43 protein-coding genes, 1 pseudogene and 1 riboswitch (1 of these 45 only partly in view) are annotated in these 57,671 nt (G+C 72.1%); of the genes and pseudogenes, 11 read left to right on the top strand and 33 right to left on the bottom strand.

The window, feature by feature from the left end:
* The 7 genes from ACWC2B_RS25925 to ACWC2B_RS25895 form a co-directional block, all read right to left on the bottom strand.
* Positions 1-1,072, bottom strand: partial view of an amino acid adenylation domain-containing protein gene (locus tag ACWC2B_RS25925; protein WP_450720525.1) — the 5' portion only. Its footprint begins 494 nt before the window's first position; the window shows 1,072 of its 1,566 coding nt (coding positions 1-1,072); it begins with the start codon at positions 1,070-1,072; its stop codon lies beyond the left edge, outside the window.
* A complete protein-coding gene (locus ACWC2B_RS25920) occupies positions 1,065-4,535 on the bottom strand; it encodes a beta-ketoacyl synthase N-terminal-like domain-containing protein (RefSeq protein WP_450720523.1) in 3,471 nt (1,156 codons plus the stop codon). Before ACWC2B_RS25920 ends, ACWC2B_RS25925 begins: the two co-directional genes overlap by 8 nt.
* The gene (locus ACWC2B_RS25915) at positions 4,532-8,041 is read right to left on the bottom strand and encodes an amino acid adenylation domain-containing protein (RefSeq protein ID WP_450720521.1); all 3,510 of its coding nucleotides are present in this window, start codon (positions 8,039-8,041) and stop codon (positions 4,532-4,534) included. The genes ACWC2B_RS25920 and ACWC2B_RS25915 overlap by 4 nt, the downstream gene beginning before the upstream one ends.
* Positions 8,038-9,507 (bottom strand): condensation domain-containing protein, encoded by a 1,470-nt coding sequence (locus ACWC2B_RS25910; protein ID WP_450720519.1) that lies wholly within the window; start codon positions 9,505-9,507, stop codon positions 8,038-8,040. Before ACWC2B_RS25910 ends, ACWC2B_RS25915 begins: the two co-directional genes overlap by 4 nt.
* A gap of 43 nt (positions 9,508-9,550) precedes the next feature.
* Complete coding sequence (locus ACWC2B_RS25905; protein WP_450720517.1) at positions 9,551-11,377, bottom strand: non-ribosomal peptide synthetase; 1,827 nt, start codon at positions 11,375-11,377, stop codon at positions 9,551-9,553.
* 86 nt (positions 11,378-11,463) lie between these two features.
* Positions 11,464-11,619 carry a DUF3311 domain-containing protein gene (locus tag ACWC2B_RS25900; RefSeq protein WP_450720515.1) on the bottom strand — a complete coding sequence of 52 codons (156 nt, stop codon included), beginning with the start codon at positions 11,617-11,619 and terminating at the stop codon, positions 11,464-11,466.
* A 523-nt stretch (positions 11,620-12,142) separates the two neighbouring features.
* Positions 12,143-12,883: an SDR family NAD(P)-dependent oxidoreductase gene (locus tag ACWC2B_RS25895; protein ID WP_450720513.1), complete on the bottom strand. Its 741-nt coding sequence runs from the start codon at positions 12,881-12,883 to the stop codon at positions 12,143-12,145.
* Between the two features lie 217 nt (positions 12,884-13,100).
* Here ACWC2B_RS25895 and ACWC2B_RS25890 point away from each other — a divergent pair, with 217 nt between their 5' ends.
* The 3 genes from ACWC2B_RS25890 to ACWC2B_RS25880 are packed head-to-tail and all read left to right on the top strand — an operon-like array spanning position 13,101 to position 15,579.
* A complete protein-coding gene (locus ACWC2B_RS25890) occupies positions 13,101-14,651 on the top strand; it encodes a sodium:solute symporter family protein (protein ID WP_450720511.1) in 1,551 nt (516 codons plus the stop codon).
* 14 nt (positions 14,652-14,665) lie between these two features.
* Positions 14,666-15,301, top strand: coding sequence for a sigma-70 family RNA polymerase sigma factor (locus ACWC2B_RS25885; RefSeq protein WP_450720509.1), 636 nt, complete (start codon positions 14,666-14,668; stop codon positions 15,299-15,301).
* Complete coding sequence (locus ACWC2B_RS25880) at positions 15,298-15,579, top strand: hypothetical protein (protein WP_450720507.1); 282 nt, start codon at positions 15,298-15,300, stop codon at positions 15,577-15,579. Before ACWC2B_RS25885 ends, ACWC2B_RS25880 begins: the two co-directional genes overlap by 4 nt.
* A gap of 2 nt (positions 15,580-15,581) precedes the next feature.
* Here the strand turns inward: ACWC2B_RS25880 and ACWC2B_RS25875 are convergent, their stop codons facing one another.
* From ACWC2B_RS25875 to ACWC2B_RS25860, 4 genes are all read right to left on the bottom strand, one after another.
* On the bottom strand, positions 15,582-16,232 hold the full coding sequence (locus ACWC2B_RS25875) for a thymidine kinase (RefSeq protein ID WP_450720505.1): 651 nt from the start codon (positions 16,230-16,232) through the stop codon (positions 15,582-15,584).
* Between the two features lie 42 nt (positions 16,233-16,274).
* Positions 16,275-17,462: an alkaline phosphatase family protein gene (locus tag ACWC2B_RS25870; protein ID WP_450720503.1), complete on the bottom strand. Its 1,188-nt coding sequence runs from the start codon at positions 17,460-17,462 to the stop codon at positions 16,275-16,277.
* The gene (locus ACWC2B_RS25865) at positions 17,462-18,049 is read right to left on the bottom strand and encodes a DUF5998 family protein (RefSeq protein WP_450720501.1); all 588 of its coding nucleotides are present in this window, start codon (positions 18,047-18,049) and stop codon (positions 17,462-17,464) included. The genes ACWC2B_RS25870 and ACWC2B_RS25865 overlap by 1 nt, the downstream gene beginning before the upstream one ends.
* Positions 18,050-18,132: 83 nt before the next feature.
* Positions 18,133-21,066: a bifunctional acetate--CoA ligase family protein/GNAT family N-acetyltransferase gene (locus ACWC2B_RS25860; protein WP_450720499.1), complete on the bottom strand. Its 2,934-nt coding sequence runs from the start codon at positions 21,064-21,066 to the stop codon at positions 18,133-18,135.
* 152 nt (positions 21,067-21,218) lie between these two features.
* Here ACWC2B_RS25860 and ACWC2B_RS25855 point away from each other — a divergent pair, with 152 nt between their 5' ends.
* Positions 21,219-21,500, top strand: a complete 282-nt coding sequence (locus ACWC2B_RS25855) for an HPr family phosphocarrier protein (RefSeq protein ID WP_053725500.1) — start codon at positions 21,219-21,221, stop codon at positions 21,498-21,500.
* Between the two features lie 206 nt (positions 21,501-21,706).
* Here the strand turns inward: ACWC2B_RS25855 and ACWC2B_RS25850 are convergent, their stop codons facing one another.
* The 4 genes from ACWC2B_RS25850 to ACWC2B_RS25835 form a co-directional block, all read right to left on the bottom strand.
* Positions 21,707-22,384, bottom strand: coding sequence for a GntR family transcriptional regulator (locus ACWC2B_RS25850; protein ID WP_450720497.1), 678 nt, complete (start codon positions 22,382-22,384; stop codon positions 21,707-21,709).
* Between the two features lie 237 nt (positions 22,385-22,621).
* On the bottom strand, positions 22,622-23,389 hold the full coding sequence (locus tag ACWC2B_RS25845; RefSeq protein ID WP_450720495.1) for a M23 family metallopeptidase: 768 nt from the start codon (positions 23,387-23,389) through the stop codon (positions 22,622-22,624).
* A gap of 13 nt (positions 23,390-23,402) precedes the next feature.
* A riboswitch (cyclic di-AMP (ydaO/yuaA leader) is annotated at positions 23,403-23,562 on the bottom strand.
* Positions 23,563-23,798: 236 nt separating this feature from the next.
* Positions 23,799-25,163, bottom strand: coding sequence for a M16 family metallopeptidase (locus tag ACWC2B_RS25840; protein ID WP_450720643.1), 1,365 nt, complete (start codon positions 25,161-25,163; stop codon positions 23,799-23,801).
* A gap of 17 nt (positions 25,164-25,180) precedes the next feature.
* Positions 25,181-26,521, bottom strand: coding sequence for a M16 family metallopeptidase (locus tag ACWC2B_RS25835; protein WP_450720641.1), 1,341 nt, complete (start codon positions 26,519-26,521; stop codon positions 25,181-25,183).
* A 207-nt stretch (positions 26,522-26,728) separates the two neighbouring features.
* Between ACWC2B_RS25835 and ACWC2B_RS25830 the strand changes: the two genes are divergently transcribed.
* Positions 26,729-29,191: a DNA gyrase/topoisomerase IV subunit A gene (locus ACWC2B_RS25830; protein ID WP_450720493.1), complete on the top strand. Its 2,463-nt coding sequence runs from the start codon at positions 26,729-26,731 to the stop codon at positions 29,189-29,191.
* A 35-nt stretch (positions 29,192-29,226) separates the two neighbouring features.
* Here the strand turns inward: ACWC2B_RS25830 and ACWC2B_RS25825 are convergent, their stop codons facing one another.
* Both ACWC2B_RS25825 and ACWC2B_RS25820 read right to left on the bottom strand, forming a co-directional pair.
* Positions 29,227-30,366, bottom strand: a complete 1,140-nt coding sequence (locus tag ACWC2B_RS25825; RefSeq protein ID WP_450720491.1) for a CobW family GTP-binding protein — start codon at positions 30,364-30,366, stop codon at positions 29,227-29,229.
* Between the two features lie 39 nt (positions 30,367-30,405).
* Positions 30,406-31,563, bottom strand: coding sequence for a citrate synthase (locus ACWC2B_RS25820; RefSeq protein ID WP_450720489.1), 1,158 nt, complete (start codon positions 31,561-31,563; stop codon positions 30,406-30,408).
* A gap of 107 nt (positions 31,564-31,670) precedes the next feature.
* Between ACWC2B_RS25820 and ACWC2B_RS25815 the strand changes: the two genes are divergently transcribed.
* From ACWC2B_RS25815 to ACWC2B_RS25800, 4 genes are all read left to right on the top strand, one after another.
* Positions 31,671-32,903 (top strand): citrate/2-methylcitrate synthase, encoded by a 1,233-nt coding sequence (locus ACWC2B_RS25815; RefSeq protein ID WP_450720487.1) that lies wholly within the window; start codon positions 31,671-31,673, stop codon positions 32,901-32,903.
* A gap of 78 nt (positions 32,904-32,981) precedes the next feature.
* Positions 32,982-33,758 carry an alpha/beta fold hydrolase gene (locus ACWC2B_RS25810; RefSeq protein WP_450720485.1) on the top strand — a complete coding sequence of 259 codons (777 nt, stop codon included), beginning with the start codon at positions 32,982-32,984 and terminating at the stop codon, positions 33,756-33,758.
* Between the two features lie 143 nt (positions 33,759-33,901).
* Complete coding sequence (locus ACWC2B_RS25805; protein WP_450720483.1) at positions 33,902-35,581, top strand: sensor histidine kinase; 1,680 nt, start codon at positions 33,902-33,904, stop codon at positions 35,579-35,581.
* A complete protein-coding gene (locus ACWC2B_RS25800; RefSeq protein WP_450720481.1) occupies positions 35,578-36,255 on the top strand; it encodes a DUF7342 family protein in 678 nt (225 codons plus the stop codon). The genes ACWC2B_RS25805 and ACWC2B_RS25800 overlap by 4 nt, the downstream gene beginning before the upstream one ends.
* A 77-nt stretch (positions 36,256-36,332) precedes the next feature.
* Here ACWC2B_RS25800 and ACWC2B_RS25795 read toward each other — a convergent pair whose 3' ends face one another.
* The 3 genes from ACWC2B_RS25795 to ACWC2B_RS25785 form a co-directional block, all read right to left on the bottom strand.
* Positions 36,333-37,325 carry an ABC transporter substrate-binding protein gene (locus tag ACWC2B_RS25795; protein ID WP_450720639.1) on the bottom strand — a complete coding sequence of 331 codons (993 nt, stop codon included), beginning with the start codon at positions 37,323-37,325 and terminating at the stop codon, positions 36,333-36,335.
* Positions 37,326-37,599: 274 nt separating this feature from the next.
* Positions 37,600-38,460 carry an ABC transporter permease gene (locus ACWC2B_RS25790; RefSeq protein WP_450720479.1) on the bottom strand — a complete coding sequence of 287 codons (861 nt, stop codon included), beginning with the start codon at positions 38,458-38,460 and terminating at the stop codon, positions 37,600-37,602.
* Positions 38,450-39,265 carry an ABC transporter ATP-binding protein gene (locus ACWC2B_RS25785; RefSeq protein WP_450720477.1) on the bottom strand — a complete coding sequence of 272 codons (816 nt, stop codon included), beginning with the start codon at positions 39,263-39,265 and terminating at the stop codon, positions 38,450-38,452. The genes ACWC2B_RS25790 and ACWC2B_RS25785 overlap by 11 nt, the downstream gene beginning before the upstream one ends.
* A gap of 236 nt (positions 39,266-39,501) precedes the next feature.
* Here ACWC2B_RS25785 and ACWC2B_RS25780 point away from each other — a divergent pair, with 236 nt between their 5' ends.
* Complete coding sequence (locus tag ACWC2B_RS25780; RefSeq protein WP_450720475.1) at positions 39,502-40,182, top strand: response regulator; 681 nt, start codon at positions 39,502-39,504, stop codon at positions 40,180-40,182.
* Positions 40,183-40,287: 105 nt separating this feature from the next.
* Here the strand turns inward: ACWC2B_RS25780 and ACWC2B_RS25775 are convergent, their stop codons facing one another.
* The 6 genes from ACWC2B_RS25775 to ACWC2B_RS25750 form a co-directional block, all read right to left on the bottom strand.
* Entirely contained in the window at positions 40,288-41,886 is a 1,599-nt protein-coding gene (locus ACWC2B_RS25775) for a solute symporter family protein (protein ID WP_450720473.1), read from the bottom strand.
* Positions 41,883-42,473 carry a DUF485 domain-containing protein gene (locus ACWC2B_RS25770; RefSeq protein ID WP_450720471.1) on the bottom strand — a complete coding sequence of 197 codons (591 nt, stop codon included), beginning with the start codon at positions 42,471-42,473 and terminating at the stop codon, positions 41,883-41,885. The genes ACWC2B_RS25775 and ACWC2B_RS25770 overlap by 4 nt, the downstream gene beginning before the upstream one ends.
* Before the next feature lie 188 nt (positions 42,474-42,661).
* On the bottom strand, positions 42,662-43,351 hold the full coding sequence (locus tag ACWC2B_RS25765) for a response regulator transcription factor (protein ID WP_450720469.1): 690 nt from the start codon (positions 43,349-43,351) through the stop codon (positions 42,662-42,664).
* Positions 43,348-44,532 carry a sensor histidine kinase gene (locus tag ACWC2B_RS25760; protein WP_450720467.1) on the bottom strand — a complete coding sequence of 395 codons (1,185 nt, stop codon included), beginning with the start codon at positions 44,530-44,532 and terminating at the stop codon, positions 43,348-43,350. Before ACWC2B_RS25760 ends, ACWC2B_RS25765 begins: the two co-directional genes overlap by 4 nt.
* Positions 44,529-45,047 (bottom strand): DUF1453 domain-containing protein, encoded by a 519-nt coding sequence (locus tag ACWC2B_RS25755; protein WP_450720465.1) that lies wholly within the window; start codon positions 45,045-45,047, stop codon positions 44,529-44,531. Before ACWC2B_RS25755 ends, ACWC2B_RS25760 begins: the two co-directional genes overlap by 4 nt.
* A gap of 201 nt (positions 45,048-45,248) precedes the next feature.
* On the bottom strand, positions 45,249-47,369 hold the full coding sequence (locus tag ACWC2B_RS25750) for a DNA gyrase/topoisomerase IV subunit B (RefSeq protein ID WP_450720463.1): 2,121 nt from the start codon (positions 47,367-47,369) through the stop codon (positions 45,249-45,251).
* A 434-nt stretch (positions 47,370-47,803) separates the two neighbouring features.
* Here ACWC2B_RS25750 and ACWC2B_RS25745 point away from each other — a divergent pair, with 434 nt between their 5' ends.
* Complete coding sequence (locus ACWC2B_RS25745) at positions 47,804-48,034, top strand: DUF7455 domain-containing protein (RefSeq protein ID WP_053725523.1); 231 nt, start codon at positions 47,804-47,806, stop codon at positions 48,032-48,034.
* Positions 48,035-48,129: 95 nt separating this feature from the next.
* Here ACWC2B_RS25745 and ACWC2B_RS25740 read toward each other — a convergent pair whose 3' ends face one another.
* The 7 genes and pseudogenes from ACWC2B_RS25740 to ACWC2B_RS25710 form a co-directional block, all read right to left on the bottom strand.
* Positions 48,130-48,945 (bottom strand): serine protease, encoded by an 816-nt coding sequence (locus ACWC2B_RS25740; RefSeq protein ID WP_450720460.1) that lies wholly within the window; start codon positions 48,943-48,945, stop codon positions 48,130-48,132.
* Between the two features lie 131 nt (positions 48,946-49,076).
* The gene (locus ACWC2B_RS25735; protein ID WP_450720458.1) at positions 49,077-50,630 is read right to left on the bottom strand and encodes an RNA polymerase sigma factor; all 1,554 of its coding nucleotides are present in this window, start codon (positions 50,628-50,630) and stop codon (positions 49,077-49,079) included.
* 320 nt (positions 50,631-50,950) lie between these two features.
* On the bottom strand, positions 50,951-51,835 hold the full coding sequence (locus tag ACWC2B_RS25730) for a FadR/GntR family transcriptional regulator (protein ID WP_450720456.1): 885 nt from the start codon (positions 51,833-51,835) through the stop codon (positions 50,951-50,953).
* A gap of 160 nt (positions 51,836-51,995) precedes the next feature.
* Positions 51,996-53,720: an ATP-binding cassette domain-containing protein gene (locus ACWC2B_RS25725; protein WP_450720454.1), complete on the bottom strand. Its 1,725-nt coding sequence runs from the start codon at positions 53,718-53,720 to the stop codon at positions 51,996-51,998.
* Between the two features lie 521 nt (positions 53,721-54,241).
* Positions 54,242-55,006, bottom strand: coding sequence for an NUDIX hydrolase (locus tag ACWC2B_RS25720; RefSeq protein ID WP_450720452.1), 765 nt, complete (start codon positions 55,004-55,006; stop codon positions 54,242-54,244).
* A gap of 95 nt (positions 55,007-55,101) precedes the next feature.
* On the bottom strand, positions 55,102-57,132 hold the full coding sequence (locus ACWC2B_RS25715) for a glycogen debranching N-terminal domain-containing protein (RefSeq protein WP_450720450.1): 2,031 nt from the start codon (positions 57,130-57,132) through the stop codon (positions 55,102-55,104).
* A 191-nt stretch (positions 57,133-57,323) separates the two neighbouring features.
* Positions 57,324-57,671, bottom strand: a pseudogene (locus ACWC2B_RS25710) (hypothetical protein); the annotation flags it as partial.

The following is a 57,671-nucleotide window of genomic DNA, read 5'->3' as shown; positions in this document are numbered from 1 at the left end:
GGACGCACAGCTCGCCCTCGGCCGCCGGGCGGCCTTCCTCGTCGAGGATCAGATGGTCAAGGAAGCCGTAGACGGGGCCGATCGGGACGGTGCCGTTCGAGGTCGCGGGCCAGTCCTCGGCGTGGGCGGGGAGCCTGAACTCGGTGCAGGCGACGGTGAGTTCGGTCGGGCCGTAGACGTTCTCGATCACCGCCGCGGGTGCGACCGCGCGCCACGCCTCGGCCTGGCGGTACGTCAGCTGCTCGCCGATGAAGATTCCGTACCGCAGCGCGGTGACGAGACCGGCCGGCAGGTTGCCGAGCCCCGCCGCCACCGACACCAGGGAGGGCACCGAGAACCAGTGGGTGATGCCGCGCTCGACCAGGTGGTCGACCGGTGTGAGCAGATCGCTGCGGCGCGGCACCACGAGGGTTGCGCCACCGCCCCAGGTCACGAAGAGGTCGAAGACCGAGGGGTCGAAGGTGAGGTCGAAGGTGTGGGACACCCGGCACCCCGGGCCGACCTCGAACCGGGCGATGTTGTGGGCGATGTAGGCGGACAGGTTCCGGTGCCTGATCGGCACGCCCTTGGGGCGGCCCGTGGAGCCGGAGGTGAACAGGACGTACGCGATGTCGTCCGGCGTGGTGCGGTACTCGGGCAGCGCGGCCGGTGAGCCGGTGTCCCAGCCGGCGACCTCGGAGTCGGTCAGCATGAGCCGTGTGTGGCCCAACTCGGGCTGGAAGTAAGGGAGTTGGGGCGCGCCCGCCTCGTCCACGATCAGCATCTCGGCGTCGGCCAGGTCGTACACGGAACGGTTGCGCTCCGCCGGATAGCCCGGGTTGAGCGGGGTCACCGTCGCGCCGAGGCGCTGCGCGGCCAGATAGCCGGCGAAGGCCGTCAGGCTCCGTGACGCCAGCAGGGCGACCCGGCGCGGTGCGCCGCCGTGGGCCAGCAGGATCCGCTCGGCCAGCGCGGTCGCGCACGCGTCGAGCTGCCGGTAGGTGAGGCTGTGGTCGTGCGTCTCCAGGGCCGTCGCGTCGGGGAAGCGGGCGGCGGAACGGGCGAACCACTCGTAGAGGGTGCGGTCAGTCATCGTGATCCTTGCGCGATAGCGGGTCGAGGAGTTCGGCGAATCCCGGGTGGCGCGCCGCGACGGACGTGAGCGCGGCGCGCAGCAGCGGCCCGGTCGGCGCGGGGTCGGCGCCGTCGCGGTCGAGCCAGGGCTGCCAGGCCTTCGCCTCGGGGCGGCCCCGGCCCGAGGCGGCCGCCAGCAGGCGCGGAGCCAGCGGCGACAGGACGGGGTTCTCCCTGTCCAGCGCGCGCAGTGCCACCGCGCGCTGCCACTGCCGCAGGGGTACGCCCTCGGTCGGCAGCCCGGCCTCGGCGAGCAGGGCGAAGAGTTCGGGCACGGTCACCGGGGCCGGGCTCACCAGGTGGTAGGCGCGTCCCACCGACCCGGGTGCGTCCATGAGTTCGGCGACCGAGCGGGCCACCAGGTCGATCGGAGACACCGCGTACGTCCGCTCGTCCTGCGGGTGCCTGCCCACGGCCAGGCCACTGGCGAGCAGGTGCCACAGCGGGTCGTCCGGGTCGCAGGCTCCGGTGGCGGCGCTGAGCAGCAGGCCCGTGCGGAAGACCCGTACCCGCATGCCGTCCGCTTCGGCGCGCTCAAGGAGCCGCTCCATCACCCAGGTGGCGACGGCGGATCCGGCGCGCTCCGGGTCGAGCGGCTGCTCGCGGTCCTCGGGAACGGTGTCGTCGCCGCCGAGCGCGGAGCCGCAGGCGGCCAGCGTGGACAGGCAGGTGAAGTCCTCGACGCCGTGCTCGCGCATCCAGCCGAGGAGGTCGACCAGCGGCAGCACGGTCGTCGCCCGCAGCTCCTGGTAGGAGGCCGTGCCGCCGGGACGTGGCGTGGCGTGCACCACCCGGCCGACCCGGGCGGCCAGTTCGCCGTCGCGGTGGTGCGCGCACAGCTTGCCGAGGTCGGCCGGGGAGCCGAGGACGAGCGGGACGCGGCCGGGGTCCGGTTCGGGCAGGCCGAGGGCCGCGGCGGCCCTGCGCAGGCGCCTGCGGCCGCTCTCCTCGTCCGGTTCGTCCAGGACGCGGTACACGCGGCCCTCGGTCGTCCTCAGCAACTCGTCCAGGAGGAAGGCGTCGAGCGGCCCGGCGCCGCCGGTCAGGAGCGTGTCGGTGCCCCGGGCGCGGGCCGCCGTGCCGGACGGCGCGAGCGGGAGGGCGAGATCGGCGTCGATCGGGTCCGCTTCGCTCGGCTCGGCCGTCGCTCCGTGCTCCGGCCCGGGGGTCGCGGCCGCGCCCGGTGGCTGCGTCAGCCCTCGGACGATCTCCGCCATCCTGCGGACGGTGGCCTGGCCGCCGCCGGCCCGGTGGACGTTGACGGACACGCCGTAGCGGCGCTGGACGGCGGCCTCGATGCGCATCGCGGTGAGCGAGTCGCCGCCGAGCGCGCCGAACTCGTCGTCGGCCGCGAGGGTCTCCACACCGGTCAACTCCCGCCACAGCAGCAGGAGTTCGGCGTCCACGTCGGGCGCCGTGGCGGGCTCCGGCGCCGCGGTGGCGGGGTCGTTGCCCGGCGGGCCGTCCGGGCGGGCCAGGGGCGGCAGCCGGTCCAGCGCCCAGTAGCGTTTGCGACTGAAGGGGTAGGCGGGCAGCGCGACGCGGCGGCCGCGGCTCGCCGTCCGCTCCGGCCAGTCCACGTCGACGCCGTGCAGCCAGGCCGCGGTGAGGGCCTCGTCCAGACGGTCCGACAGCGCCTCGCCGCCGCTCTCGTCGAGCCCGTCGAGCCCGTCGAGCCCGTCGAGCGGGAGTACGAACCGGCCCGCGCCGGCGTCGCCTCGGCCGAGCACGATCAGGAAGCGGTCGGCGCGCGCCTCGCGCACCGTTCCCGTCACGACCTCGACGCGCCCCCGGAAGGCCGCGCCGAGCCTGGCCATCAGGGCCTCGGGCACCTGGCCGTCCTGCGGCAGCACCAGACGAACTCCGCGCACGGAGACGGGTGTTGGGGGCGCGGGCCGGCGCAGCGCCTCGGCGAGCTGCCCGGCGGGAGCCGAGACCACGCGGCGCCGGGCGAAGGAGCGGCGGCCGACCCGCAGCGTATGGGCGATGTCGCCGACGGCCGCCGCGCCCCGCTCCAGCTCGTCGGCCAGGCCGTCCGACAGCTTCGCGAGCTCGTCGTCGCTGTGGGCCGAGAGCACGAGGCGCACCGTGTCGCGGTCCGGCGCGCTGGGGCGGGTGGGCCCGGGCGGCGGCCCGACCACCACCGTCGCGTTGGTGCCGCCGAGGCCCATCGAGTTGACCAGGACGTAACGGCCCTGCTCCTCGATGTGCCCGGGCTCGGCGGAGATGCGGAACGGGCTGTCGGCGAGCACACCGGGGCTGCGCGGGCGTTCGAACAGCGGGTGCGGCGGGAGCTCTCCGGTGCGGGCCACGTGCACGGCCTTGATGAGTCCGGCGACTCCGGCCGCAGGACCGCAGTGCCCGATGTTGGCCTTGACCGACCCGAGGCCGCAGTAGCCGGTGCGGCCGGGAGCGGGCCGCGCGCCCTCGGTCAGACCGCGCAGTTCGATCTGGTCGCCGAGCGGGGTGCCCGATCCGTGTGCCTCGACGTACCGCAGTTGTTCTCCGGTGATCCCGGCGACGTCGAGCGCGGCGGCCACCACGTCGGCGAGGCCCCTGGGGCTCGGGGCGGTGAATCCCGAGCGGTTGGAGCCGTCGTTGCCGACCGCCGAGCCGTGGACGACGGCGAGCACCGGGTCGCCGTCCGCGAGCGCGTCGGACAGGCGGCGCAGCACGACCGCGCCGACGCCCGAGCTGAACGACGTACCCGTGGAGCGGGCGTCGAAGGGGCGGCAGTAGCCGTCCTGGGAGGCGAGGGCGCCCGCGTGGTGGCGGTAGCCGAGCGCCGGTTCGTTGACGGCCGCGCCGCCCGCGAGAGCGAGGTCGCACTCGCCGGACAGCAGGCTGAGCACGGCGTAGTGCACCGCGGTGAGCGAGGAGGAGCACGCCGTCTGGACGCCGATCGACGGGCCGCGCAGCCCGAGCTTGTACGCCACGCGGGACGACAGGAAGTCCGGGAGGCCGCCCAGGTGCAGCGCCACGTCGTCAGCCGCGGCGAGGACGCCTTCGCTGCGCGCGCGGGCCACCGTGAGTGCCGTCATGTAGGTGCTGGCGCTGGCGCCGGCGAACACACCGGTGATCAGCGGGTCGCCGGTGGGCAGGTGGCCCGCCGCCTCCAGGGCTTCCCAGCACACTTCCAGGAAGAGGCGCTGCTGCGGGTCGGTGGCCTCGGCCTCCGCCGGGGAGTAGCCGAAGAACTCGGCGGCGAAGTCCTCGGCGCCCTGCAGGGTCGCCGCGGTCTTCACATACGCCGGGTCGTCGATGACCTCGTCGCTGAGCCCGGCCGCACGCAGCCGCTCCGGGTCGAGGTCGCGGAAGGAGACCTTGCCCTCGCCGATGTTGCGCCAGAACTCCTGGGGGCCCCGGGCGTCCGGAAACCGGCATCCGATGCCGATGACGGCTATCGCGGTGTCGTTGTTCACGCGGTGCTCTCCGGAGCGCTCGCGCCGCGCCGGGACCGCCCGAGCAGCCGGCCGCGGCCCGGGCCCTGCTGCTCGGCGTGCTCGGCCGCCGGCGCCTCGGGCCCGTCCCCGGCGAGCAGTTCGGCCTGCGCCTCGACGGTGCTGTGCTGGAAGAGGTCGGCCGCCTCCAGCTCGCGGCCGGTCAGCGTGGACAGCGTGTCGAGCAGCACGATGAGCAGCAGCGAATCCCCGCCCACGTCGAAGAAGTTGGCGTCGTACGGGACGGTGTCCACGTCCAGCACTTCGCGCCAGGCCGCGGCGACCCGGTCGGCCAGGGCGGTGCGGTCGAGGGCCGGGACGGGGTTCGCGGCGGGCGAGTGGGGCTGGGTGTCGGTGAGCACGGGGGACTCCAGATCGGTGGCGAGATCGGTTGCGGCGGAGGTCAGTTCGTCGAGCAGCGCCTCGACGGTGGTGGCGTCGAAGAGCGCGGTGGAGTAGGCGAGACAGAGGCCCAGGCCGTCGGGTCCGCCGGTGGCGGTCAGCTCCAGTTCGTACTTGAGCTTGAGCGCCGGCGGCATGCGGTAGCTCGTGGCGAGGTCCGCTCCGAGGTGCGGTGCCCGCGCGGGCTCGTCGGCCGCGTTGACGTACACCGGGGTCACCGCCGGGCGGCTGAGGTCGCGGCCGGGGTGCAGTTCGGCGGCCACCGCGTCGAACGGGGCGTCCGCGTGGCGGTAGGCCGACAGGGCGGACCGCCGGACCCGGTTCAGCAGGGTGCGCCAGTCGGGGGCGTCGGTCAGGTCGGCCCGCACGAGCAGCGTGTTCACGAACATGCCGACCGTGTCCGCGCCGCCGGCGCCGTCGCGGCCCGCCCACGGGAAGGTGAACAGGAAGTCCCGCTGGCTCCCGCGCCGGGCGAGGACCGCGGCGAGCAGGGCGGTCGCGGTCATGAAGGTCGTGCAGCCCAGCTCCGCGCCGATCTCCCGGATCCTGCGGGTGAGTTCGGCGGGCAGGCGGGTCTCGCGGGTGTCCGCGTCGATGGACTGGACGGCCGGGCGGGGCCGGTCGTACGGCAGGGCGACATCGGTCGGCGCACCGCGCAGCCCGGCCAGCAGCCCCGCCACCGCGCCTTCGGACGGGGGCCCGGTCACCAGGTCCGCGGGATGCGGGGCGGGCGCCGCCTCCGGTGTTCGGCCGGCGATCAACTCCCGGTACTGCTCGGCGAGTTGGGCCATGACGATGCCGAGCGACCAGCCGTCGGTGACGATGTGGTGCACGCCGTAGAACAGCAGCGTCCGGTTGTCCGCCAGGGCGATCACCTCGCCCCGGGCGGGGGCCTGAGCGGCGAGGTCGAAGGGCGCCCAGCACACCTCGGCGAGGTGTTCCTCAAGGCGCTGCTCGGGCCACTGCGTACCGTCGACCCGTTCGACCTCGGGTGCGGAGCCGTCGGTCCGGTAGAAGACCTTGCGGGCCCGCGCGTCGAGCGTGAAGCGGGAGCGCAGGCCGGGGTGGCGGGCCAGCACCCGGGTGAACGCCTCGCACAGCAGCGCCCGGTCCACCGGGCCCTCGATCTCGACCAGGCTCGGTGCGAGATACGCGGCCCGCAGCGCCGGAAGCCGGTCCAGGAACCAGAGCCGCTGCTGCACCGGCGTGGCCGGGTGGCGCCCGCCGGAGGCCCCGGCGGTTCGGGCCGCGCTCCCGCCGGCCGGCGCCTCGGCGGCCCCCTCCAGGAAGCGGGCCAGACCCGCCACCGTGGGATCGGCGAGGAAGCCGCGCAGCGGAACGGTCCTGCCCCACGCGTGCTCCGCGGCCGCCAGCATGCGGACGGCGAGCAGGGAATGGCCGCCAAGGGTGAAGAAGTCGGCGTCCGGGCCGAGCTCCTCGGGATCGAGTGCCCCGGCGCCCCGGTCGGCCTCGGCCAGCGTGTCCGCCATGAGGCGGGCCGCTCGCCGCTGCTCCGGGGTGAGCGGCGTCCTCGGCCCCTCACCGCGGGCGAGGGGCCGGGAACCGAGTTGCTCCAGGGCGGCGAAGTCGACCTTGTCGTTGGCGGTGCGCGGCATGGCCGGGACCTCGTACACCTCGGAGGGCAGTACGGCGGCGGGCAGCCAGCGCAGCAGCGGGCGGACGAGGTCGTCGTGGGTGAGGGGCGCCGCGCCCGCCGCCGGCTCCACATAGGCGACGAGGCGCCGGGGGGTTCCGGTGGCGTGGACGGCGGCCGCGGCGACGGCCGGGTTCTCCTCCAGGAGCCCCCGCACCTCGTTCGGCTCGATCCGGTTGCCCAGGATCTTCACCTGGTCGTCGGCCCGGCCGAGGTACTCCAGTTGCCCGTCCGGCCGGAGCGACACCCGGTCGCCGGTGCGGTACATCAGGGCGCCCGGCTCGTGCGGATGCGGGTCCGGCAGGAAGGCCGCCGCGGTGCGCTCGGGCTGGTCGAGGTAGCCGAGCGCGACGCCCGCTCCGGCGACGTACAGCTCGCCGGGCACGCGGGCCGGGAGTTCCTCGCCGTGCGGACCGAGCACGTAGGCACGGGTGTTGGGGAGCGGGCGGCCGACGGCGGGGGCGCGTTCGTCGTCCGGATCGACGGCGGCGAAGGTGCTGTTGCAGGAGGCTTCGGTGGGCCCGTACACATTGCGCACCTCGGTGTCCCAGCGGTGCGCGCACGCCGCGGCCAGCGGGCGCGGCAGCGCCTCACCGCCGCAATAGACCACCCGCAGGCTGGACGTGCCGCCCGGATCGGCCTCCAGCATGGCGTGCAGCAGGCTCGGCGTGAGCGAGCCCGCCACCGTGGCCCCGTGCGGTCCGCGGGTGAGGCGCAGGAGTGCGGCTGGGTCGCGTCGCTCGACGTCGTCGGCGACGATCAGCCGGGCTCCCGCCAGGAGCGCCTCGAAGACGTTGAAGGCCGCCGGGTCGAACGCGGTGCCCGCGGTCAGCAACAGCCGGTCCCCGGTGGTGAGTCGGGCGTCGTCGGCCCACCACAGGGCGGTGTTGAGCAGCCCCCGGTGCGGAACGAGCACGCCCTTGGGGCGGCCGGTGGTTCCCGAGGTGTAGATCACCACGGCCACGTCGTTCCCGGCCGGACGGACCGGGGCCGCCGGGGCGCCGTCGCCGAACGCGCGGACCTCCTCAAGGCGGATCGGCTTGACCGCGGTGTCGAGTCCGCGCAGCAGTTCCGCGCCCGCCTCGTCGACGAGGGCCACCGATGCGCCGGTCTCCCGGAGGATGAACTCGATCCGGGCGGCCGGGGTGTCCATCGCCAGCGGCACATAGGCGGCGCCGGAGCGCAGCGCGCCCAGCCAGCCGGCCACCAGTGCTCCGCCGCGTGCGCAGAGGACGGGTACGAGCGTGCCCGTGCCGGCTCCGTGCGTGCGCAGCCGGTCGGCCACCGCCCACGCCCATTGGTCGAGTCCGCGCCAGGACAGGTCGGTTCCGGCGCAGCTCACCGCCGTGGCGGCGCCGTCCATCGAGGCGATGCGCGCGTCCAGCAGGTCCAGCACGGACCGCGCTTCCCGAGCGTCCGTCAGCTTGCTCATGTCCGGTCCCCCTGTTCCGTCACGGCGAGGCGTTCTCGGTACTCCCCCACCAGGTCCCGCTCCTCGCCGAACAGGACCCCGGGCCCCGGCCGGCCGTCGGCGGGCCGGGTGAGGGGAAGCCGGCACAGGGGTGCCCGCGGGTCCGCGACGGCCGCGGCCAGCAGGACCTGGAAGTGTCCGGCCAGTTCGCGCACGGTCTCCTCGGTGTACCGGTCGGTGGCGTACTCGACGGTCGCGAGGATCCCGTCGCCGTCGTGGTCGCCGTCGCTGTCGTATGCGAGGACCAGCGTCAGGTCCTGCTTGGCGGTGCCCGTGGGCAGGAGGCGCGGCGCGGTCCAGCGCGGCCGGTCCCCGAGCCGCGGCGCGGGCATGTTCTGCAGGACGAAGCCGACGCCGACCAGCGGCCCCTGCGGGCGGGAGCGGTCGGCGGCCGCCCGTGCCGTCAACTGGTCGAAGGGCAGCCGCTGATGGGACAGCGCCCGGAACGACTCGCCCCTGACCTCGTCGCACAGCCTCTCGAAGGACCACCGCGCGTCGAGCCGGCAGCGCAGCGGAACGGTGTTGACGAAGAAGCCGACGAGTTGCTCGACGGACGGGTGCGGGCGGTTGGCGGCGACCGTGCCGAGCAGGAACTCCTCCTGGCCGGTCCAGCGCTGCACCACGGCCTGGAACGCGGCGAACAGCACGACGAAGTCGGTGGCGCGCAGCCGCGTCGCCAACTCCCGTGCGTCCGCTACGAGTTGAGCGTCGAGGCGGAAGGTGTGCTGCCTGCCGAGCCGGTCGCCCTCGGGGAGGGCGCGGCGCGGCGGGCAGGGCCCGAGCGCGAGGTCGCCGGGCACCGCCAGGATCTCGGCGAGCCGGGCGTCGAGCCGTTCGGTCATCGCCGGGTGGCCGCCCACCTCGCGGTCCCAGGCGGCGAAGTCCGCGTACTGCACGGCCAGTTCCTCAAGGCGGGGTACGGCGCCGGACAGCGCCTGTTCGTAGGCCTCGGCCAGGTCCTCGTACAGCGCGGTCAGGGACCATCCGTCGACCGCGATGTGGTGCGCCACCAAGAGCGTGGCGTCGCCGTCCGGGCCACCCTGCCACACCACGCAGCGCAGTGGCGGGGCCGTCGTCAGGTCGAAGGGTGCGCGGGCGTGCGGGGCGAGTTCCTCGTCGTCGCGCAGCGCGGTGGGGATCACCTCCACCGGCACCGGCACGGGCTCGCCGACGTACTGGACGGGTCGGCCGTCGCGCAGCCCGTAGGTGGTGCGCAGGACCTCGTGGCGGGCGACGACGGCGGCCAGCGCCCGGGTGAGCGCGACGATGTCGACGGGTTCGTTCCACCGGGTCAGCAGGGGAACGTTGTAGACGGCCGAGCCGGGGGCTGCCGCGTCGATGAACCAGAGGCGTTCCTGCGCGTACGACAGCGGCGCGGTGGAGGCTGCCCGGCGGCTCAGGGGCGGCGTCGGCAGCTTCGCCGTCATGGCTTCCTTCCTGGGAGGTCGAGGGGTCGTGGGCGACGGCACGTCACGGCAGCGCCACCTCCGACTGGGCCAGCTGCCGGGCGAGTTCACCGAGGTCGGCGGCGAGCAGCAGATCGGCGGGCTCGATGTCGACCGAGAGCAGTTCACTGATCCGGGAGGCCGCCTGGGTCGCCAGGATCGAGTTGCCGCCGAGCGAGATGAAGTCGTCGCCGGGCCCGATCCGGCGCGTGCCGAGGAGTTCGGCCCATACGCCCGCGAGTGCGTTCAGGAGCGGGTCGCCGAGATCCGGGCCCTCCTGCTCCGGCCCGGCACCGGCCGGCTCCGGGCCTGAGGCGAGCAGTTCCTCGATCCGCCGCCGGTCGGCCTTGCCCGTGCTGGTGAGCGGCAGGGTGTCGAGGACGGTCCAGCGGCTGGGGAGCATGTAGGCGGGCAGCGCCGCCGCCAGGTCCGAGCCGAGCCGGCGGGCCGTCTCCGCGTGCGGTACGGAGGTGGCGAGGCAGGCGGCGACGAGCCGCGCGTCGGGACCTTCTCCGGTCTTCGCGACGAAGGCCGCCTCGGTGTGGCCGGTCGCGACCGCCGCGCGTTCGATCTCCTCCAGCTCGATCCGGAAGCCGCGCAGTTTCACCTGCCGGTCCGCGCGGCCCACGATCTCCAGCTCGCCGTCCGGCAGGAGCCTGGCCATGTCTCCCGTGCGGTACATGGGTTCGCCGGTGCCGGGCTCCGGCACGAAGGACCGTGCGGTCCGCTCCGGCAGCCCCAGGTAGCCGGTGGCGACACCCGGGCCGGCGACACAGAGCTCACCGGTCGTGCCGGGTGCGACGGGGCGCAGGTCCTCGTCGAGGACATGGAGCCGGGTCTCCTGGATCGCCCGGCCGACGGGCATCCGGTCCCGCCCGGCCAGGGACTCCTCGGTGCAGTCGAAGGCGGCGGCGATCACCGTCGCCTCGGTCGGACCGTAGGCGTTGACGAGCCGCCCGGGCGGGGCGGCGGCCAGTACCCGGCGGACCGCGGAGATCTCCAACTGCTCGCCGCCGACAAGGAGGTTGCGCAGCGTGCCGAGCGCGTCCGGCCGCGCCCGGGCCACCAGGTGGAACAGCGAGGTGGTCAGCAGCAGGGTGGTGATGTCCTCGTCGCGGACGAGGGCGGTCCAGCGTTCGAGCGCGAGGTCGGCGGCGGAGGGCAGGACGACGAGGGTGGCGCCGGCGGTCAGCGCGCCCCAGACCTCGAAGGTGGTCGCGTCGAAGGCGGGGTTGGCGACGTGGCCGACCCGGTCGCCCGCCTCGATGGTGCAGTAGGTGGCCCCGGTGACGAGGCGGCGCACCCCCCGGTGCGGCACGACGACCCCCTTGGGCACACCGGTGGATCCCGAGGTGTACCCGATGTACAGCGGCCCCTCCTCGTCCACCGGGACGTCCGGTACCGGCTCGTGGCCCGGGTCGTTCCTCGGCACGGCGACGCGCGTCAGCGCCGGAGCCTTCTCCAGCCTCTGCCGCCGCCGCGCGTCCCCCTCGGCGACGACCGCGACCCGCACGCCGGCTCCCTGGAGGATCCGCGCCACCCGCTCCGCCGGGGCGTGCGCGTCGAGCGGCAGGTACGCGGCTCCGGCCCGCGCGATGCCGAGCAGAGCCACCACGAGGTCGACTCCGCGGTCGAGGTCGACGGCGACGGGATCCGCCGGGCGCACCCCGCGCCGGGCCAGCTCGGAGGCCATCCACCCGGCGCGCTGCCACAGTTCCCGGTAGGTGAGCGAGGTCCCGGCCGGATCCCTCACGGCGCAGGCCTCGGGACACTGCGCCACCCGCTCGGCGACGATGCGGTGCACACCGTGCCGCCCGCCGCCCGGCGAGCCGGCTCGCGGATACGTACCCATGGATGAATTCCTCTGCTCGAAGTCTGTCGTGGTGTCCGGGAGGCGCTCAGCGCGGCGCGGCCGCGCGCGGGTCCCGGGAGCGCGGCTCAACGGGCGCCCCTGGTCCTGCGGTTCACGACGGCGGTGACGGCCGCGCTCAGCAGACAGCAGGCCAGGTGCAGCCAGTAGAACAACGGGATCCCGCACAGCCGGGGCCGGTCGGGGTGGACGGCGATAACCAGAGCGGGAGCCGCGATCGGCATGACGAGCAGGAGACTCCAGGCCCTGGGACCCAGGGACCCGCGTCGTCTCTCTCCGGATCTGCGCCTCGCCACCACAACTGCTTCTCCCAGTGGATCGATCCGGCGCTCCGGGAAATCGGACAACGGCCTTGAAGGCGAAGAGCCATGTCGTGTTCTCCTTTCTGGAGTGCCGGTGAAGTTTCTGGCTGCCGAAAGCGACCTCGCGGCGGCGAAAGAGATGTGCCTCTTCCGTACGGAGGTGCACTTTCCAGATGGCGGAAATCGGGCCGTCGGCGGCCAGTACGGTGAAAGGGGGGCGACGCGGCGCCACCCTGGGCGCGCGTCCCGGTATTCCCCCGAAACACCGCGGCGGGATTGCCCCCTTGCACTCCCGCCGAAGCTTCCGAGTGTTAGTTGCGCGAGTTCCCCGCCGGGGTTACGGCGTCGGGCAGGTTTCTGGAGTGGCGTGCGTCACGTCGCCGGTCGCCGGGCAGACAAAAGGGCCGGTCCCCACCAAGGACCGGCCCTTTGTGGCGAATCGGCGTCAGACCAGGTGCCGTCCGCCGTCCACCATCAGCACGGAACCGGTGGTGTACGCGGCGTGCGCGAGGCCGAAGACCGCCTCGGCGACGTCCTCGGGCGAACCGACCCTGCGCAGCGGGGTGTTGGCGGTGATCCACTCCCTTGAGCCCTCCCACACCTCGGGCGCCTCGTCGTACCACGGCGTGTCCACGAGCCCGGGCGCGACCGCGTTGACGCGGATCCCGGGGCCGAACGTCGCCGCGCACAGCCGGGTGAGGTGATCGACGGCCGCCTTGCTGACGGCGTACGGGATCGAGCTGCCCATGGCCCGGCTGCCCGACACGGACGAGATGTTGACGATCGAGCCGTCACCGGCGGCCTTCAGATGCGGCTCGGCCGCCTTCATCATGTGCCAGGTTCCGATGACGTTGACATCGAAGATCTCCCGCCAGACCGACGCGTCGACGGCATCGATGTCGTCGAGCGGGATGAACCGGGTGAGCCCGGCGTTGTTCACCAGGACGTCGAGTCGGCCGAACTCCTTGACGGTCGCCTCGACCAGGCGCCGCGCATCCGCCGGATCGGAAACGTCGCCCTGCACATAAATGGCCCGGGGCAGCTGGGCGGCCAGTTCTTCACCGGCCCGGACGGACGTCGCCGAGTTGATGACCACGCACATTCCGGCATCAGCCATACGGCGGGCCACGGCGGCACCAATTCCCGATGACGAACCGGTTATCAGCGCGACACGAGCGTCGTTCACGAATACCTCCACAGGTCAAAAGCGGGGAAGAACGGGGATGTTCCAAGCCAACCCGTTCGCATCCGGAAGGGCCTTGACGCCCCTGCGGCGCGATCCTTAGGGTACCACTGAGCGGAATTAAGTTTCCGTATCGTGGAATTAAGGGAGCTGCGTCATCATCCCCGTCCAGCGGCCGAGCCGATCCGGCAGCCGTGGACCGGGCACGCGCTCCCGGAAATTGGGGGGCATCATCAACGGGGCCATCGCGGTCGGATTCGCACTCGTCACAGGCGGTGCGGCCCTCGCCGGAGCGCGCGGGGCGCCGCGCGACGAACTGCCGCACCCGGCCCGCTGGGCCCTCGCCGGCCGAGGGCTCGGCACCGCGTCCACGAGCCTGCTCCTGGGCGGCACGATCTACACGGCCTACACCTACATCGCGGTGCCGGGGCTCATGTTCGGCACCGGCGGGCTCGCGCTCTACTCCCTCGTCTACACCATGCTGCTCTCGCCGCTCATCATGGTGCTGCTCCCCCGGCTGCGGGACATCGCCGCACGCCACGGCCTGATCACCGGGGCCGACTACGTCCGCGCACGGCACGGGTCGCAGCCGCTGGCTCTGGCCGTCGCCCTGACCGGCATCCTGGCGACCATGCCCTACCTGGCCCTTCAAGTGGTGGGCATGACAGCGCTGTTGCGCTCCCTGGGCATCGCCCCGAACACCCTGGCGGGCGGCGCGGTACTCGCCCTGCTCTTCACCCTCTTCGCCCTGGTGACACACCCCGGGGGGCTGCGTGCGTGCGCGCGGATGTCCGTACTCAAAGCGCTGCTCATCGGGGCCATGCTGGCCGTCCTCGTCGTCCTGGCCGTCACCGAACTGGGCCCGCCCGGACGGGTCTTCGCGCTGGCCGACCAGCGCATCGCGACCGACGGCCTGACCATCGGCGTGCCGCCCCAGGGCTTCACCGCCTACGCGACGCTCGCCCTCGGCTCCGCCCTCGCCCAGCTGATGTACCCGCAGGTGCTGATGGTGGCCCTGGCCAGCCGGAGCGGGCACACCCTGCGGTCCGCCACGAACTTCCTCCCCGCCTGGAGCCTGTCCCTTGGCCTCTCGGCGTTTCTGGGGGTCGCCGCCCTCGCGTCAGGGGGCCGCACCCCCTCCGGGCACGCCGAGCTGGCGGTGCCGATGCTGGTCCGCACCCTGGCTCCGGACTGGCTGGCCGGAGTGCTGTTCGGGGCGCTCGCCGTGGGCGGCCTGCTCCCCGCGGTCGTCATGGCGATGAGCATGGCGATGCTTCTCGTGCGCAACGTCTACAGCGAGTACCTCAACCCCACGGCCACGCCCAAGCACGAGGTCCGCGTCGCGCGCGGGACATCGCTGGCCGTCATGGCCGGGGCGGTCGCCTTCGCCCTGCTGCTGCAACCCCAGGACACCGTCAACCTCCATCTGCTCGGCGGGATCTGGATCCTGCAGACCCTGCCCGCCGTCGCACTGTCCCTCTTCACCCAGTGGTTCCACCAACGCGCCCTGTTCATCGGCTGGGCGGCGGGCATGGTCCTGGGCACCGCCCTGGCGGGGCTGCACGGATTCTCCTCCGTCGTCGACATCGGGATCGGCCCGCTCCACGCCCCGGTCTACGTGGCGATGGCCGCCCTCGCGGTCAACCTCGTCACCGCCGCGGCACTGACCCCCCTCCTCGGTCCGCTCGGCGTCCCGCGGGGCCAGGACAGCATCGCCGGCGGAGCCGCCTGGGAGCGCCGTGGGTCCAAGTACGCCTTCGTCGTCGAGTGAGTGAGGACCCCGTCGTGAAACCGTTCCTGCCGAGACACCCCGGGCCGTCCCGCCCCGCGCCCGCACGTACCTCCGACCTCTGCGACCCACTCGGCTCCGAGGCGAGGGGAGTACCGGCCTCCGGCGGCCCGAGCATCGCCCTCGACCTGCGCGACGCCGACCGGGAAGTGGCGATCGCCCACCTCTTCGACCAGCACTACGCCCAGTTGCTGAGGCTGGCCGTACTCCTCGGCGCGGACCAGGAGGCCGAGGACGTCGTCTCCGAGGCCTTCTACCAACTCCACTGCCGCTGGGCGAAGTTGAAGACGCCCGGCGCCGCGATCGGATATCTCAGGTCCATCGTCTGCAATCTGACCCGCATGCGCATACGCCGCATCCGCGTCGCCCGCCGGCACAGCTACCAGGAACTCGACGAACAGGTCCGCTCCGCGGAACAGCAGGTACTGCTCAACGACGACCAGCGGGCCCTGATGGAGGCGCTGCGCTCCCTCACCGCGCGCCAGCGCCAGACGATCGTCCTCAAGTACTGGCTCGACCTGAAGGAGGCCGAGGTCGCCGACACGATGAAGATCTCTGTCGGTGCGGTGAAGTCGCACACCGCTCGCGGCATGGCGAAGCTGACGGAAGCGATGACGGGGAGCGTCCGGTGAGCGCGCTCATGGAGGAGTTGCTGCGGGGCGCACTCGAAAACGTCGCCTCCGCCGTGCCGGACGCGTCACGGCAGTCCTACCGCAAGGAGCAGGCGCGTTGGCGGCGGCGTGAATACCGCCGCAGGTGCGTCGTCGCCCTGCTGGTGTTCCTGATCGTCGGCGCCGTCTGCACCATCGGCCTGCTGGAACTCTCGGGGGCCTCGCCGGACAACCACGTCATCTTCTACAACGGCGACACCGGCACGCCGGGCGACGGCCCACGGCCGCTCGGCCGGTAGGTTCAGGGCGCCGCGACAGGCAGCACGTCCGGGGACAGAGCCGCCGCCCGCGCCGAGGCGCTCGTCATCCGGCGGCGGTGGTGTCGCCGGCAAAGCACCTCGTAGCCGATCTCGTCCTGCGACTGGTTGACGTCGCCGACGACGACCTGGGCGCCCTCGACGACCATCCGGCCGCCTATGGTGCGGGCGTTGTGGGTGGCGCGGGCGCCGCACCAGCACAGCGCCTCGACCTGGAGCACCTCGACGCGGTCGGCGAGTTCGACGAGCCGCTGCGAGCCGGGGAACAGCTTGGAGCGGAAGTCGGTGGTGATCCCGAAGGCGAAGACGTCGAGTTCGAGGTCGTCGACGACCCGGGCGAGCTGGTCGATCTGCTCGGGCGCGAGGAACTGGGCCTCGTCCGCGATGACGTAGTCGCAGCGGCCGCCCTTGGAGAGGTGGGCGACGAGGTAGGCGTAGAAGTCGAAGCCGTCGGCGGCCTCCACCGCGTCGGTCACCAGGCCGAGCCGCGACGACAGCTTGCCCTCGCCCGCCCGGTCGTCGCGGGTGAAGATCATGCCCTGGAGGCCGCGCGCGGAGCGGTTGTGCTCGATCTGAAGAGCGAGGGTGCTCTTTCCGCAGTCCATCGTTCCGGAGAAGAACACCAGCTCGGGCATGGGAAGGTGACGGCCTTTCAGATCTGTGGAGGGGGAGGGTGGTTACGAGCGTACTTCGAGGAGCGGTACGAGCTGTTCCACCGGGGTCATCGAGCCGTGGTTGCCGACCATGAGGGACTCGTGGGGTTCGCGCCGCGAGGCGGTGATGACGACGTCGTCGTGGGCCGCGGCGACCACGTCGCCGATCCGCCCGTACACCCGCTCGTCGACGTGCGGGCCGAACCAGCCCGCCGCGATCGCCTCGTCGCGGCTCGCGACCCAGAACTGCTCGCCGAGCACCTCGCGCCAGCAGGTCAGTACGTCCGAGACGGCGCCCGGCACGGCGTACACATGGCGGGCCCGGCCCTCGCCGCCGAGCAGGGCGACGCCGGCGCGCAGCTCCCAGTCCTCGTCGAAGTCGATACGGGACTGCTCGTCGAAGGGGATGTCGATCATGCCGTGGTCGGCGGTGACGTACAGGGCCGCGCGGGGCGGGAGCTGTTCGGCCAGGCGCTGGGCGAGCCGGTCGACGTACATCAGCTGGCCGCGCCAGGCGTCCGAGTCGACGCCGAAGCGGTGGCCCTTGCCGTCGACCTCGGAGTAGTACGTGTAGACCAACGACCGGTCCCCGGCGGCGAGCTGGGCCGCCGCGAGGTCCATGCGCTCCTCGCCGGAGAGCCGGCCGCGGAAGGTGCCGCCGCTGAGGGCGACCTTGGTGAGGGGGGTGTGCTCGAAGGTGGGCGAGGACACCTGCGCGGTGTGCACGCCGTCCCGGTCGGCGAGCTGGAAGACGGTGGGGTACGGCTGCCAGACGTGCGGGTCGGTCCAGGGCTTCCAGCGGAGCTGGTTCATCAGCTCGCCGCTGTCGGGGTTGCGCGCGGTGTAGCCGGGCAGGCCGTGCTCGCCGGGGGCCAGGCCCGTGCCGACCGAGGCGAGCGAGGTCGCGGTGGTGGCGGGGAACCCGGCGGTTATGGGCCGGCCCGTGCCGCCGCGCGAGGTGCCGAGCAGGGAGTGCAGATAGGGCGCCTCGTCCGGGTGGGCCTTGATCTGCTCCCAGCCGAGGCCGTCGATCAGGAAGACGCAGTTGCGGTCGGCGGGGGCGAGCCCGGCGATGCGCTCCTCGAATCCGGGTACGCCCTGGCCCGCCACGAGGGTGGGCAGCAGATCGGCGAGCGATCCGGTGCCGTACTCGGGGACGGGCGCGGTGTCGAGGGCGAGGGGTTCGGGATCCTGCCAGGCGGGCTGGGCCATCAGCGGCCGGTCGCCGCGGTCGCCTCGGACAGCGCCTGGGCGAAGGCCAGGGTCTGGCGGACCGTGTCCGGGCCGTCGCCGGCCTCGCTGACCCTGAGGCTCAGGTCGTCGGCGGTGGAGTTGCCGGTGTAGCCGTGGTCGGCGTCGCAGTTGGGGTCGCCGCAGGCGGCGGGCTCCAGGTCGAGCCGGGCGACGGCGCCCCAGCCGATGGTCAGGACGACCTCGCGGGGCAGGGTGCCGGGCGTGTACGACTCGGGGTTCGCGACGACGCGGCTCACGACGACCGACGAGATCCGGCCGAGCTTCACGGACTCCGTGGACGTGGTCGCGTACGGCGTCGGGGAGCTGGTGTCGGCGTTCTGCTCGTCGGTGTGGCTGACGATGAAACGGTTGTCCGTGAGCACGAGGACCGTCACATGGCGGCGTACCTCGTTGGCGTCGAAGGTGGTCTCCTGGTGCACCAGGTACGACGCGATCGGCTCCCCGCCGACCGCGGCCTCCACCGCCTCGGCCACAAGGGCCGGGTAGTAGCCGCTGCGCTCGATCGCCGCGCGGAGCCCCTGGGTCGTCGTACCGGTCTTCGCCATGGGGTCCATCTTAAGCTGCCGCAGGGGGCGGACGGCCCTCAGAGGCTGTGTCCGAAGCCCGGGCGGAGTTCGGACGGGGGCTCTCAGTAGCTGGGCAGGCGCCTGGGGCCCAGGTCCGTGCGGGGCGGAGCGGGGGCGAGGCGGACGCTCGCGCCGAGTACGGAGAGGCCGTGCTGGGCGACGATGACGGGCTCCAGGCCCACCGCGACCACCTCGGGATGGTCGTCGACCAGCCGCGACACCCGCAGGAGCAGTTCTTCGAGTGCCGCGGTGTCGACGGGCGCGGAACCCCGCCAGCCGAACAGGAGCGGGGCCGTCCGGATGGATCGCAGCAGTTCGGCGGCGTCGCGGTCGGTGGCCGGGATCAGCCGGTGCGAGGTGTCGCCGAGCAGTTCGGAGGCGGCTCCGGCGAGTCCGAAGGAAAGGACCGCGCCGACCGCCGAGTCGATCGAGGCCCGCACGACGGTGTCCACGCCGCGCGGGACCATGGCCTGCACGACGGGCTTGAGCTCCTCGGGCTTACCGAGGGTGGCCGTCAACTCGGCGTAGGCGCGGGCGAGTTGGCGCTCGTCCGCCAGATCCAGGCGTACGCCGCCGAGGTCCGGGCGGTGGCGCAGGTGCGGGGCGGTGGTCTTGAGGGCGACGGGGTAGCCGAGGTGACGGGCGGCCTCGACGGCACGGTCCGGGTCGGGCGCGGGCAGCGTCGGGCGCACGCGGATGCCGTACCGGCCGAGCAGCTCCTCGGCGTCCGGCGCGGCCAGGGTCGTGCCGCGGGGGTCGGGCGCGGGGCCGAGCAGCCGCTCGATCAGCCCGGCCGCGCCCGACTCGTCGATGTCGTCGTACTCCCCCACCCTGCCGGGGTCGGCCGCCTCGCGCCTCCAGCGGGCATAGCGGACGGCTTCCGCCAGCGCCCGGACGGCTCGCTCGGCGGCGGGGTAGGCGGGGATGCGGTTTGCCTCGCGGGGTTCGGGGAGGTCGCTCTTCGGCTGCCCGCCGGTGGGGGTGCTGGGGGCGCTGCCCCCAGAGCCCCGCTCCTCAATCTCCCCCGAGGACTTCGTCCAGGGGGGACCCCCAGGGGCTGGATTTTTGCCGGGCGGGACTGGATCGGTGCTGGTCGGCCCCGGCTTCGGCGGGGTGTGGGGTGCCCCCCTGTTGACCGTTCTGGCCGCCGCCGACAGGGCCTCCGCCAGGCCGCCGATCTCCACGTGGACGACGGCCACCGGCTTCGCGGGGGCCGCGGCGGCCGCCTCGCGCAGGGCGTCGGCGAGTATCTGGCCGTCGCCGGATTCCATGGCTCCGTTCTCGCCGACCCAGGGGATGGCCGTCACCACGACCGCGTCGCAGGCGTCGTCCGCGAGGGCCGCGGCCAAAGCCGCGCGGAAGTCGGCCGGGGTCGCCCCCGTCGTCAGGTCGAGGGGCCTGAGCGGGCGCAGCCCCTCGGTCAGGCAGGCGTCGTACGTGAGCAGGCCGAGGGATTCGGAGTTGCCGAGGATCGCGACGCGCGGGCCCGCGGGCAGCGGCTGGCCCGCGAGCAGCAGCCCCGCGTCGACGAGTTCGGTGACCGTGCCGACCAGGATGACGCCCGCCTGGCGCAGCAGCGCCGAGACCGTGGCGTCCGGCACCCGGGTCACCGGCACGGCGTGACCCGGCGGGGTCGTGCCGCTGTGCCGGGCGCCCTTGACCACCACGACGGGCTTGGCGGCGGCCGTGCGCCGGGCGAGGCGGGTGAACTTCCTCGGGTTCCCGATGGATTCGAGATAGAGCAGCACCACATCGGTGGCGGGGTCCTCGTACCAGTACTGGAGGAAGTCGTTGCCGGAGAGGTCCGCGCGGTTGCCCGAGGAGATGAACGTGGACAGGCCCGCGCCGCGCCGGTAGAGGCCCGACAGGAGGGCGATGCCGATCGCGCCCGACTGGGTGAACAGACCGATCCGGCCCGCGGCCGGCGGCTCGGGGGCCAGCGAGGCGTTCAGCCGCACCTCCGCCGCGGTGTTGATGATCCCGAACGCGTTGGGGCCGATCAGCCGCATCCCGTACGAGCGGGCCTGGCGGACCAGCGCGCGCTGGCGCTCCCTGCCCTCGGGGCCGCTCTCCGCGTAGTCGGCGGCGAGGACGACGAGGCTCTGGACGCCGTGCTCGCCGCAGTCGGCGACGGCTTCCGGCACCCGTTCGGCGGGAACCGCGACGATCGCCAGGTCGACCGGTTCGCCGATCGCGGCGATGGAGGGGAAGGCGGGGACGCCGTCGAGCTCGCGCTGGTCTGGGCCGAGCGCCTTGTTCACGGCGTACGTGCGTCCGGTGAATCCGGCGTCCAGGAGGTTGCGCAGGACCGTGCGGCCCACGCCGCCGGGGGTGCGTCCGGTGCCGATGACCGCGACCGAGCCGGGCGCGAGGAGGCGCTGCACGGATCTCGCCTCGGCGCGGTGTTCGCGGGCGCGCTGCACGGCGAGCGACTCGGCGGTGGGTTCCAGGTCGAGGGTGAGGTGGACCGAGCCGTCCTCGAAGGACCGCTTCTGCTGGTAGCCGGCGTCCGTGAACACCTTGATCATTTTGCTGTTGGCCGGCAGCACCTCGGCGGCGAACCGCCTGATGCCGCGCTCGCGGGCGACCGCCGCGATGTGTTCGAGCAGGGTGGAGGCGACGCCCCGGCCCTGGTGGGCGTCCTGGACGAGGAAGGCGACCTCGGCCTCGTCGGCGGGGGCGGAGGCGGGCCTGCCCTGGGCGTTGATGCGGTCGTAGCGGACGGTCGCGATGAACTCGCCGCCGACGGTTGCCGCGAGTCCGACCCGGTCGACGTAGTCGTGATGGGTGAAGCGGTGGACGTCCTTGGCGGAGAGCCGGGGGTAGGGGGCGAAGAAGCGGTAGTACTTCGACTCGTCCGAGACCAGCTCGTAGAACGAGACGAGCCGCTCGGCGTCCTCGGTGGTGATGGGCCTGATGCGCGCGGTGCCGCCGTCGCGGAGCACCACGTCGGCCTCCCAGTGAGCCGGGTACGCGGGATCGGACGCCGTCGTCATACCGAAAGCGTACGGGTCGCGGCGCCGTACGGGGCGGGGCAAGGTGGGCAGGGCCGATCGGCGGCGTGCTGGGGCCTAAGGTCGGTACGAGCATCGCGGACCACATGAGAGACTGGTCTAGACAACCGTCAGAGATTTCGAAGGGCAACACCATGGCTGAGCGCCGCGTCAACGTCGGCTGGGCCGAGGGCCTGCACGCCCGCCCCGCGTCCATCTTCGTCCGTGCCGCCACGGCTGCCGGAGTCCCCATGACGATCGCCAAGGCCGACGGCAACCCGGTCAACGCCGCGTCCATGCTCGCGGTGCTCGGTCTGGGTGCGCAGGGCGGCGAGGAGATCGTGCTGGCCTCCGACGCCGAGGGCGCGGACGTCGCGCTCGACCGGCTGGCGAAGCTGGTCGCCGAGGGTCTTGAGGAGCTCCCCGAGACCGTCTGATCGGGCTGATCGGGCTGATCCGACTGGTTCGGCTCATCCGGTCGACGACACATCACGTCGCATCGAAGGACCGCTGCTCCCGAAATTCGGGACCGGCGGTCCTTTCGTTTTCCCGCCACTGCCGCATGGGAAATTGCAGGGGAAAGCCAATTTCGGGCAGCACGCTGCGGCGGCGTTTATCGCCTTCTTTGTATACGGCTCTGCCGTTAAGCGCGGACGCTCGCGGTGTTTACGGCATGTTGCGAAGTCCTCACGTCCGCGGTCCTGCGCAGCCGATGGGCGGAAAAGGATCGCTCGGCGTGCAGAGTGGTGAGGGAGCGGGCGCGTTCGGCGTCGCCGCGGGCCACCGCGTCGGTGATCGCGCCGAGTTCGGCCCAGGTTTCGGCCGGGCGGGCCGGCACCTCGACCGCGTACATCCAGGCGATCTTGTGCCTCAACTGCGTGAGCAGCGCGATCAGTCCGGGGCTCGCGGAGGCCTGGGCGAGCGTCTCGTGGAACCAGCCGCCGAGCGAGCGCAGGTCCTCGCCCTGGCCGCGCCGGGCCCGGTCCTGACCCAGCCTCACCAGGCCGCGCAGCACCTTGAGATGGGCTTCGCTGCGGCGCCCGGCGGCCCGGGCGGCGGCCAACGGCTCAAGCAGCAGGCGCAGTTCGAGGAGGTCGGCGGCCTCCAGGTCGGTGGGCTCGGCCACACAGGCGCCGGCGTGTCTGCGGGTGGTGACGAAGCCCTCGGACTCCAGGGTGCGCAGGGCCTCGCGGACCGGGACGCGGGAGACTCCGTAGCGGCGCGCGAGGACTTCCTCGGTGAGCCGGCTGCCGCGCTCGAATACGCCCGAGACGATGTCGTCGCGGATTGCCGTGCATACCGAATGCGCCGGAATGTGCATGACCGGACCTCCGCCTTAATCCCCGCGAAACGCGGTCGAGCAACGTCTGTTCCGCGACTCTATGACAGGCCTTGTTAATTCCCGGTGACGTGCCTGAACCAATGGATATCTTTTGGCCAATGGCGAAGACCCCCGGCGGATGTGCCGGGGGCCTTCGGTGTGCGCGGGGCCCCGAGTGCGGGTGCGCTTCAGATGTCTGGGGCGGTCTTCAGGCGCCTCGGACCGTCTTCGGACGTCTCAGACGGTGACGCCGTGCGAGCGCAGGTAGGCGACGGGGTCGATGTCCGAGCCGTAGTCCGGGCCGGTGCGGGCCTCGAAGTGGAGGTGCGGGCCCGTGGTGTTGCCGGTGTTGCCCGACAGCGCGATCTGCTGGCCCGGCTCGACGCTCTGGCCGACGGAGACCTGGATGACCGAGAGGTGGCCGTACTGGGTGTACGTGCCGTCGTTCATCCTGATCACGACGTTGTTGCCGTAGGCGCCGCCGTTGCCGGCCTCGACGACGGTGCCGAGACCCACGGCGTGCACCGGAGTGCCGATCCCGGCGTGGAAGTCGATGCCGGTGTGGCTGCCGGAGGACCACAGCGATCCGCCGGTCTTGTAGCCGGTGGACACATAGCTGTCGGATATGGGAGCCACGAAGGTGTTGAGGCGCTTGCGCTCGGCCTCGCGCGCGGCGCGCTCCTTGGCCTCGCGTGCCTCCTTGGCCCGCTGCTCGGCCTTCGCCTTGGCGGCGGCCTCGGCCTCGGCCATCGCCTTGGCCTTCGCGGCGGCCTGCTTCTGCGCGTCGGCCTGGGCGCCCACCTGGTCGGCGATGCTGTCGCCGATGACGATGGCCTGGGTGAGGCCGGTGTCGACCGTGGTGGTGCTGGGGGCCGCCATGGCCGGGGAGGCGAGGGTGCCTACGACTCCGGCGGTGGCGAGGGTGGCGATGCCCGCGATGTTCGCGCTGCGGCGCGTCATACGGCTGGGCGCGCGATGCTTCCCGGTGGCACGGGTGAACGCCATGAAGTGGCGGTGTCCTTTCCTTCCATCTCGCCTACCGGGTTAGCTGACGGGTTCGGAGCAGGAAGGTCTCCTACGGGCTCCTCCGCGGGCGGAGGCGTCCGATTCACCCCAGGGACTGAGTGGGTCCCCGGCTCCCCAGGCTCGCGCCTTCGGGGACTCGGCGATCACTGTCCGGTGCCGCGGCTGCGACGGGTGGTGACGGACAGCGGGACCGACGCTAGACGGCTGATCTTTCAATCACCAAACAGACACCGGTTTTTGTAGCGCACGCCACATGACAGACAGGCAACCTCCCCAACAAACCGGACATTGAGCCGGACATCAGGAGGACCCCGGCAGCGCATCCGCCGCCGGGGTCCCGTGTCCCTCGACCGTCCGGGCGCCTCGATCGGCCCGGACGGTGCGTCAATCAGCCTGCCACGACGGTCACTTCACCGATTCCGAGCGCCCTGACGGGCTCCTCGATCTGTGCCGCGTCGCCCACCAGGACCGTGACGAGCCGGTCGGCCGGGAAGGCGTTGACGACGGCCGCCGTCGCCTCCACGGTGCCGGTCCCGGCGAGCAGCGCGTACAGCTGCGCCTGGTAGTCGTCGGGCAGGAACTGCTCGACCTGGTCGGCCAGCGTCCCCGCGACGGCCGCCGCGGTCTCGTACTTGAGCGGCGCGACGCCCACCAGGTTCTGCACGGCCGTCTCGCGCTCGGCATCCGTCAGACCCTCGGCCGCCAGCGTGCGCAGCACCTTCCACAGGTCGTCGAGGGCCGGGCCAGTGTTCGGGGTGTCGACCGAGCCGCTGATGGCGAGCATGGCCGCGCCGCCGTCGGGGCCCGAGCGCAGCACCTGGCCGAACGCGCGCACCCCGTAGGTGTAGCCCTTCTCCTCGCGCAGCACGCGGTCGAGGCGCGAGGTGAGCGTGCCGCCCAGGCAGTACGTACCGAGCACCTGGGCCGCCCAGACCCGGTCGTGCCGGTCCGGGCCGATGCGGCCGATGAGCAGCTGGGTCTGGACCGCGCCCGGGCGGTCCACGATGACGACCCGGCCCCTGTCGTCGGCGGTGATCGGCGGGACGGGGCGCGGCTCGGCGCGGTCGCCGGTCCAGTCGCCCAGGGTGTCCGTGAGGATCGCGTCGAGGTCGGTGCCCGACAGGTCGCCGACGACGACGGCGACGGTCGTCGCGGGGCGCACATGCTCCTCGTAGAAGGCGCGCACCGCGGCCGCGTCGATCGCGGCGACCGTCTCCTCGGTGCCCTGGCGGGGCCGGGACATGCGCGCGGAGGCCGGGAACAGCTCCTTGGAGAGCTCCTTGGCGGCCCGCCGGGAGGGGTTGGCCTGCTCGTGCGGGATCTCGTCGAGCCGGTTGCGCACGAGCCGCTCCACCTCGGAGTCGGCGAACGCGGGGGCCCGCAGCGCCTCGGCGAGCAGCGAGAGCGCCTTGGGCAGCCGCGAGACCGGCACTTCGAGGGAGACCCGGACGCCCGGGTGGTCGGCGTGCGCGTCGATGGTGGCGCCGCACCGCTCCAGCTCGGCGGCGAACTCCTCGGCGGAGTGCTTGTCGGTGCCCTCGGTCAGGGCGCGCGCCATGATCGTGGCGACGCCGTCGAGGCCCTCGGGCTCGGCGTCCAGCGGGGCCGCGAGGAAGATCTCCACGGCGACGACCTGCTGGCCCGGGCGGTGGCAGCGCAGCACGGTCAGACCGTTGGCGAGCGTGCCGCGCTCGGGAGCCGGGAAGGCCCACGGCGTGGGGGTGCCGGCGGCCGGCTGCGGGTGGAACTCCATGGTCACGACAGCGTCCGTCACTGGCCCGCCTCTTCTTCCTCTTCGTTGCCTGCCTCGGGTGCCGCGATGGGCTCGTACACCAGGACCGCCCGGTTGTCGGGGCGCAGTCTCGCGGCGGCGACCGCCTGCACCTCCGCGGCGGTGATGTCCAGGACGCGGTCGACGGCGGTCAGGGCGAGCTGCGGGTCGCCGAACAGCACGGCGTACCGGCACAGTTCGTCGGCGCGGCCGGCCACGGTGCCGAGCCGGTCGAGCCACTCGCGCTCCAACTGGGCCTGGGCGCGCTCCATCTCCTCCTCGGTCGGGCCCTCCTCGGCGAACCGGGCGAGCTCCTCGTCGACGGCGGCCTCGATGTCCGGGACGTCGACGCCCGCCGACGTCTTGACGTCCAGCCAGCCGAGCGAGGGGGCTCCGGCGAGCCGCAGCAGGCCGAACCCGGCGGCCACCGCGCTCTGGTCGCGGCGGACCAGGCGGTTGTGCAGCCGGGAGGACTCGCCGCCGCCGAGGACGGTCAGCGCCAGGTCGGCGGCGTCGGACTCGCGGGTGCCGTCGTGCGGCAGCCGGTAGGCGGCCATCAGGGCGCGCGCCGGGACGTCCTCCTCGACGACCTCGCGCAGCTGACCGCCCATGGTCTCGGGCAGCGCGCCGTCGCGCGGCGGCTGCTTGCCGTCGTGGAGGGGGATGGAGCCGAAGTACTTCTCCACCCAGGCCAGCGTCTGCTCGGGGTCGATGTCGCCGACCACGGCGAGCACCGCGTTGTTGGGCGCGTAGTACGTACGGAAGAAGTTCCGGGCGTCTTCCAGGGTCGCCGCGTCCAGGTCGGCCATCGAGCCGATCGGCGTGTGGTGGTAGGGGTGGCCCTCCGGGTAGGCGAGGGCGGTCAGCTTCTCGAAGGCGGTGCCGTAGGGCACGTTGTCGTAGCGCTGGCGGCGCTCGTTCTTGACGACGTCGCGCTGGTTCTCCATCGACTCCTCGTCGAGCGCGGCGAGGAGCGAGCCCATGCGGTCGGCCTCCAGCCAGAGCGCGAGCTCCACCTGGTGGGCGGGCATGGTCTCGAAGTAGTTGGTGCGCTCGAAGCTGGTGGTGCCGTTCAGCGAGCCGCCGGCCCCCTGCACCAGCTCGAAGTGGCCGTTGCCGTGCACCTGATGGGAGCCCTGGAACATGAGGTGCTCGAAGAGGTGGGCGAGGCCGGTGCGGCCCTTGACCTCGTGGCGCGAGCCGACGTCGTACCAGAGGCACACCGCTGCGACCGGGGTCAGGTGGTCCTCGGAGAGCACCACGCGCAGGCCGTTGGCCAGTCGGTGCTCAGTGGCTGTCAGACCGCCGGAAGCGGCCTGCGCTGTGGCCGTGTGACCCATGGGCATGTACGTCCCTTCGTTCGCGATGTGCAGTACTGCGAGGTGGAGTACTGGCGGGGGAAGTCCTCGATTGAAGAAGTCCTGCCACTGTATGCAAGCGCGCGGGCACCTGGCGAAGTTCCCGGGTCGCGGTCGGCGTTGTCAGTGGGACGGTCCACAATGGTCGGCATCAGACCCGTTCCGGTACGTGAAGGAGCAGCAGCCGCGATGGCCCGCCGCAGCACGAAGACCCCGCCGCCGCCCGACGACTTCGAGGAGCGGATCCTCGACATCGACGTCGTCGACGAGATGCAGGGCTCCTTCCTTGAGTACGCGTACTCCGTGATCTACTCGCGGGCCCTGCCGGACGCCCGGGACGGCATGAAGCCCGTCCAGCGCCGCATCGTCTACCAGATGAACGAGATGGGCCTGCGGCCCGACCGTGGCTATGTGAAGTGTGCCCGTGTCGTCGGCGAGGTGATGGGCAAGCTGCACCCGCACGGCGACGCGTCGATCTACGACGCGCTGGTGCGCATGGCGCAGCCGTTCTCGATGCGCCTGCCGCTGGTGAACGGGCACGGCAACTTCGGCTCGCTGGGCAACGACGACCCGCCGGCCGCCATGCGGTACACCGAGTGCAAGATGGCGGACGCCACCTCGCTGATGACGGAGTCGATCGACGAGGACACCGTCGACTTCGCGTCGAACTACGACGGCCAGGAGCAGGAGCCGGTCGCGCTCCCCGCCGCGTATCCGAACCTGCTGGTCAACGGCTCGTCCGGGATCGCGGTCGGCATGGCGACCAACATGCCGCCGCACAACCTGGGCGAGGTCATCGCCGCCGCACGCCATCTGATCCGGCACCCGGACGCGGACCTGGAGGCGCTGATGCGCTTCGTGCCGGGCCCCGACCTGCCGACGGGCGGGCGGATCGTGGGCCTGGGGGGCATCAAGGACGCGTACGAGTCGGGCCGCGGCACCTTCAAGATCCGCGCCACGGCCTCGGTGGAGAACGTGACGGCGCGCCGCAAGGGCCTGGTCGTCACCGAGCTGCCGTTCACGGTCGGCCCGGAGAAGGTGATCTCCAAGATCAAGGACCTGGTCGGCTCGAAGAAGCTCCAGGGCATCGCCGATGTGAAGGACCTCACCGACCGTTCGCACGGCCTGCGTCTGGTCATCGAGATCAAGAACGGCTTCGTGCCCGAGGCCGTCCTGGAGCAGCTCTACAAGCTGACGCCGATGGAGGAGTCCTTCGGCATCAACAACGTGGCTCTGGTGGACGGCCAGCCGCTCACCCTGGGGCTCAAGGAGCTCCTGGAGGTCTACCTCGACCACCGCTTCGACGTGGTGCGGCGCCGCAGCGAGTTCCGCCGCACCAAGCGCCGCGACCGGCTGCACCTGGTCGAGGGCCTGCTCGTCGCCCTGGTCGACATCGACGAGGTCATCAGGATCATCCGGTCGAGTGACAACTCGGCGCAGGCCAAGGAGCGGCTCATCGAGCGCTTCTCGCTGAGCGAGATCCAGACGCAGTACATCCTGGACACGCCGCTGCGCCGGCTCACCAGGTTCGACCGGATCGAGCTGGAGAGCGAGCGCGACCGGCTGACCGGCGAGATCGACGAGCTGACCGGGATCCTGGACTCGGACAACGAGCTGCGCAAGCTGGTCTCGGCCGAACTGGCCGCGGTGGCCAAGAAGTTCAGCACCGACCGGCGCACCGTGCTCCTTGAGTCGGCGGGCGCCCCGGTCGCGGCCGTCGCCCTCGAAGTCGCGGACGACCCCTGCCGGGTGCTGCTCTCCTCCACGGGTCTGCTGGCCCGCACCGCCACCGGTGATCAGTTCGTGGCCGGTGAGGACGACAAGCGCGTCAAGCACGACGTGATCGTCTCGGCGGTGCCCGCCACCCAGCGGGGCGACGTGGGCGTGGTCACGTCGAGCGGGCGGCTCCTTCGCCTCGCGGTGATCGACCTGCCCCAGCTCCCGGACACGGCGTCCGCGCCGAACCTGTCGGGCGGCGCCCCGATCTCGGAGTTCCTGTCCTCCCTGGAGCCCGACGAGACGGTGGTGTGCCTCACCACGCTCGACGAGTCCTCGCCGGGCCTCGCGATCGGCACCGAGCAGGGCGTCGTCAAGCGCGTGGTGCCCGACTATCCGGCGAACAAGGACGAGTTGGAGGTCATCACCCTCAAGGACGGTGACCGGATCGTGGGCGCGGCCGAGCTGCGCACCGGCGAGGAGGACCTGGTCTTCATCACCGACGACGCCCAGCTCCTGCGCTACCAGGCGAGCCAGGTGCGCCCGCAGGGGCGGCCCGCGGGCGGCATGGCCGGCATCAAGCTGACCGACGGCGCCAAGGTCATCTCGTTCACGGCGGTCGACCCGGCCGGGGACGCGGTGGTGTTCTCGGTGGCGGGCTCGGGGGCCACCCTGCTCGGCGACACCGCGGTGTCCGGGAAGCTGACGCCGTTCGACCAGTATCCGCGCAAGGGCCGGGCGACCGGCGGGGTGCGCTGTCAGCGGTTCCTGAAGGGCGAGGACAAGCTGGTGCTCGCCTGGGCGGGCCCGGCCCCGGCCCGCGCGGCCCAGGCCAACGGCGCCCCGGCGCAGCTCCCGGAGCTGGACCCGCGCCGCGACGGCTCGGGCACACCGCTGCCCTCCCCGGTGGCGGTCCTGGCGGGCCCGGCCTCGTAACGCGGGGCGAGGGGCCAAGAGGCCGGTTGCCTCAACTAGCCGACGGGGCCGGGGAGTTCATCGATCTCCCCGGCCTCTTCCGGCTCCCGGGGATCCTGCTCCGGCTCGGGTACGTACCGCAGGACGCCCCACATCGCGTGCTCGGCCGGGGGCTCCCCTGAGTCCGGCACCACGCACTCGGCGAGCTGCTTTTCCAGCCCCGGTGCGTCGATTCCGGCGCCGATGAGGACGAGCTCGGTGCGGCGCTCCTGCTCACGCGCCCACGGCTCGGGGTAGAAGCGCAGGAACCGGCCCACCGCGTGCAGGCCGTACCGGTTGCGGGCGTCGGCGGCGCCGAAGTCGACGAATCCCTTGATGCGGTAGAGGCCTTCGGGCCGGGTGTCGAGGAAGGCCATCATCCGGCGCGGGTCCATGGGCACGTCCGAGGTGAAGGCGACGGATTCGTACCCGGCGTGCAGATGGGGATGCGCGTGCCCCGCGCAGGCGCTGTGGTCATGGCCGTCCTCGCCGCAGCTCCCCTCGTCGGGCGCATCGTCGAGGAGGTCGTCGAAGGCGAGCTGACCGACGCGCTCGGTCAGGGGCCTGCGGTCGAAGAAGAGCTCCGGGTCGACCCGGCCGTACGCGGACTCGACCACCGCGGCCGCCCCCGCGAGCGCGGTGCGCAGCCGGGCCAGGTCACCCGCGTCCACCCGGTCCGTCTTGTTGAGCACGACCAGGTCGGCGACGGTCAGATGCCGCTCGATCTCGGGGTGCTTCTCGCGTGTGGCGTCGTACTCCGCCGCGTCCACGACCTCGACCAGGCCCCCGTACACGATCCGCGGGTTCTCGCTGGCGAGCAGCATCTTCACGAGTTCCTGGGGTTCGGCGAGACCGCTCGCCTCGATGACGATGACGTCGAGGCGGGCGGCGGGCCGGGTCAGCTTGTCCAGGTAGAGGTCGAGCTCGCTCGCGTCCACAGCGCAGCACAGGCAGCCGTTGCCGAGCGAGACGGTGGAGTCGCCGAGCTGGCCGGCCACCGTCATGGCGTCGATCTCGATGGAGCCGAAGTCGTTGACGATGGCTCCGATGCGGGTGCCGCGGCAGGCCCGGAGCAGATGGTTGAGCAGGGTGGTCTTGCCCGAGCCGAGGAAGCCCGCGAGGACGATGACGGGGATCTGCTTGCTCGGGCTGTTCACCTGGGGCCTTTCTCAGAGCCTGTGTCTGGACACAGGCTCTCAGACTGCGGGTACGGGCTGCGGCGGGGGCGGGCCCACGTAGCGGGCCGCCGGGCGAATGATCTTCGAGTCCGCCGACTGCTCCAGGATATTGGCGCTCCAGCCGACCACCCGTGCCGCGCAGAAGGTGGGCGTGAACATCTCGCGGGGCAGCCCGCACAGCTCCATGACCACCCCGGCGTAGAACTCCACGTTGGTGTGCAGCTCGCGGCCCGGCTTGAGCTCGGCCAGCATCGCCTCGACGTGGCGCTCCACCTCGACGGCGAATTCCACCAGAGACCCGCCGAAGCCTTCCGCGATCCCGCGCAGCATGCGCGAGCGGGGGTCCTCGGTGCGGTAGACGGGGTGCCCGAAGCCCATGATCCGGTCGCCTGCCAGGACGCGTTCGCGGATCCAGCCGTCGATGCGGTCGGGGGTGCCGATCGCATCGAGGGTGTCGAGGGCGCGACTGGGGGCGCCGCCGTGCAGGGGCCCGGAGAGCGCGCCGACCGCGGCGACCAGGCTCGCCGCGACATCGGCCCCGGTGGAGGCGACGACGCGGGCGGTGAAGGTGGAGGCGTTGAAGCCGTGGTCGATGGTGGAGATGAGGTACTGCTCGACGGCCCGTACCCGTTCGGGCCCGGCTTCCGAACCGGTCAGCATGTAGAGGTAGTTGGCGGCGTACGGCAGGTCGTCGCGGGGCTCGACCGGTTCGACCCCCTGGCCGAGCCGGTGCAGGGCGGTGAGCAGGGTGGGCACGGCGGCGCAGGCGGCGAGCGCGTCCTCGGCGCGCTGCTCGGCGTCCAGGTCGTACACAGGCCGGAAGCCCTTGGCCGCGCCGAGCAGGGAGAGCGCGGTGCGCAGCCCGGCGAGCGGTCCCGACAGGGCGCCGGTGCGGGCGATGCCGGGTAGCGCCTCGCGCACGCCGGCGGGCAGGTGGCGCAGCTCGGCGGTGCGGGCGGTGAAGGCGGCGCGAGCCGCGGCGTCGGGCAGCTCGCCGTGGAACATCAGGTGCCAGACGTCCTCGAAGGTGCGGCTCTGGGCGAGCTCGACGGCCGAGTACTGGCGGTAGTGGTAGAAGCCCTCGATGCCGCGGACGTCTCCGAGTTCGGTGTCCGTGACGACGACGCCCGCGAGCCCGCGGGGTACCGCGGCGGGGGCGGTGATGGTGCCGGCCATGTGGCTGCCTCCTTCAGTTCTTCATGTTGACTTGACTGTCTATGATTGACTCTGGAGCTGTCAATGTTGATTGAATCAACTTGAATCAATATGGATACGGTGACCCCATGAGTGATCAGGCACGGCTCACCACCCGAGAGGCGGCGGAGCGGCTCGGCGTGAAGCCCGAGACGGTCTACGCGTACGTCAGCCGCGGACAGCTGAGCAGTGAGCGCACCCCCGGCGGGCGGGGCTCCACCTTCGACGCGAAGGAGGTCGACGCGCTGGCCCGGCGCGGCGGCCGCCGCGAGCCGGGCCCGGGCACGCCGAGCGGCGAGCTGACGTTCCGCACCGGCCTCACCCTGATCGACAAGGACCGCTACTACTTCCGCGGCGTCGACGCGGTCGAACTCGCCACCGCGTACGGCTTCGAGGAGGTCGCGGAGTGGGTGTGGACCGGTGAGTTCACGCACGGCCCGCGCTTCACCGCCCCGCAGCAGTTCCTGGACGCGGCCCGGCTCGCCGTCGACGCGCTGCCCGTGCACAGCAGCACCATGGACCGGCTGCGGGTCGCGGCGGTCGCGGTCTCGGCGGCCGACCCGCTGCGCTTCGACCTCGACCCCGCGGCGGTGCTCGGCTGCGGCCGGATGCTGATCCCGACCCTGGTCGGCGCCCTGCCGACGGCGGGCAAGCGGCATCGCGGCGAGGGCCGGATGGCCTGGCAGCTGTGGCAGCGCCTCACCCCACAGCTTCCTGACGAACAGTCAATTCGCCTCCTCGATACGGCCCTTGCCCTGCTCATCGACCACGACCTGGCCGCCTCCACGCTCGCCGCCCGGGTCGCGGCCTCGGCCCGCGCCCATCCGTACGCCGTGGTCTCGGCGGGGCTCGGCGCCCTGGAGGGGCCGCTGCACGGCGCCGCGAGCGGGCTCGCGCACCGCACCCTGACCGAGGTGCTCGAACGCGGGAGCGCGGCTCCGGTGGTGGCCGACCATCTGCGCTCGGGGCGGCGCGTGCCCGGGCTCGGCCACCGGCTCTATACCGGCGAGGACCCGCGCGCCCGGGCCCTGTTCGCGCTGCTCGAAGCGATTCCGCAGGCCTCGGACGCGCTGGCCGCGGCCCGAGACGTGGTCGACACGACGGCCCGGCACACCGCGCTGCACGCCAATGTCGACCTCGCGCTCGCCGTCATGAGCGTGGCGTTCGGCATGCCCACCGAGGCCGGCGAGACGGTGTTCGCGGTGGCCCGCATGGCCGGCTGGATCGCGCACGCCCTGGAGGAGTACGCGGAACGCCCGCTCCGGATGCGCCCCAGCGGCCACTACACCGGCCCCCGACCACCCCGCCCGCTGCCCGCCTGACCGGATCCGGGGCGGCCTGAACCCGCTTGTCTTCAGGGCTACTTGGCCCGGCTGGGAACGTACCGTCAGACTTTCCCCATGGAACTCACAGTGCCAGTCAAGGACGGCGAGGTCTGGGCCGAGGACACCGGCGGCGACGGCCCGCCGCTGGTGCTGCTGCACCCGGGGGTCGCGGCCTCCGGCGTCTGGGACCCGGTCATGCGGCGGCTCACCGAGCGCCACCGTGTGATCCGGTACGACGCGCGGGGCTTCGGGCGCTCCCCCGCACCCACCGCGCAGTACTCCCTGTCCGCCGACCTGCTCGCGGTGCTCGACCACTTCGAGGTGGACCGGGCCGTGCTCGTAGGGTCCAGCATGGGTGGCGCGACCGCCCTCAGCCTCGCGCTCGACGCCCCCGCGCGGGTGGCCGGGCTCGCCCTGTTCTGCCCCGGCGTCACCGGCGCCCCCGCCCTCGAATCCCCCGAACTCACGGCGCGGATCGGCGAGTTGGCGCAGAAGGGCGACGTGGAGGGCCTGGTGGCCCTCACCCTGCGCACCTGGGGAGCGGCCGGAACCGGCGACGACACCGAGGTCGCCGCGCAGGTGCGCGGGGCGATCCCGGGGTGGTTCAACAACCTGGGCCGCCAGATCCCGGACGCGGGCGCCTTCGACCGGCTCGGCCGGATCACGGCGCCGTGCCTGCTCGCCCTCGGCGAGCTCGACCAGACCGAGGTGGTCCGGTGCAACGAGGAGATGGCCGCCCGCATCCCGGGCTGCCGCCTGGTGCGCCTCGCCGGGAGCGACCACTTCCCGTCGCTGCGTGAACCGGACCGGGTGGCCCGGCTGACGCTGGAGCTGTACGACAGGGTCGGCTGAGCGCCCCACCTCGGCCCCCGGGACGCGCCCCCGCCCCTCCCTGTCCTCTGGGGGCGCGGTGGCTCGTCGAAGGGCCACGGAGGCCGCACTGTGATCCCCGAGGGATTTCGGGATGCGCTCCGGGCCGTCTAACGTGCCTGTCCATGACCGCCCCACCCACCAGGACCCTCCCGCGCCGGCGGCGGCTGGGCTGGCCGCGGCGCGTCTTCTCCCAGGTCCTGCTCATGCAGCTGGCCATCGCCGCCGGAGTCGCCGTGCTGGCGACCGGGCTCTTCCTGGCCCCGCTCAGCTCCCAGCTCGACGACCAGGCCATGCGGCGCGCGCTGGCCATCGCCGCGACCACCGCCGCCCAGCCACAGGTCACCGACGACCTCGTTGCCTCGCGGCCCTCCCCCCAGGGTCCGGTACAGGCGGACGCGGAGCGGATCAGGCGGGCGACCGGCGCCGAATACGTGGTGATCATGGACACCCGCGGCGTGCGCTGGTCGCACACCGACCCCGCGGAGATCGGCCGACGGGTGTCCACCGACCCGAGCGACGCCCTCGCGGGCCACGACGTCATGGAGATCGACAGCGGCACCCTGGGCCGCTCGGCCCGGGGCAAGGTGCCGCTGCGGGACGCCGGCGGCCGGATCGTCGGCGCCGTCTCGGTCGGCATCGAGTACGACAGCGTCCGGGCGCGGCTCCTGAACGCGATCCCGGGCCTGCTCGCCTACGCGGGCGGCGCGCTCGCAGTCGGCGCGCTCGCCGCGTACCTGATCGCGCGGCGCATCCACAAGCAGACCCGTGACCTGGCCTTCTCGGACATCTCCGGGCTGCTGGCGGAGCGCGAGGCCATGCTGCACTCCATCCGCGAAGGCGTGGTCGCGCTCGACCGCGACGGCCGGATCAGGTTGCTCAACGACGAGGCGCAGCGCCTCCTCGGCGTCGGCCCCGAGGCCGGGGGCCGGGCACTGGACGAGGTGCTCGGCGCGGGGCGTACGACCGATGTGCTCGCCGGCCGGGTCGAGGGCACCGACCTGCTGACCGTGCGCGGCCACCGCGTCCTGGTCGCCAACCGGATGCCGACCGACGACGGGGGCGCCGTCGCCACCCTGCGCGACCGCACCGAGCTGGAGCGCCTGGGCCGCGAGCTGGACTCGACGCGCGGCCTGATCGACGCCCTGCGCGCCCAGGACCACGAGCACGCCAACCGGCTGCACACCCTGCTCGGCCTGCTCGAACTGGAGCTGTACGAGGAGGCCGTCGAGTTCATCACCGAGGTCGTCGGGGTGCACCGGGCCACCGCCGAGCAGGTCACCGAGAAGGTCAGGGACCCGCTGCTCGCCGCCGTCCTGGTCGGCAAGGCGAAGGTCGCCGCCGAGCGGGCGGTCGCCCTGAGCCTGTCCCCCGCCACCTCGCTGCCGGACCGGCTCGTCGACCCGCGCGGCCTGGTCACGGTCACCGGCAACCTCATCGACAACGCGCTGGACGCGACGGCCGGATCGCCCGGCGCCGCGGTCGAGGTGGAGCTGCGCGCCGAGGGCCGCACCGTCGTCCTGCGGGTCCGCGACAACGGGCCCGGCGTCCCCGCCGAGCAGCGTGAGCTGGTCTTCACCGAGGGCTGGACGACCAAGGAGCCGCCCGCACACGGCAAGCGGGGGCTCGGTCTCGCACTGGTCGGCCGGTTCGCGGAACGGATCGGCGGCAGTGCGCGGGTCGGTACGGGCCCGGACGGCGGGGCGGAGTTCACCGTCGTCCTGCCGGACGCGCTGAGCGAGGCGCTGGAACAGGACCTCGACGACGGCGGGCATCGGAACAAGACCGTGGAGGAGGCGCGATGATCGACGTACTGGTCGTGGACGACGATCCCCGGGTCGCCGACATCAATGCCGCGTACACCGCGAAAGTTCCCGGATTCCGGGTGGTCGCCCAGGCGCATTCGGCCGCGGAGGCGCTTGCCCGGATCGCCGAGCAACCGGTCGACCTGGTGCTGCTCGACCACTATCTGCCGGACGAGAACGGGCTCGCGTTCGTACGGGAGCTGCGCCGGCTCGGCCACCACACCGACGTGATCATGGTGACCGCGGCCCGCGACATCGCCACCGTGCAGGCGGCGATGCGCCAGGGCGCCCTCCAGTACCTGGTCAAGCCGTTCAACTTCGCGGGGCTCCGCACCAAGCTGGAGGCGTACGCCGTGCTGCGCCGCACCCTGGACGGCGGCGGCGAGGCCGAACAGTCGGAGGTGGACCGGATCTTCGGCGCGCTGTCCGTCCCCGCCGAGCCCGACCTCCCCAAGGGCCACTCCCCCACCACCGCCGACCTGCTGCGCAGGGTGCTGAAGGAGGCCGAAGGCCCGCTCTCGGCGCAGGAGATCGCGGAGCGGGCGGGGGTGAGCCGCCAGACGGCCCAGCGCTATCTGAAACTCCTGGAACGGGCGGGCCGGGTGCGACTCGGCCTGCGCTACGGCGAGACCGGCCGCCCTGAGCACCGGTACGAGTGGGCGGCGTCGCTCTAAGGCACCCCGGACAGGGGGATCCGCTCTGCAGGGTTGGTTGTTGCGGGTTTGGCGGTTGCGGTGTGGCGGTTGCGGGTTCAGCTCTGCGGGGCCTTCTTCACGAACTCCGTCGTGAAGGTCTGGGACAGATCGACCTTGGCGGACTTGAGATTGGGGTTGAACGCCTTGAGCACCTTCTCGACCGTTTCCGGCCCGTTCTCGGGCATGACGCCGTCCTTGGTGAACATCGGCAGCGTGCTCTTGATCGACTGCGCGTAGAGGGCCTTGCCGCCCTGCGCGTAGTCCGCGGGCATCTTCGCCGCGATCTCGTCGGCGCTGTGCGCGGACATCCAACGCAACGTCTTCACCAGGGCGTTGACCAGCTTCTGCACCGTCTGCTTGTGGCCGTTCACCCACTCCGTGTTCATGTACAGACTGGACGAGGGGTAGGGACCGCCGAGCGCCTGCCGCGAACCCTCGGGCGTCCGCATGTCGATCAGGACCTTGCCCAGCTTCTGGTCCAGGAGGGTGGCCACCGTCGGGTCGGTGGTCATACCGCCCTGGATGGAGCCCTGCTTCAGTGCCGCGATGAACGTCTGCCCCGCGCCCACCGCGACCGGCGTGAACTCGCTCGTCTTCATCCCGTCCCGCACGGCGAGGTACTTGGTGAGGAAGTCCGTCGAGGAGCCGAGCCCGGTGACGCCCAGCTTCTTGCCCTTGAAGTCCTTCGGAGAACCGATGCTGCCCGCCGCCTGGTTGGAGACGACCTCCACCTCGCCGGGCGCGTGCGAGAACTGCACCACCGACTCCACCTTCTTGCCCTTGACCTGGAGATCCAGCGTGTGGTCGTAGAAGCCGACGGCGCCCTGGACATCGCCGGAGATCAGCGCGGTCTCGGCCTGCACCCCGGCGGGCTCGGTCAGCAGCTCCACGTTCAGGCCCTCGGTCTTGAAGTAGCCGAGCTGCTGGGTCAGCATCGCGGGCAAATAGATGACCTTGTCGAGCCCGCCGACCATCACCTTGACCTTGGCCTGGCCGGACGCGCTGTCGGCATCCGATGCGGAGTCGCCACCGCATCCCGAGAGCCCCATCAACAGGGCTGTACACAGCCCTGCGGCCAAGACGGCCGATGGCGCGTTGCGCAGCTCGTAGGTGGCGGCGGGTCGGCGGTAACCGGCGCCAGAAGTACGGAAGTCGGGGTTGCCCTGCATGATCATCACGTCCCTGTGATCAGTGATCATTGTTCTGGTACGGGAAGGGGGCGCCGGGGCACGCGGGGGCCCGTCAGCGCTCGGCGCCGGTCGGCGCTCGGGGCGATCGGCGCTCGGGCGGGTCAGCGTCGGACCGGCCCGCGCTCGGGTGCGGTCAGCGCTCGGTGCCCGCCTCGGCCGGGCGCCAGCGGAACAGCCGCCGTTCGGCGAAGGTGAGCAGCCCCTCGGTGAGCAGCGCGACGACCGCGAGGATGGCCATCGCCGCGTACACCCCGGCGGCGTTGAACGTCCCCTGCGAGGCCGCGACCAGCAGGCCCAGGCCCTTGGTCGCGCCGATGTACTCGCCGACGATCGCGCCGATCAGCGCGAAGCCGAAGCTGACATGGAGGCTGGTGAAGATCCAGGAAGTGGCGGAAGGGATGACCACCTGGAGGGTGACCCGGCGGTTGCCGGCGCCCAGGATGCGCGCGTTGTTCACCAGGTTCCGGTCGACCTCGCGCGCTCCCTGGAAGGCGTTGAAGAAGACCGGGAAGAAGACGAGCACGACGGCGGAGGCGACCTTCGAGGCCGGCCCGAGGCCGAACCAGATCAGGAAGATCGGCGCGAGCACGATGCGCGGAATGGCGTTGAGCACCTTGATGTACGGGCCGAGCACGTCGGCGAGGAAGCGGATCCGGCCCAGCGTGATGCCGAGCACGACACCCGCCGTCACCCCCAGGACCCAGCCGAGCAGCGCCTCGTAGAGCGTGTACCAGATCTGTTCCCAGAGCGATCCCTGCGCGGTTCCGTGCAGGGCCCACTCGCGGATCTGGTCCCAAATGGCGGACGGCATCGAGAAGTTGAACGGGTCGATGACCTCGGCACGGGCCAGGACCTCCCAGAGCGCGACGACCAGCGCCAGGAGCAGCACCCGGCTGCCGTGCACGAGGAGACGGCGGTTACGGGCGGCCCGGGCGCGGGCCTGGCTGCGGCTCCCGGCCTCGGCCCCGAGGGCGGCGACGGTGTCAGGCGACATCGGCGGCACCCCGCTCCCTGGTGATGCGGACCTCTTCACCGAGCGATTCCCAGATCTCCCGGTAGATCTCGATGAACCGGGGCTCCAGGCGCACCGACTCGACCTCGCGTGGGCGCGGCAGGTCGATGTCGAAGATCCGCTTCACGGTGGCGGGGCCCGCCGTCATCACGACGACCCGGTCGGCCAGCGCGATGGACTCCTCCAGGTCGTGCGTCACGAACACGACGGATGCCCCGGTGCCGGACCACAGATCGAGGAGTTCGTCCGACATCAGAGCCCTGGTCTGCACGTCGAGGGCCGAGAACGGCTCGTCCATCAGCAGGATCCGGGGGTCGTTGACGAAGGTCGCGGCCAGCGCGACACGCTTGCGCTGACCGCCCGAGAGCTGGTGCGGATACCGGTCCTCGAACGCCGTCAGGCCGACCCTGGCCAGCCAGGCCCGCGCCATCTCCTTCGCCTCGGCCTTCGGTACGCCGCGAAAGCGCGGGCCCGCCATGACGTTGGAGAGCACGGTGCGCCAGGGGAAGACGGCGTCCTGCTGGAAGACGAAACCGACCTTGTCACCGATGCCCTGGACGGGCTCCCCGGCCACCAGGACCTCGCCCTCGGTGGGCTCCTCCAGGCCGCTGATCAGGGTCAGCGTGGTCGACTTCCCGCAGCCGGTGGGGCCGACGACGGCGACGAACTCGCCCTGACCCACGGTCAGATCGAGCTCCCGCACCGCGGTGTGCAGCGCCCCCGACGGCGTACGGAACGCCTTGCCGGCGCCCCTCAGCTCGATGGCGGGGCTGGTGTCTGTGTTCATGGAGCGGGACCGTAGATGCGGCCCGCGCCACGACGTCAGCCTTGTGGTCTCAAGCCACACTTCTGCCCGCAAACCCCTGTTGTGCTCGTTTTGCGCGCGATACAACTGCGGGGTTCAGGGAGCGGGCAGCGGGAGGCGCCTTGTCGGCGTGCGGTTCGGCAGGGCGTCGGGCACGGTTGCGGCGTGGGGTTCGGCGCGCCGTCCGGTAAGGGCTCGGCTTGGAGGAGGAGAGCGTCTTGATCGACGTCCTGGTCGTGGACGACGACTTCCGTGTCGCAGAGATCAACGCGGCGTACGTCGGGAAGGTTCCCGGGTTCCGGGTCACGGCGCGTGCGCACAGCGCCGCCCAGGCGCTTGCCACGCTGGAACGCCACCGGATCGACCTCGTCCTGCTCGACCACTTCCTGCCCGACGAGACCGGGCTCAGCCTCGTCCGCCGGATGCGTCAGCACGGCCACCACACCGACGTGATCATGGTGACCTCGGCGAGCGACGTGGCGACCGTCCAGGCCGCCATGCGCCACGGGGCCCTGCATTACCTGGTCAAGCCGTTCACCTTCGCCGGGCTCCGGGCCAAACTCGACTCGTACGCCACGCTGCGGCGCACGGTGGCCCGGGCGGCCGGAACCGGCGACGAGCTCGCGGCCCAGGACCAGGAACAGGTCGACCGCATCTTCGCGGCCCTGCGCACCGGTCTGCCCACCCGCCACTCGGTGCCCACCGCGGATTTGATCCGCGACGTGCTGCACACCGCGGACCATCCGCTCTCCGCCCACGAGGTCGCCGACCGGACCGGCCTGAGCCGCTCCACCGCCCAGCGTTACCTCCGCCTCCTGGAGCAGTCCGGCCGCCTCCGCCTGACCCTGCGATACGGAGAGACAGGACGCCCGGAGCACCGGTACGCATGGGCAGTGTGAGGCTCAACCAGCCATCAGACGGCGGGAGTTGAACCTGCACACCAACTACCCACGTAGTGGCGGACGTTGACGCGGGCGGCTCCCGCGTCGGCGCGGGGACGACGTCTACACCGCCCCCGCCCCCGTCAGGGCCCGTACCTCCGCCTCCGCGTTCTTCGCCTCGTCCGGGATTTCGCCCGAGGTCACCGTGCCGAGCCAGCCCGCGAGGAATCCCAGCGGGATGGAGACGAGACCCGGATTCTGCAGCGGGAAGAACTGGAAGTCCACGCCGGGGAAGAGGGATTCGGGGCTGCCGGAGACCACGGGCGAGACCAGCACCAGGAACAGCGCCGGGACCAGACCCCCGTACACCGACCACACCGCTCCCCGCGTCGTGAAGTTCCGCCAGAACAGGGAGTAGAGCAGCACCGGAAGGTTCGCGGAGGCCGCCACCGCGAAGGCCAGCCCGACCAGGAAGGCCACATTGAGGTCCCGGGCGAGGAGCCCGAGGGCGATGGCCAAGGCCCCGATCCCCACCGCCGCCACGCGCGCGACCGCCACCTCGCCGCGCCGCTTGGCGTGCCGGCGACGGAGCGAGGCGTACAGGTCGTGGGCGACGGACGCCGAGGACGCGAGGGTGATGCCCGCGACCACGGCGAGGATCGTGGCGAAGGCGACGGCGGCGACCACGGCGAAGAGAACCGTTCCGCCTGTGGAACCCGCACCGCCGCCCAGGTTGTAGGCGAGCAGCGCGACGGCCGTGTTCCCCGCGGGATTCGATGCCTTCACCTCGGCCGAGCCGACCAGCGCTGCCGCGCCGAAGCCGAGCACGATCGTCATCAGGTAGAAGCCGCCGATGAGGCCGATGGACCAGACGACCGAGCGGCGGGCGGCCCGCGCGGTCGGCACGGTGTAGAAGCGCGAGAGGATGTGCGGCAGCCCGGCCGTGCCGAGGACCAGGGCGAGCCCCAGGCTGATGAAGTCGAACCGCGCCGTCCAGTCCCCGCCGTACTTGAGGCCGGGTGAGAGGAACTCCTTTCCGTGGCCGCTGTGTTCGGCCGCCGAGTTCAGCAGCAGATTGATGTCGCCGTGGAAGCGCAGCAGCACCAGCACGGTGAGGGTGATCGTGCCGGCCATGAGCAGGACGGCCTTCACGATCTGGATCCAGGTGGTGGCCCGCATCCCGCCGAGCGACACATAGACCACCATCAGGGCGCCGACCCCGATGACCGTCCAGCTCCGCGCGGCATCGCTGGTGCCGCCGAGCAGCAGAGCGACCAGGCTCCCCGCGCCGACCATCTGCGCCACCAGATAGAGAACGGACACGGTGACCGAAGAAGTTCCCGCCGCGATCCTCACCGGGCGCTCGCTCATCCGGGCGGCGACCACGTCGGCCAGGGTGAACCTGCCGCAGTTGCGGACCAGTTCGGCGACCAGGAGCAGCACCACGAGCCAGGCGACGAGGAAGCCCACGGAGTACAGCATTCCGTCGTAGCCGAAGAGCGCGATCAGTCCGGAGATACCGAGGAAGGACGCGGCCGACATGTAGTCGCCCGCGATGGCAAAACCATTCTCCATGGGCGAGAAGAGGCGCCCGCCGGTGTAGAACTCCTCGGCCGAACCGCGCCGGTTGCGGCTCACCCACGTGGTGATGGCGAGCGTCGCCGCCACGAACGCGCTGAAAAGCAGCAGCGCCAGAGTCTGTTGGTCCCCGCCGACGATCACCTGTTGGTCCCCCGTGTCGTTCCCTGCCCGTTCGTTCCCTGCCCGTTGATCCACCGGGCCCCGCGGCCCCGTTCGGCCTGCTGATCCGGTCCGTTGTGCTGATCGTTGTTCTGCTGGTGGTGCTGCTGGTTCTGCTCGAACACGACCCAGCGCAGTTCCAGCGCGGCCCGGTCCCGGCGCAGCCGCGCATGACGCGCGTACGCCCAGGTCAGCAGGAAGGTGGTGAGGAACTGGGCAAGGCCGGCGGCCATCGCCACGTTCACCGCGCCGGCCACCGGGCGGGCCATGAGGCCGGGGGCACTGACCGCGGTGACCACATAGGCCAGGTACCAGGCGAAGAAGGCGAGGGCGGCCGGGACGACGAAGCGGCGGTATCGGCGGCGCACCTCCTGGAAGGCGGCGCTGCGGTGCACTTCGAGATAGATCTCGGCCGGGCTGAGCCGTTCGTCCTCGTCGCCGTCATGCGGTGCGGGCACGGTCGCGGGCACCGTCTCGCCGTCCAGTTCCCCCCACCCGGAGGCGAGGGCGTCATACCAGGGGTCGTCGATCCGCGCCGCCGCGGGATCACGCCCCTCCTGCTCGTCCACCGCACAACTCTCCTTGCCCACGGCCCCGTTCCGGTCGCGTGGCCCAAGGATGGGCAGAGGGGGCGGGCCCTGGACTCTCCTACGCCCCCGCTTCACCCCATTAGGTGATGGAGTCGCCTCACGGGGTGTCCTGTGAGTCAGGGCCGGGCACGTCACGGCCGCGGGCCATGGCTCACACAGGACACCCCCTAGCCACGCGGTGGCTGGGCGAGGCCGTGCAGGTAGGCGTACCGCATGGCCTGGGCCCGGTCACGCACCCCGGTCTTGCCGAAGATGTTGTTGATGTGCGTCTTCACGGTGGCCGTCGAGATGTGCAGGGCCCGCGAGATCTCGGGGTTGGACATCCCTTCGGCGACCAGCCCCAGCACTTCGCCCTCGCGTGTGGTGAGCCCGTCGGGCAACTCGGCCGGTGCGGCGGGAACGGGCGGCGGCGCGGTCACCCGTTCCAGGAGCCGACGCTGCACGGCGGGCGCGAGCCCGGCCTGCCCGGCCAGCACGTCCTGTATCGACTTGACGATCTCCTCGCCCCCGGCGTCCTTCGTGAGGTAACCCCGCGCCCCGGCCTGCAGCGCCGGGAAGAGCGATTCGTCGTCCGCGTACGTCGTCAGGATCACCACCTCGGTGCCGGGATGCTCGGCCCGGATGCGGCGGGTCGCCTCGACCCCGTCACAGCGCGGCATACGCAGGTCCATCAGGACGATGTCCGGAGCCAGTTCGGCCGTGCGGGCCACCGCCTCCTCACCGTCCCGCGCCGATCCGACGACCTCGATGCCGGGCAGCAGCCCGAGCAGCATCACGATTCCCTCGCGCACCACGGACTGGTCGTCGGCCACGACCACCCGGATCGTCCCCCGTTCCCCGGGCCGGCTCCCGGTCATGCGGGCACCCTCAGTCTCACCACGAAGCCCTCCTCGTCCGGCCCGGCCTCCAGGGTCCCGCCGAGCAGTTCGGCGCGCTCCCTCATCCCCAGCAGACCGTATCCGGAACCACTGACAGCGAGCTCCCCCGCCCGCTTGCGCCCACCCGAATCCCGTACTTCCAGGGCCACTTCGTCCGCCAGATATTCCAGCCGTACGGCGACGACCGCGCCCGGCGCGTGCTTGCGCACATTGGTCAGGGCCTCCTGTGCCACCCGGCGCACCGTCTGCGAGGCCTCCGCCGGCAGCGCCCTGCGCTCCCCGTCCACCTGAATCCGGGCGCCCGGAGCGAGCCCGGTCCCGGCTCCCGATCCCTCGATCAGGGTGTGCAGGAAGTCCTCCACGGGGGTCATCTCGCCGCGCAGCGCGGAGAGCGCCTGGCGGGTCTCGGCCAGGCCTTCCCGCGCCATGCCCCGGGCGGCCACCACCCGTTCGAGGATCTTCTCGCGGAACTCCCCGGGCGGCTCCCGCTCGATCAGCAGCCGCGCCGCCTCCAGGTGCACGAGCTGCGCGGAGAGGCTGTGCGCCAGTACGTCGTGGATCTCTCGGGCGATCCTGGCCCGCTCGCCGAGGGCGGCCGACTGCGCCTCGGCGGCCCGCGCGGCCCGTTCCTGGGCGAGGAGCCGCTGGGCGGTGCCCCGCGCCTCGGCATCGAGCCGCAGTACGTACCCGGCGAGCCCGAGCCCGGCCGCGGTCACCATGGTGGTCACCCAGTTGTCGTTGTTGACCACGGTGTAGGCGCCCAGGGCCGCGACGGTGCACGGAACGGCGGCCGCCAGCGGCAGCCGTTCCAGCGCGGTCACCGCGCAACCGCACCACAGGACCAGCGCGAGCACCGGCCAGCCCCCCGCCCTGGCGCCGGCCGCGGCCCCCATCACCAGCAGGAGCGCGGTCAGCGACGGCCAGAGCCGGTGGTCCAGGGTGAAGCGGAAGAACGCCCGGGCCAGCAGCACGCAGACCACCACGAGACCCGCGCCCGCCACCCACGCCCAGTGCCCCGGCCCGTCGTGGAAGGTGGACCAGAGCAGCGTGCCGAACACCACGGCCCTGATGCTCCGGGCGAGATTGCGTCTGGCCCGGGTCAGACCCACGCGGGAGAGTGCTTCCCGCGAGGGCCAGCTGAGCCAGGTCTCCAGGGTCACACTCGGTCCTTCCACACCTGCTGGGCGGGGCTTTCGCCCGCTACACCGTACGACGCGAGGGCCGGCTGGGCCCGCCACATCAGGATGGCGCCGCGGACGAGGAGGGAGGCGGCCAGCGCGACCAGGATGGCGCCGGTGCCCAGGTGGATCCCGGCCAGCGCGCCGAGGGCCGCGAGCCCCACGCGCAGGGCGATGCCCAGGACCCAGACCCCGGCGGTGGCCTTGGTGCCACGCGACCACACCGTGCCGTCCGGCTCGGTCCATATCTTCGAGGTCCAGGCCCAGCCGACGCCCATGAGAACTCCGGTCACGAGCTCGGCTCCGAGCAGGGCGATCGAGCCGGCCTGGTCGTGCTGGTCGACGAGGCCGCCGTCCTTCACCGCGAAGAACACCAGGACGGCGGGGATGAGCCACCACTTCTTCCCGGCGCCCCCCAACTGCTGCGGCTTGAACTGGCGGACCAGGATCAGCGCCACCACCGCGACTGCCACCAGCACGTTGAAAAGCGCGGACATCGAAGCCTCCGGACCACGAGAAGACGAGGAAGACGAGACGCCGGGAACCGGAATCTCTCACGTCTACGAAGTTACGGAAACGACCTGGTCAGAGGCATCGGATCAGGGGTGGACCGCGGGTGGAAGTCTGGTCTCCACCCGTGGGTGGAGACGACGAACGCCGGTCCGGGGAAACCCTGGACCGGCGCTCTCAGGCCCGGATCACGCGTCGATGCGCGAGCGGTCCAGCGTGGCCGCGGAGCTGGTGATGAACTCCTTGCGCGGCGCCACCTCGTTGCCCATCAGCAGATCGAAGACCTGCTCGGAGGCCTCCAGGTCGCCGATGTTGATCCGGCGCAGAGTGCGGAACCGCGGGTCCATCGTCGTCTCGGCCAGCTGATCGGCATCCATCTCGCCGAGGCCCTTGTAGCGCTGGATGGTGTCCTTGTAGCGGACGCCCTTGCGCTGGAACTCAAGCAGCGTGGTGCGCAGTTCGTTGTCCGAGTACGTGTAGACGTACTTGTCCTGGCCCTTCTTGGGCTGGACCAGCTCGATCCGGTGCAGCGGCGGCACGGCGGCGAAGACCCGGCCCGCCTCGACCATCGGGCGCATGTAGCGCTGGAAGAGGGTCAGCAGCAGGATGCGGATGTGCGCGCCGTCCACATCGGCGTCGACGAGCAGCACGATCTTGCCGTACCGCGCCGCGTCGATGTCGAAGGTCCGGCCCGAGCCCGCCCCTATGACCTGGATGATCGCGCCGCACTCCGCGTTCTTCAGCATGTCGGAGACCGACGCCTTCTGAACGTTGAGGATCTTGCCGCGGATCGGCAGGAGTGCCTGGAACTCGGAGTTCCGCGCGAGCTTGGCGGTGCCGAGTGCCGAGTCTCCCTCGACGATGAACAGCTCGCTGCGTTCCACGTCGTCGCTGCGGCAGTCGGCCAGCTTGGCCGGCAGCGAGGAGGACTCCAGGGCCGTCTTGCGGCGCTGCGCCTCCTTGTGCTGGCGGGCGGCGATGCGCGTGCGGGCGGCCGCGACGATCTTGTCGAGTACAGCCCTGGCCTGCGCCTTCGCGTCCCGCTTGGTGGAAGTCAGGAACTCCTTGAGCTCCTTGGCGACCACATTGGCGACGATCCGGTTGGCCGCGGACGTGCCCAGGACCTCCTTGGTCTGGCCCTCGAACTGCGGCTCGGCGAGCCGGACGGTGACGACCGCGGTGAGCCCCTCCAGGGCGTCGTCCTTGACGACGTCGTCCTCGGCGACCCGCAGCATCTTGGCGGAGCGCAGCACCTCGTTGACGGTCTTGGTGACCGAGCGCTCGAAGCCGGATACGTGGGTGCCGCCCTTGGGGGTGGCGATGATGTTCACGAACGACTTGAGGTTGGTGTCGTACCCGGTGCCCCAGCGGAGCGCGATGTCCACGCCCAGCTCCCGGGTGACCTCGGTGGGCGTCATGTGGCCGCGGTCGTCGAGGACCGGGACGGTCTCCTTGAAGGTGCCCGAGCCGGACAGGCGCAGCACGTCGTTGACGGCCTTGTCCTGGGCCAGGTACTCGCAGAACTCGCTGATCCCGCCGTCGAAGCGGAACGTCTCCTCGGTCTTGCCCTCGCCGTCCAGACCGCGCTCGTCGCGCACGACGATGGTCAGGCCGGGTACCAGGAAGGCCGTCTGGCGGGCCCGCTGGTAGAGCGTGTCCAAGGAGAGCTTGGCGTCCTTGAGGAAGATCTGTCGGTCCGCCCAGTAGCGCACCCTCGTACCCGTGCGGTTCTTGGGCACGCGCTTGCCCTTGAGCAGCCCGTTGCCCGGGTCGAAGGGCGCGTCGGGGCCCTGCTCGGTGAAGATGCCGGGCACGCCCCGGCGGAAGCTGATCGCGTGCGTGGCGCTGTTGCGGTCCACCTCGACGTCGAGGCGGGCCGAGAGCGCGTTCACCACGGAGGCGCCCACGCCGTGCAGGCCGCCGGAGGCGGCATAGGAGCCGCCGCCGAACTTTCCGCCGGCGTGCAGTTTGGTCATGACGACCTCGACGCCCGAAAGACCGGTCTTGGGCTCGACGTCGACGGGGATGCCCCGGCCGTTGTCACGCACCTCTACCGAGGCGTCGTCGTGCAGGATCACTTCGATGTGGTCGCAGTAGCCGCCCAGGGCCTCGTCGACGGAGTTGTCGATGATTTCCCATAGGCAGTGCATCAGGCCGCGGCTGTCCGTCGACCCGATGTACATGCCGGGTCGCTTGCGGACCGCTTCGAGGCCTTCGAGTACGAGCAGATGCCGAGCGGTGTAGTTGGAGCCGTCGCGGTCTGCCCCGCTCAGCAGCGCAGTGGACGGAACGGACGTCTCGGCGGTCACGCAGTTCGCTCCTCGCTGAATTTCAATTGCGCCCCTGGTGGGTAAGGGGCCGGCGTCGGTCGCCGGTCAGAGGGTACCGAGGCCTGGTAGAGCCGTTGTAACGCAACCCTCGCGAATCCTCATGCTAGTCCAGCATCGCAAGCATGTTCGATCCCTCGTGGGGGTGATGCGGATATCACGTTCCCATTCAGGCATGAACCATTTAGGCTCCGGGCACGTCCTCATGAACAACCGGCAACCCCGCCGGGAGGGCCAAACGAGACAAGCAACGCGAAACCCGTAAAGCTCCGCAATACGGCTCATTCGCCGCCAACCGGCAGCAGACAGCCACCTTGACCAAGAACTTTCGAGGAAAAGCCACGAGCGGGAACGTTTTCGGCCTGGTTGGATGTTGACCCTGGTACGACAGCTCGTCGAGCTAGAGAAGAGGCGACGTGACTACTGTTCTGACCCCCGCGAGCCCCCTGACGGCCGCCGACCGTTGCGACCGCTGCGGCGCACAGGCCTACCTTCGCGTAGTCCTGACCAGCGGCGGCGAGCTGCTCTTCTGCGCTCATCACGGACGTAAGTTCGAGCCGGAACTGAAGAAGATCGCCGCTGACATACAGGACGAGACGGACCGCCTCACGGCGGTGCCCGAGTCCGCAGGCGACGAGGATCGCTGAGACCTCGCATCACGACGAGCCAGGGCCGGTCCAGGACCGGCGACGGGCGGTCGCTCCCCGTGCAGGGGGAGCGACCGCCCGTTCTCATGTCCCGCTCAGCCGCCCGTGCCGGGCCTCGGCACGGCTGACACCCGCGTGTACACCCCGGGGCTGTCGGCCCGCCCGCAGCCGTTCCCCCAGGAGACCAGGCCGATGAGCCGCCCACGGGCCACCAGCGGGCCCCCACTGTCTCCCTGACAAGCGTCGTGGCCGCCCTTGGGATCGCCTGCGCACAGCATGGTGGACGGGTCGTACGCCTCGTCCGAGTTCGGCGGGTAGGCGCGCGCACAGTCCGCGTCCGACATCACCGAGACGGGGGCCGCGCGCAGCGCCGTCGGGTACCTCCCGCCGCCCGTCGTGTCACCCCAGCCGTAGACCATGGCCGGGGTTCCCGCTTCGTAACCCGCGTCTCCCGCCGGAGCCGTGGGAATGACGTACGAGGCGGGCAAGGGGCTGGCCAGGGTCAGCACGGCCAGGTCGCCCACGTTGGTCGCCGCGTTGTAGCCGGGGTTGACCCACGCGGCGCTCACCGGAACCTCCTGGCCCGCGTTCGAACGCAGCTCGGTACGGCCCGCGATCACCACGAAGTCACTCAACTGGGACACGTCCACCCCCAGCACGTCGCGACGCAGACAGTGTGCGGCCGTCAGGACCGTGGTGGGCGAGACCACCGCTCCCCCGCAGAACTGGCCCGCGCGCGTACCTCCGAACCGGTCACGACTGGACAGCGCCACCACCCAGGGGCTGTCGGATATCTCGACCGGTTGGCCCCCGATGACGACCTCGTCGGCGGACGCGAGCGGCGGCGCCCCCAGTGCAGTGACCGCAAGGACGGCCGCCCCGATGGCGGCTCGGGCGATGCAACGACGCATAGGGTTTCCTGACTCTCGGTGACGTGGACACACCCAGCGTCATCCAGTGAGCCGCACGCCGCACCCGCGAAAACGCCAGAGGGCCCGGCCTCCCCAAGGAGACCGGGCCCTCGATGACGTACGACCGCGACCTAGTCGAGGTAGTCGCGCAGAACCTGCGAACGCGACGGGTGGCGCAGCTTCGACATGGTCTTGGACTCGATCTGGCGGATCCGCTCGCGCGTCACGCCGTAGACCTTGCCGATCTCGTCCAGCGTCTTCGGCTGGCCGTCGGTCAGGCCGAAGCGCATGGAGACCACGCCCGCCTCGCGCTCGGACAGGGTGTCGAGTACCGAGTGCAGCTGCTCCTGGAGGAGCGTGAAGCTGACCGCGTCGGCCGGGACGACCGCCTCGGAGTCCTCGATGAGGTCACCGAACTCGCTGTCGCCGTCCTCACCCAGGGGGGTGTGCAGCGAGATGGGCTCACGGCCGTACTTCTGGACCTCGATGACCTTCTCAGGGGTCATGTCGAGCTCCTTGGCCAGCTCCTCCGGGGTGGGCTCGCGGCCCAGGTCCTGGAGCATCTGACGCTGGACGCGCGCGAGCTTGTTGATGACCTCGACCATGTGCACCGGGATACGGATGGTGCGGGCCTGGTCGGCCATGGCACGGGTGATCGCCTGACGGATCCACCAGGTGGCGTACGTGGAGAACTTGTAGCCCTTGGTGTAGTCGAACTTCTCGACCGCGCGGATCAGACCGAGGTTGCCCTCCTGGATGAGGTCCAGGAAGAGCATGCCGCGGCCGGTGTAGCGCTTGGCCAGCGAGACCACCAGACGGAGGTTGGCCTCCAGGAGGTGGTTCTTGGCGCGCCGGCCGTCCTCGGCGATGATCTCCAGCTCGCGCTTGAGCTTCGGCGCCAGCTTGTCGGCGTTCGCCAGCTTGTCCTCGGCGAACAGGCCGGCCTCGATGCGCTTGGCGAGCTCGACCTCCTGCTCGGCGTTGAGGAGTGGGACCTTGCCGATCTGCTTCAGGTAGTCCTTGACCGGGTCGGCGGTGGCTCCGGCGACCGCGACCTGCTGGGCGGGAGCGTCGTCCTCGTCCTCGTCGGACAGGACGAAGCCCTTGCTCTCGCCCTCGGGCTCCTCGTCGTCACCCTTGCCGGGCGCAGCGTCCTCAAGCAGCTCGTCGCCCTCGACGGCCTCGTCGTCGTCGCCCTTCTTGGCGGCGGTCTTCTTCGCCGCGGTCTTCTTGGCCACCGTCTTCTTGGCGGCGGTCTTCTTGACGGCCGCCTTCTTGGCGACAGCCTTCTTGGGGGCGTCCTCGGCCTCGTCGGCCGACACGTCCACGGTCTCGGCCGGGGCCGCGGAGGCGGCGACGGTCCTGGTGGTGGTCACGGTCGTCTTGGCCGCGACCGTCTTGGTGGCGGTGCGCTTCGCCGGGCTCTTCGCTGCGACGCTCTTGCGTGTGCGCTTCGGTGATTCCGCGGCACTGACCATCAGCGTCACACCCTCTTCCTCGAGGATCTGGTTGAGGCTGCGCAGAACATTCTTCCACTGGGTCGGCGGAATCTGGTCGGCTTCGAAGGCCCGACGCACGTCATCGCCGGCGATCTGTCCATCAGCCTTTCCCCGCTCGATGAGCGCCATCACAGACTCGGACTCGGCGATCTCCGGCGGGAGCGTACGGGATGTGCTGGCCGACACGAACAACCTCTCGAAACGATGGAAAACGGCTTCCGGCCCCGCCCAGGATCGGGCCGGAGCCGACGACCACCGGCTGGGAATGTGCCGGGGGCGCGGGCTGAACCTCGGAGCTGCACAGCGCCACGCATGGCCGCTGTATTCCCTCCTCGGCTGTACCTCTTAAGTCATCGCATGGCTCCGAGGAGTGTTACGCGCAATCTTCGTGGCCCGAGTCACACCCCAAAGGCGACCAAGGGAACACAGGGGGCATAAGCCCCGTAATTGAGTGCGCCGGACCCCCTCCGGGATCCGGCGGCACAGCGTGTCCGGCGGGGCTCCGGTCAGTGCTCGCGCGGCGCGGGGACGACCCGCTCCACCTCGGGGTGGACGGTGAGCAGTTGACGTACGGCCGTCTCGGCCGCCATGGGGTCGCCGTTGGCGAGGGCGTCCACGATCCGCCCGTGGTGCGCGAGGGAGCCGTCCGAGGGGCGGTCACAACCGGTGATCGGGGAGCCGGAAACCTGGAGTGCGGCCGAGACGATGCCGGAGAGGTGCTCCAGCATCCGGTTGCCGGCGAGCTGGATCAGCAGGGAGTGGAACTCGGCGTCGGCCCGCGAGAACGTGATCGCGTCCCCCTGGGCGAGGGCGTGGCCCATGATCTCCACCATGTCGCCGAGGCGCTGCTGCATGTCCTCGCGGCCATGGCCCGCGGCGAGCCGGGCGGCGAGCGGCTCGATGGTCCAGCGCAGCTCGGCCAGCTCGCGGCGCTGGTCGTCGCGCTGGGGCCCGAAGGCGCGCCACTCGATGATGTCGGGGTCAAGAAGGTTCCAGTCGCTGACCGGCCGGACCCGGGTGCCGACGTTGGGCCGGGCGCTGACCAGGCCCTTGGCCTCAAGCACGCGCAGGGACTCGCGGACGACCGTGCGGGAGACCTCGAACCGCTGGCCGATCTCCTCGGGGACGAGCGGGCGGTCCGCGCCGAGGTCGCCGGAGACGATCATCTGACCGAGCTGTTGGACGAGTTGACCGTGCAGGCCGCGGCCGCGGCTGCCCGCCGCGCGTCGGCCCACCCGGCCGAGTTCCGCGTCGCCGCTGTCCCAGGAGGGGGTGCCGATCCGGTCGGACGGGCGCGTCTCTCCGTAGGGGTAGCGGTCGAGTTCGCCCGGGGCCGAGAGGCCGGCGTCGGCGGTGCGGGCGGTCATCATGGTGTGCGCAAGGGTGCTCATGCACCCTTTGTCGGCGGGACCGCGGTGGCCCTTGAGGTCTTTGGTGAAAAGCACACGAAAGGGTGATCACCGCCCGCCCCGCAATTGACGCTTTATCGGAAAGAAGCGGGCATCCCCAAGGGAGTTGTGGGCAGATCCTCGCTCTCTGGTGGCCGATGGCTCACCAACGAGCCCTGGCACGCAGGCCGGTGACCAGATATGCGCAGATCAGAACGGTGAGCGACAACGCGAGTGCGGCTCCGACCGGTTCGGCGACCAGGTGCAGGACGACGATGAGCCAGTGGTCGAGGGCGTGCGGCCACCGCACCCAGGCCAGATCGCGCAGCCGGTCGGGAAGCCCTGCGACGGAGCGCACCGAGTGTCCCTCGACGGCCTTCCTCAGGAGCGGTACGACGGCCACGGGCACGGCCAGGACCGCGGCGAGACCCGCGGCGGTGGCCCGGAAGATCCCGGCGGCGAGCAGCCCGGCCCAGGCGCAGCCGACGGTGAGACCGGCCCAACTGGCGCCCAGCGCAAGCCATTCGTGCGACGGTCCCGCCATGCCGTCCCCGTACACCAGGCGCAGGCTCTGGTAGTCGACCGCGGCCGCGAGGGCGGCGAGCAGGAGGGCGGTCGCGGCGGTCACGACGAGCTTGGCGCAGAGCAGGCCGAGGCGGCGCGGGACGGTGCCCCGGTCGGCGGCGAGCGCCGGGTAGCGGTACTCGTCGCCGAAGGCGAGTGCTCCGAACAGCCCGGCGCCGAGCGCGGCGGGCGGCAGCGGCAGCAGGCCGGGCCAGGCGGCGAGCAACCTCGGCAGCGGGGCGTGCCCGGCCCTGGCCAGCAGCACGGCGAGGGCGGCCGACAGGGCCAGAACGCCCGCCGCCAGCAAGAACGTGGTCCGTACGCCGAGGAGCCTGCGCAGTTCGTAGCGCAGGGGGCGCAGCGGGGTGCGGGCGGGCCTGCGGGTGATGGCCGGCGGGGGGGAACTCCGGGGCGGTGCGGTCCGTTCCTGGGGTGGGACGGCGACGCTCGGGCCGGTGTCGCCGATCTCGTCGGCAAGTCGATGAAGCAGCACGCCGTTGCGGAAGGCCGTCTCCCCGACCTCCGCGCAGCTGCTGCCGTACACGGACAGGTGGCTGCCGTCCTCGGCGACCACCTCGACGGAGCGCTGGGCGGCGCGCGCCTCGCGGCTGACCAGGGCGCCGAGGCGAGCGGCGTGCGGGGTGGCGACGGCGACGTGGGGCCGCAGCCGGGTGCGGGCGAACGCGGTGGCGTCCTGGTCGGCGACGAGCCGGCCGGCGTCGATCGTGACGACACGGTCGGCGACCCGGGCCGCTTCCTTGGGGTCGGCGAAGGTGCACAGGACGGTGCCGCCGTGGTCGGCGTGACCGCGCAGGAGTCCGTAGAGCCAGGCGTTCTCGCGGGGAGAGAGACCCTCGGCGGGCTCGTCGAGGAGGAGGGTGTGCGGGTCGCCGAGGAGGGCGGCGGCGAGGCCGAGGCGGCGGTCCATGCCGAGCGAGAGGGTGCCCAGGCGCTGGTCGGCAAGACGGGAGAGGCCGACGACTTCGAGCATTTCGTCGGCGCGCGACACCGGGACGCCCGCGACGGTGCACATCAGCTTGAGCTGGCCTCTGGCGGTGCGTACGGGGTGACCGGGCACATCGCCGAGGAGGGTGCCCACTTCGCGGGCGGGGTGGGCGAGTTCGTGCAGGGGGCGGCCGCGGAAGTAGGTGATGCCCCGGCCCGGTTCGAGTTCGAGCATCAGGCGCAGGGCTGTCGTCCGGCCCGAGCCCGGGGCGCCCAACAGGGCGGTGAGCTGCCCGGGTCTCGCCTCGAAGGTGAGGTCGTCCACGGCGGGCGGGAGGTCTCGGCGGGGGGCACTGGTGAGTCCGATTGCCTGGAGCATCGCTTCTCCCGCGGTAGATGAGACTGCTCGGCGGCAGGCCGGGGTACCGCAGCAACATAACGCGACATTTAGGACTTTTGGTGCAGGGTTGGGGCGATGTACCCCTGGATGTCAGGCCATTGGGCGCGAGGCCGAGCGGACGGCCGCCGGTCCGGCCCGGCCCGGCCCAGCCCGTCCCACGTGCCGAGGGGGCAGGATCGGGGACTCCCATGCCCCGGGCCGGGGGCAGCACCGGGCACCGGCGCCACTCCTCGGGATTCCCCGGCCCGTCGTTCGTGCGGTTGCTTCGGCGTCAGAGCCTGTGTCTGAACCCCGTCCGGATCGGACCGCGGCGTCTGGTGCGTGCGATCGCAAGGCGCCGGAAGGTCCTCGATGGGGGTACCCCCTGGTCTTCACGACCTTGGGGGAGGAGCTACTAGGACGTTTCGGCAACGCGGCATGGGGGTCCCCCCTGGCCCTTAAGGCCTTGGGGGAGTGCGTGCCAGACACCCCGGGCCCGGGCGGGGTTCAGACACAGGCTCTCAGACCTCGGGCCGCAGCATCGGCGGGTTGAGCAGTGTCGCGCCGCCGGCCCGGAACAGCTGGGCGGGGCGGCCGCCCTGCCGGGTCGTGGTGCCGCCGGCCGGGACCAGGAAGCCAGGGGTGCCGGTCACCTTGCGGTGGAAGTTGCGCGGGTCCAGGGCGACGCCCCACACCGCCTCGTACACCCGGCGCAGCTCGCCGACGGTGAACTCGGCCGGGCAGAACGCCGTCGCGAGCGAGGAGTACTCGATCTTCGACCGGGCGCGTTCCACCCCGTCCGCCAGGATCTGGGCGTGGTCGAAGGCGAGCGGCGCGGGCTGCTCGCCGTCGCGGGCGAATCCGCCCTCCTGGCCGAGCAGGTCCTCGACGGGGGCCCACCGCGCGCTGTGCGCGTCGCCGCCCGCGCGCGGTGCGGGCAGGTCGGGCGCGAGGGCCAGGTGAGCCACGCTGACCACCCGCATCCGGGGGTCGCGCCGGGGGTCGCCGTAGGTGGCGAGCTGTTCGAGGTGGGCGCCGTTGGCAAGGGCCGGGGCCGACGGGTCCGAGGCGCACAGCCCCGTTTCCTCGCCGAGTTCCCTGGCCGCCGCGGTGGAGAGGTCCTCGTCGTCGCGGACGAATCCGCCGGGCAACGCCCAGCGCCCCTGGAACGGTGGCTCCCCGCGGCGCACCACGAGCGCGCAGAGCGCGTGGCGGCGCACGGTCAGCACGACCAGGTCGACGGTCACGGCGAAGGGCGGAAAGGCCGACGGGTCGTAGGGCGACATGCGGCGATCATAGTCGTCTGCCTGACGATAAACACTCCCCTCGACACCCTCCGGCACTTCTTCTCCTGTCGCACCTCCCGCGGCGCTCATCCCGCTCAGCCTCCCAACTGGAGCCATTCGGCGGCCTGCTCGACCATGCCGACCCCGAGCCTGCTGATCCGTACGGTGAACGGCTCCCCCGCGACGCTCAGGCCGGCCAGCCGGACCGCGCCCAGCGGAGCGGACCGCATGGGGTCGAGCGCGACCGTTCCGGCCGGGGCGTCCGGGCGGATCCCGGCCAGGGTGGTGAGCAGCTGGATGCCCGCCGCTGCCGCCACCGCCGCCGGACGGCAGGCGGCCGGATGCGGCACGGGCACGCTGTCGGCGGTGCGCTGCTCCCCCGCGTACATCTCGGGCAGCCGGTGACCGAACGCCTCCGAGGCGGCCAGCACGCCCCGGAGCAGGGCGACGGCCTCCTTCTCGTAGCCGGCCGCCGCCAGGCCCGCGACGGCGACGGCGCTCTCATGGACCCGCACCGCCCCGGCCCGGTGCCCGAACGGGTTGTACCCGGGCTCCTTGACGGCGAGCCCGCGCAGCCCCCAGCCCGAGTCCATCGCGGGGCCGCCGAGCAGCCGGGCCAGCTGTTCGGTCTGCACCTTGTCCAGCAGCCCGGGCGCCAGGCGGCCGCCGCCGAGCAGCCCCGTGTCCAGCAGGTGGGCGGCGCCGGCCCCGAGCAGCGGGACCGGGCGCCCGTCGGCGGTGCGAGCGGCGGCGGGACGGCCGCCGCCACGGTCGTCCACCCAGAACTCCGCCCGGAACCGGTCTCTGAGCGCCCCTGCCCGCGCGAGCCACGCGTCGGCGCCGGGACGGCCGCACTCCCGCAGCAGTTCCGCGCCGAGCAGAGCGGCCCGGTGGACGTGGGCCTGGGTCTCGGCGCGTACGAACCCGGCGGCCCCGGGGCCGCTCTCGGCCAGGTAGCCGTCCTCGTCCAGGGCGGCGGCCAGCCAGTGCAGACAGCGCTCGGCGGCGGGCAGCAGTTCGGTCACCTCCGGCTCGGGCAGTCCCCAGCGCCGTGCCTCCGCGAGCACGACCGGGAAGGCCAGGGTGGCCTCCACTCCCGTACAACCGGGCGGAAGGTAGGGGCCCGCATCCCTGAACGGCCCCGGAATGCGTCCCAACTCGGGCCCAGTGACGGTGAGTTGACTCCTTGCGAGGGTACGGAGAGTGGCCGCCGCCAGCCGGGTCGACAGCGGCAGCGCCATCCGTGCCGCCCAGAGCGCCTCGGCCGGTGCCGCCCCACACCGCCAGGGGACTCCGGCCGCCGCGTACAGATCGGCCGGGCGCGCCGGGTCGCGGATCAGCAGCGCCCGAAGGTCGTCGATGCTGTGTTGGAGCAGCGCCGCCACGCGCGGATCGTCGCCCTCGGCCCTGGCCTCCTGGGGCGAGGGCAGCGAGCTCGCGCCGTGTCCGGGCGGTCGCACCGGGCGGCCCGCCCTGACGTTCAGCTGGATCGTGCACGAGCCGCCCGGGGGCAGTTCCATGGTCCAGCGCAGCACTCCGGCGGAGGCGAGCGCGTCGGTCGGCGGCGGCTGGGCGGTCACCACCGAGTGGGCGTTGCCCGAGGTCCAGCGCATCCCCGAGTCGTGGACGCTGGCGGGCAGTTCGGGCCCGGCGCGGCCCGCGGCGACGGCGCCGAGCTCCGCCAGGTCGGTGCCGAGGGCGATCTCCACCGGGATCCGCAGCGGCCTGGCCGCCGAGCTGCTCAGGGTGATCCGCTCGGTGCCGTCCGCCTGGCGGAGGCGCTCGACGGCGATCTCGGGGTCGGGCCCGCCGTCCGCCGAGGTGCGGACCACCGCGAGGAAGCGGGCGCGGTCGGCCGATATCGATCTGCCCTGGACGGCGATCGGGTCGCGTCCCGCCACCCTCAACTGGCAGCGGGAGAGCAGCCGTCGGCCGTGCTGATAGAAGCCTTCGAGGCCGTGCCCGGTCAGCTGTCCGTGTTCCGGCGACACCGCGAGGCCGGGCAGGGCCACGCAGATCACGGCCGCGTGCACGGCGGGCAGCTCGCCGAGCGGAACGGGGGCCCTCGGCGGGACCGGCCCCGGCGAGCTGCCGGTGCCGGTGCGGGGAGGGGCGGTGAACACCATGCGTACCCTTTTCTGTGCGTTGCGGGCGACGGCGGTGGACCTGGCGGAGCCAGCCGTCCGTGCGGCGCGGTGCCCGGATCCGTGCCGCCATCCAGGTGAACGCCACGAGCCTCGACCGGGTCACGGACGGATCGCCCCGGCCGCGCACCGCAGCGCCGGGTCGCCCGCGGCTGCCGCGCTGATCCCTTCTTTCACCCCTCCCGATGCACCCGCTCCCCACCCCGGTAGCGCGCGCGGTCGCGCACCTTCCCCGACTTGGGGCCGGCGGGCGCGGAGCTGGCTGAACTCCCGGACTGCGAGCGACTGTTGGGACTTTTGGTGCTGTTGGGACTGTTCCGTGAGGATGGCGTGGGCTTGCGGCGCGGCTTGGGGCGGATCGCCCGGCGAGCGGGCTGGTCTGCGGGCTTCTCGACGTCCTCGGGCGTGGGGCGGATCGCCCGGCGTGCGGGCTGGTCTGCGGGCTTCTCGACGTCCTCGGGCGTGGGGCGGATCGCCCGGCGTGCGGGCGGGTCTGCGGGCTTCTCGACGTCCTCGGGCGT

The sequence above is a fragment of the Streptomyces sp. NPDC001415 genome (genome assembly GCF_053597395.1).
Note: the sequence above shows the minus strand (reverse complement) of the source record. Positions and strands in the feature narration are given on the sequence as shown.

Bases quoted from the DNA above. Each gene is read 5' to 3' on its own strand.
- ACWC2B_RS25915 (WP_450720521.1), bottom strand. From the start codon at position 8,041: ATGAGCAAGCTGACGGACGCTCGGGAAGCGCGGTCCGTGCTGGACCTG.
- ACWC2B_RS25910 (WP_450720519.1), bottom strand. From the start codon at position 9,507: ATGACGGCGAAGCTGCCGACGCCGCCCCTGAGCCGCCGGGCAGCCTCC.
- ACWC2B_RS25905 (WP_450720517.1), bottom strand. From the start codon at position 11,377: ATGGGTACGTATCCGCGAGCCGGCTCGCCGGGCGGCGGGCGGCACGGT.
- ACWC2B_RS25900 (WP_450720515.1), bottom strand. From the start codon at position 11,619: ATGCCGATCGCGGCTCCCGCTCTGGTTATCGCCGTCCACCCCGACCGG.
- ACWC2B_RS25875 (WP_450720505.1), bottom strand. From the start codon at position 16,232: ATGCCCGAGCTGGTGTTCTTCTCCGGAACGATGGACTGCGGAAAGAGC.
- ACWC2B_RS25870 (WP_450720503.1), bottom strand. From the start codon at position 17,462: ATGGCCCAGCCCGCCTGGCAGGATCCCGAACCCCTCGCCCTCGACACC.
- ACWC2B_RS25865 (WP_450720501.1), bottom strand. From the start codon at position 18,049: ATGGCGAAGACCGGTACGACGACCCAGGGGCTCCGCGCGGCGATCGAG.
- ACWC2B_RS25860 (WP_450720499.1), bottom strand. From the start codon at position 21,066: ATGACGACGGCGTCCGATCCCGCGTACCCGGCTCACTGGGAGGCCGAC.
- ACWC2B_RS25855 (WP_053725500.1), top strand. From the start codon at position 21,219: ATGGCTGAGCGCCGCGTCAACGTCGGCTGGGCCGAGGGCCTGCACGCC.
- ACWC2B_RS25850 (WP_450720497.1), bottom strand. From the start codon at position 22,384: ATGCACATTCCGGCGCATTCGGTATGCACGGCAATCCGCGACGACATC.
- ACWC2B_RS25845 (WP_450720495.1), bottom strand. From the start codon at position 23,389: ATGGCGTTCACCCGTGCCACCGGGAAGCATCGCGCGCCCAGCCGTATG.
- ACWC2B_RS25840 (WP_450720643.1), bottom strand. From the start codon at position 25,163: ATGGAGTTCCACCCGCAGCCGGCCGCCGGCACCCCCACGCCGTGGGCC.
- ACWC2B_RS25835 (WP_450720641.1), bottom strand. From the start codon at position 26,521: ATGGGTCACACGGCCACAGCGCAGGCCGCTTCCGGCGGTCTGACAGCC.
- ACWC2B_RS25830 (WP_450720493.1), top strand. From the start codon at position 26,729: ATGGCCCGCCGCAGCACGAAGACCCCGCCGCCGCCCGACGACTTCGAG.
- ACWC2B_RS25820 (WP_450720489.1), bottom strand. From the start codon at position 31,563: ATGGCCGGCACCATCACCGCCCCCGCCGCGGTACCCCGCGGGCTCGCG.
- ACWC2B_RS25815 (WP_450720487.1), top strand. From the start codon at position 31,671: ATGAGTGATCAGGCACGGCTCACCACCCGAGAGGCGGCGGAGCGGCTC.
- ACWC2B_RS25810 (WP_450720485.1), top strand. From the start codon at position 32,982: ATGGAACTCACAGTGCCAGTCAAGGACGGCGAGGTCTGGGCCGAGGAC.
- ACWC2B_RS25805 (WP_450720483.1), top strand. From the start codon at position 33,902: ATGACCGCCCCACCCACCAGGACCCTCCCGCGCCGGCGGCGGCTGGGC.
- ACWC2B_RS25800 (WP_450720481.1), top strand. From the start codon at position 35,578: ATGATCGACGTACTGGTCGTGGACGACGATCCCCGGGTCGCCGACATC.
- ACWC2B_RS25795 (WP_450720639.1), bottom strand. From the start codon at position 37,325: ATGGGGCTCTCGGGATGCGGTGGCGACTCCGCATCGGATGCCGACAGC.
- ACWC2B_RS25790 (WP_450720479.1), bottom strand. From the start codon at position 38,460: ATGTCGCCTGACACCGTCGCCGCCCTCGGGGCCGAGGCCGGGAGCCGC.
- ACWC2B_RS25785 (WP_450720477.1), bottom strand. From the start codon at position 39,265: ATGAACACAGACACCAGCCCCGCCATCGAGCTGAGGGGCGCCGGCAAG.
- ACWC2B_RS25765 (WP_450720469.1), bottom strand. From the start codon at position 43,351: ATGACCGGGAGCCGGCCCGGGGAACGGGGGACGATCCGGGTGGTCGTG.
- ACWC2B_RS25755 (WP_450720465.1), bottom strand. From the start codon at position 45,047: ATGTCCGCGCTTTTCAACGTGCTGGTGGCAGTCGCGGTGGTGGCGCTG.
- ACWC2B_RS25740 (WP_450720460.1), bottom strand. From the start codon at position 48,945: ATGCGTCGTTGCATCGCCCGAGCCGCCATCGGGGCGGCCGTCCTTGCG.
- ACWC2B_RS25730 (WP_450720456.1), bottom strand. From the start codon at position 51,835: ATGAGCACCCTTGCGCACACCATGATGACCGCCCGCACCGCCGACGCC.
- ACWC2B_RS25725 (WP_450720454.1), bottom strand. From the start codon at position 53,720: ATGCTCCAGGCAATCGGACTCACCAGTGCCCCCCGCCGAGACCTCCCG.
- ACWC2B_RS25720 (WP_450720452.1), bottom strand. From the start codon at position 55,006: ATGTCGCCCTACGACCCGTCGGCCTTTCCGCCCTTCGCCGTGACCGTC.
- ACWC2B_RS25715 (WP_450720450.1), bottom strand. From the start codon at position 57,132: ATGGTGTTCACCGCCCCTCCCCGCACCGGCACCGGCAGCTCGCCGGGG.